The sequence below is a fragment of the Bradyrhizobium frederickii genome (genome assembly GCF_004570865.1).
Lineage (GTDB): Bacteria > Pseudomonadota > Alphaproteobacteria > Rhizobiales > Xanthobacteraceae > Bradyrhizobium > Bradyrhizobium frederickii.
Genome location: NZ_SPQS01000006.1, coordinates 1 through 56094 on the forward strand (window position 1 = coordinate 1; position 56094 = coordinate 56094).

Annotated in this window: 52 protein-coding genes, 1 tRNA gene and 1 pseudogene (1 of these 54 only partly in view); 14 read left to right on the forward strand and 40 right to left on the reverse strand. The window is 64.4% G+C overall.

What is annotated here, in order from left to right; all coding sequences use genetic code 11:
- Both E4K64_RS11620 and E4K64_RS11625 read right to left on the reverse strand, forming a co-directional pair.
- Positions 1–208: transposase (locus E4K64_RS11620; RefSeq protein WP_135163638.1), on the reverse strand; the 208-nt coding region annotated here is incomplete at its 3' end.
- A gap of 148 nt (positions 209–356) precedes the next feature.
- Positions 357–581, reverse strand: a complete 225-nt coding sequence (locus tag E4K64_RS11625; protein ID WP_135163639.1) for a hypothetical protein — start codon at positions 579–581, stop codon at positions 357–359.
- Between the two features lie 401 nt (positions 582–982).
- Here E4K64_RS11625 and E4K64_RS11630 point away from each other — a divergent pair, with 401 nt between their 5' ends.
- Positions 983–1360: a PRC-barrel domain-containing protein gene (locus E4K64_RS11630; protein ID WP_126258537.1), complete on the forward strand. Its 378-nt coding sequence runs from the start codon at positions 983–985 to the stop codon at positions 1358–1360.
- A 1045-nt stretch (positions 1361–2405) separates the two neighbouring features.
- Positions 2406–2750: a hypothetical protein gene (locus E4K64_RS11635; protein ID WP_135163640.1), complete on the forward strand. Its 345-nt coding sequence runs from the start codon at positions 2406–2408 to the stop codon at positions 2748–2750.
- Positions 2751–3205: 455 nt separating this feature from the next.
- Here E4K64_RS11635 and E4K64_RS11640 read toward each other — a convergent pair whose 3' ends face one another.
- Positions 3206–4099 carry an AraC family transcriptional regulator gene (locus tag E4K64_RS11640; RefSeq protein ID WP_135163641.1) on the reverse strand — a complete coding sequence of 298 codons (894 nt, stop codon included), beginning with the start codon at positions 4097–4099 and terminating at the stop codon, positions 3206–3208.
- Between the two features lie 214 nt (positions 4100–4313).
- On the opposite strand from E4K64_RS11640, the gene E4K64_RS11645 reads away from it, so the two are divergent.
- Positions 4314–5069, forward strand: a complete 756-nt coding sequence (locus E4K64_RS11645) for an SDR family NAD(P)-dependent oxidoreductase (RefSeq protein ID WP_135163642.1) — start codon at positions 4314–4316, stop codon at positions 5067–5069.
- Positions 5070–6058: 989 nt separating this feature from the next.
- On the opposite strand, the gene E4K64_RS11650 is transcribed toward E4K64_RS11645, so the two are convergent.
- From E4K64_RS11650 to rpoZ, 13 genes are all read right to left on the reverse strand, one after another.
- Positions 6059–7603, reverse strand: coding sequence for a GMC family oxidoreductase (locus E4K64_RS11650; RefSeq protein ID WP_135163643.1), 1545 nt, complete (start codon positions 7601–7603; stop codon positions 6059–6061).
- A 4-nt stretch (positions 7604–7607) separates the two neighbouring features.
- Positions 7608–9158, reverse strand: a complete 1551-nt coding sequence (locus E4K64_RS11655) for an ABC transporter substrate-binding protein (protein WP_135163644.1) — start codon at positions 9156–9158, stop codon at positions 7608–7610.
- Between the two features lie 254 nt (positions 9159–9412).
- The gene (gene parC / locus E4K64_RS11660) at positions 9413–11671 is read right to left on the reverse strand and encodes a DNA topoisomerase IV subunit A (RefSeq protein ID WP_135163645.1); all 2259 of its coding nucleotides are present in this window, start codon (positions 11669–11671) and stop codon (positions 9413–9415) included.
- A 63-nt stretch (positions 11672–11734) separates the two neighbouring features.
- Positions 11735–12010: a hypothetical protein gene (locus tag E4K64_RS11665; RefSeq protein WP_135163646.1), complete on the reverse strand. Its 276-nt coding sequence runs from the start codon at positions 12008–12010 to the stop codon at positions 11735–11737.
- Positions 12011–12111: 101 nt separating this feature from the next.
- A complete protein-coding gene (recO, locus tag E4K64_RS11670; protein WP_135163647.1) occupies positions 12112–12864 on the reverse strand; it encodes a DNA repair protein RecO in 753 nt (250 codons plus the stop codon).
- 139 nt (positions 12865–13003) lie between these two features.
- Positions 13004–13384 carry a hypothetical protein gene (locus tag E4K64_RS11675; RefSeq protein WP_135163648.1) on the reverse strand — a complete coding sequence of 127 codons (381 nt, stop codon included), beginning with the start codon at positions 13382–13384 and terminating at the stop codon, positions 13004–13006.
- Between the two features lie 21 nt (positions 13385–13405).
- Positions 13406–14332 (reverse strand): GTPase Era, encoded by a 927-nt coding sequence (era, locus tag E4K64_RS11680; protein ID WP_135163649.1) that lies wholly within the window; start codon positions 14330–14332, stop codon positions 13406–13408.
- Positions 14322–15137: a ribonuclease III gene (gene rnc, locus E4K64_RS11685; RefSeq protein WP_135163650.1), complete on the reverse strand. Its 816-nt coding sequence runs from the start codon at positions 15135–15137 to the stop codon at positions 14322–14324. The genes era and rnc overlap by 11 nt, the downstream gene beginning before the upstream one ends.
- A complete protein-coding gene (gene lepB / locus E4K64_RS11690; RefSeq protein WP_135163651.1) occupies positions 15134–15898 on the reverse strand; it encodes a signal peptidase I in 765 nt (254 codons plus the stop codon). Before lepB ends, rnc begins: the two co-directional genes overlap by 4 nt.
- A 249-nt stretch (positions 15899–16147) precedes the next feature.
- Positions 16148–16567: a holo-ACP synthase gene (gene acpS, locus E4K64_RS11695; RefSeq protein ID WP_126258546.1), complete on the reverse strand. Its 420-nt coding sequence runs from the start codon at positions 16565–16567 to the stop codon at positions 16148–16150.
- Positions 16564–17316, reverse strand: coding sequence for a pyridoxine 5'-phosphate synthase (locus tag E4K64_RS11700; RefSeq protein WP_135163652.1), 753 nt, complete (start codon positions 17314–17316; stop codon positions 16564–16566). The genes acpS and E4K64_RS11700 overlap by 4 nt, the downstream gene beginning before the upstream one ends.
- Before the next feature lie 45 nt (positions 17317–17361).
- Complete coding sequence (locus E4K64_RS11705; protein ID WP_135163653.1) at positions 17362–19647, reverse strand: RelA/SpoT family protein; 2286 nt, start codon at positions 19645–19647, stop codon at positions 17362–17364.
- Between the two features lie 204 nt (positions 19648–19851).
- Positions 19852–20244, reverse strand: coding sequence for a DNA-directed RNA polymerase subunit omega (rpoZ, locus tag E4K64_RS11710; protein ID WP_008133017.1), 393 nt, complete (start codon positions 20242–20244; stop codon positions 19852–19854).
- A 332-nt stretch (positions 20245–20576) separates the two neighbouring features.
- Between rpoZ and E4K64_RS11715 the strand changes: the two genes are divergently transcribed.
- Together E4K64_RS11715 and E4K64_RS11720 are read left to right on the forward strand one after the other, a co-directional pair.
- Positions 20577–21221: a LabA-like NYN domain-containing protein gene (locus E4K64_RS11715; protein ID WP_028135957.1), complete on the forward strand. Its 645-nt coding sequence runs from the start codon at positions 20577–20579 to the stop codon at positions 21219–21221.
- Positions 21202–21876: a uracil-DNA glycosylase gene (locus E4K64_RS11720; RefSeq protein WP_135163654.1), complete on the forward strand. Its 675-nt coding sequence runs from the start codon at positions 21202–21204 to the stop codon at positions 21874–21876. Before E4K64_RS11715 ends, E4K64_RS11720 begins: the two co-directional genes overlap by 20 nt.
- A gap of 276 nt (positions 21877–22152) precedes the next feature.
- Here the strand turns inward: E4K64_RS11720 and E4K64_RS11725 are convergent, their stop codons facing one another.
- Genes E4K64_RS11725 through dapA form a run of 4 tightly spaced genes read right to left on the reverse strand, consistent with a single transcriptional unit; the run spans position 22153 to position 24631 of the window.
- Positions 22153–22734 carry a peroxiredoxin gene (locus tag E4K64_RS11725; protein ID WP_135163655.1) on the reverse strand — a complete coding sequence of 194 codons (582 nt, stop codon included), beginning with the start codon at positions 22732–22734 and terminating at the stop codon, positions 22153–22155.
- 4 nt (positions 22735–22738) lie between these two features.
- Positions 22739–23212, reverse strand: coding sequence for an SsrA-binding protein SmpB (smpB, locus tag E4K64_RS11730; protein ID WP_027530006.1), 474 nt, complete (start codon positions 23210–23212; stop codon positions 22739–22741).
- A gap of 60 nt (positions 23213–23272) precedes the next feature.
- Positions 23273–23686 carry a large conductance mechanosensitive channel protein MscL gene (gene mscL, locus E4K64_RS11735; RefSeq protein ID WP_135163955.1) on the reverse strand — a complete coding sequence of 138 codons (414 nt, stop codon included), beginning with the start codon at positions 23684–23686 and terminating at the stop codon, positions 23273–23275.
- A gap of 54 nt (positions 23687–23740) precedes the next feature.
- Positions 23741–24631 (reverse strand): 4-hydroxy-tetrahydrodipicolinate synthase, encoded by an 891-nt coding sequence (dapA, locus tag E4K64_RS11740; protein ID WP_135163656.1) that lies wholly within the window; start codon positions 24629–24631, stop codon positions 23741–23743.
- A gap of 279 nt (positions 24632–24910) precedes the next feature.
- Here dapA and E4K64_RS11745 point away from each other — a divergent pair, with 279 nt between their 5' ends.
- Positions 24911–27319 (forward strand): lytic transglycosylase domain-containing protein, encoded by a 2409-nt coding sequence (locus E4K64_RS11745; protein WP_167771982.1) that lies wholly within the window; start codon positions 24911–24913, stop codon positions 27317–27319.
- A gap of 130 nt (positions 27320–27449) precedes the next feature.
- Here E4K64_RS11745 and E4K64_RS11750 read toward each other — a convergent pair whose 3' ends face one another.
- The 5 genes and pseudogenes from E4K64_RS11750 to E4K64_RS11770 form a co-directional block, all read right to left on the reverse strand.
- Positions 27450–28313, reverse strand: coding sequence for an FkbM family methyltransferase (locus E4K64_RS11750; protein ID WP_167771956.1), 864 nt, complete (start codon positions 28311–28313; stop codon positions 27450–27452).
- A 64-nt stretch (positions 28314–28377) separates the two neighbouring features.
- Positions 28378–30438, reverse strand: a complete 2061-nt coding sequence (locus E4K64_RS11755; RefSeq protein WP_135163659.1) for an O-linked N-acetylglucosamine transferase, SPINDLY family protein — start codon at positions 30436–30438, stop codon at positions 28378–28380.
- Positions 30439–30655: 217 nt separating this feature from the next.
- Positions 30656–30878, reverse strand: a pseudogene (locus E4K64_RS40870) (porin); the annotation flags it as partial.
- Positions 30879–31239: 361 nt separating this feature from the next.
- Positions 31240–31614: a DUF3551 domain-containing protein gene (locus tag E4K64_RS11765; protein ID WP_347338623.1), complete on the reverse strand. Its 375-nt coding sequence runs from the start codon at positions 31612–31614 to the stop codon at positions 31240–31242.
- Positions 31615–31678: 64 nt separating this feature from the next.
- On the reverse strand, positions 31679–33181 hold the full coding sequence (locus tag E4K64_RS11770) for a porin (protein WP_135163661.1): 1503 nt from the start codon (positions 33179–33181) through the stop codon (positions 31679–31681).
- Positions 33182–33828: 647 nt separating this feature from the next.
- Between E4K64_RS11770 and E4K64_RS11775 the strand changes: the two genes are divergently transcribed.
- Positions 33829–33921 (forward strand) — tRNA-Ser (locus tag E4K64_RS11775).
- A 136-nt stretch (positions 33922–34057) separates the two neighbouring features.
- Here E4K64_RS11775 and E4K64_RS11780 read toward each other — a convergent pair.
- The 9 genes from E4K64_RS11780 to E4K64_RS11830 form a co-directional block, all read right to left on the reverse strand.
- Complete coding sequence (locus E4K64_RS11780) at positions 34058–34267, reverse strand: hypothetical protein (protein ID WP_135163662.1); 210 nt, start codon at positions 34265–34267, stop codon at positions 34058–34060.
- Between the two features lie 95 nt (positions 34268–34362).
- Positions 34363–34629: a hypothetical protein gene (locus E4K64_RS11785; protein WP_126258558.1), complete on the reverse strand. Its 267-nt coding sequence runs from the start codon at positions 34627–34629 to the stop codon at positions 34363–34365.
- A gap of 1593 nt (positions 34630–36222) precedes the next feature.
- Positions 36223–37707 (reverse strand): Asp-tRNA(Asn)/Glu-tRNA(Gln) amidotransferase subunit GatB, encoded by a 1485-nt coding sequence (gene gatB / locus E4K64_RS11800; RefSeq protein ID WP_135163663.1) that lies wholly within the window; start codon positions 37705–37707, stop codon positions 36223–36225.
- A complete protein-coding gene (locus E4K64_RS11805; protein ID WP_126258560.1) occupies positions 37704–38009 on the reverse strand; it encodes a hypothetical protein in 306 nt (101 codons plus the stop codon). Before E4K64_RS11805 ends, gatB begins: the two co-directional genes overlap by 4 nt.
- A complete protein-coding gene (gatA, locus tag E4K64_RS11810) occupies positions 38000–39475 on the reverse strand; it encodes an Asp-tRNA(Asn)/Glu-tRNA(Gln) amidotransferase subunit GatA (protein ID WP_135163664.1) in 1476 nt (491 codons plus the stop codon). Before gatA ends, E4K64_RS11805 begins: the two co-directional genes overlap by 10 nt.
- Positions 39472–39684, reverse strand: coding sequence for a hypothetical protein (locus tag E4K64_RS11815; RefSeq protein ID WP_027547180.1), 213 nt, complete (start codon positions 39682–39684; stop codon positions 39472–39474). The genes gatA and E4K64_RS11815 overlap by 4 nt, the downstream gene beginning before the upstream one ends.
- Positions 39685–39762: 78 nt before the next feature.
- The gene (gene gatC, locus E4K64_RS11820) at positions 39763–40050 is read right to left on the reverse strand and encodes an Asp-tRNA(Asn)/Glu-tRNA(Gln) amidotransferase subunit GatC (protein ID WP_126258563.1); all 288 of its coding nucleotides are present in this window, start codon (positions 40048–40050) and stop codon (positions 39763–39765) included.
- A gap of 78 nt (positions 40051–40128) precedes the next feature.
- On the reverse strand, positions 40129–41205 hold the full coding sequence (locus E4K64_RS11825) for an NAD(P)H-dependent flavin oxidoreductase (protein ID WP_135163665.1): 1077 nt from the start codon (positions 41203–41205) through the stop codon (positions 40129–40131).
- Positions 41206–41317: 112 nt separating this feature from the next.
- A complete protein-coding gene (locus tag E4K64_RS11830; protein ID WP_135163666.1) occupies positions 41318–42361 on the reverse strand; it encodes an NAD(P)H-dependent flavin oxidoreductase in 1044 nt (347 codons plus the stop codon).
- 95 nt (positions 42362–42456) lie between these two features.
- On the opposite strand from E4K64_RS11830, the gene E4K64_RS11835 reads away from it, so the two are divergent.
- Both E4K64_RS11835 and E4K64_RS11840 read left to right on the forward strand, forming a co-directional pair.
- Positions 42457–43347 (forward strand): LysR family transcriptional regulator, encoded by an 891-nt coding sequence (locus E4K64_RS11835; protein WP_135163667.1) that lies wholly within the window; start codon positions 42457–42459, stop codon positions 43345–43347.
- A gap of 125 nt (positions 43348–43472) precedes the next feature.
- Positions 43473–44408, forward strand: a complete 936-nt coding sequence (locus E4K64_RS11840) for a cyclase family protein (protein ID WP_135163668.1) — start codon at positions 43473–43475, stop codon at positions 44406–44408.
- A 104-nt stretch (positions 44409–44512) separates the two neighbouring features.
- On the opposite strand, the gene E4K64_RS11845 is transcribed toward E4K64_RS11840, so the two are convergent.
- Together E4K64_RS11845 and E4K64_RS11850 are read right to left on the reverse strand one after the other, a co-directional pair.
- Entirely contained in the window at positions 44513–46738 is a 2226-nt protein-coding gene (locus tag E4K64_RS11845) for a DNA/RNA non-specific endonuclease (RefSeq protein WP_135163669.1), read from the reverse strand.
- Between the two features lie 373 nt (positions 46739–47111).
- Positions 47112–47324 (reverse strand): hypothetical protein, encoded by a 213-nt coding sequence (locus tag E4K64_RS11850; protein ID WP_135163670.1) that lies wholly within the window; start codon positions 47322–47324, stop codon positions 47112–47114.
- A gap of 45 nt (positions 47325–47369) precedes the next feature.
- Here E4K64_RS11850 and ruvX point away from each other — a divergent pair, with 45 nt between their 5' ends.
- Both ruvX and E4K64_RS11860 read left to right on the forward strand, forming a co-directional pair.
- Positions 47370–47849, forward strand: coding sequence for a Holliday junction resolvase RuvX (gene ruvX / locus E4K64_RS11855; RefSeq protein ID WP_135163671.1), 480 nt, complete (start codon positions 47370–47372; stop codon positions 47847–47849).
- Between the two features lie 3 nt (positions 47850–47852).
- A complete protein-coding gene (locus E4K64_RS11860) occupies positions 47853–48776 on the forward strand; it encodes an AEC family transporter (protein WP_135163672.1) in 924 nt (307 codons plus the stop codon).
- Here E4K64_RS11860 and E4K64_RS11865 read toward each other — a convergent pair.
- The 4 genes from E4K64_RS11865 to E4K64_RS11880 all read right to left on the reverse strand — a co-directional run bounded on the left by E4K64_RS11865 (position 48773) and on the right by E4K64_RS11880 (position 53520).
- Positions 48773–49537 carry a CPBP family intramembrane glutamic endopeptidase gene (locus E4K64_RS11865; RefSeq protein ID WP_135163957.1) on the reverse strand — a complete coding sequence of 255 codons (765 nt, stop codon included), beginning with the start codon at positions 49535–49537 and terminating at the stop codon, positions 48773–48775. The genes E4K64_RS11860 and E4K64_RS11865 overlap by 4 nt on opposite strands.
- Before the next feature lie 145 nt (positions 49538–49682).
- Positions 49683–51326: an acyl-CoA dehydrogenase family protein gene (locus E4K64_RS11870; protein WP_135163673.1), complete on the reverse strand. Its 1644-nt coding sequence runs from the start codon at positions 51324–51326 to the stop codon at positions 49683–49685.
- A gap of 20 nt (positions 51327–51346) precedes the next feature.
- Positions 51347–52108: a M15 family metallopeptidase gene (locus tag E4K64_RS11875; protein WP_430642496.1), complete on the reverse strand. Its 762-nt coding sequence runs from the start codon at positions 52106–52108 to the stop codon at positions 51347–51349.
- Positions 52109–52116: 8 nt separating this feature from the next.
- Positions 52117–53520, reverse strand: coding sequence for an NADase-type glycan-binding domain-containing protein (locus E4K64_RS11880; RefSeq protein ID WP_167771957.1), 1404 nt, complete (start codon positions 53518–53520; stop codon positions 52117–52119).
- 161 nt (positions 53521–53681) lie between these two features.
- On the opposite strand from E4K64_RS11880, the gene E4K64_RS11885 reads away from it, so the two are divergent.
- The 3 genes in view from E4K64_RS11885 to plsY are tightly spaced (at most 47 nt apart) and all read left to right on the forward strand, a layout consistent with a single transcriptional unit that may run on beyond the window.
- Positions 53682–54629, forward strand: coding sequence for an aspartate carbamoyltransferase catalytic subunit (locus E4K64_RS11885; protein ID WP_028135931.1), 948 nt, complete (start codon positions 53682–53684; stop codon positions 54627–54629).
- 5 nt (positions 54630–54634) lie between these two features.
- A complete protein-coding gene (locus E4K64_RS11890) occupies positions 54635–55936 on the forward strand; it encodes a dihydroorotase (RefSeq protein WP_167771983.1) in 1302 nt (433 codons plus the stop codon).
- Positions 55937–55983: 47 nt separating this feature from the next.
- Positions 55984–56094, forward strand: partial view of a glycerol-3-phosphate 1-O-acyltransferase PlsY gene (gene plsY / locus E4K64_RS11895; protein WP_135163677.1) — the 5' end (the start) only. The gene runs 486 nt beyond the window's last position; only the first 111 of its 597 coding nucleotides appear in the window; it begins with the start codon at positions 55984–55986; its stop codon lies off the right edge, out of view.

Consider the following 56094-nt stretch of genomic DNA (forward strand, 5'->3'; position numbering starts at 1 on the left):
CGGTGGGTTCGGCGATCCGACTCCCGCCGCCCGGACCGAAAACATCGGCAGCGCTGCCTTCGAGCTGGGCCTTCCACGATGTGATCTGATTGGGGTGAACGTCGAACTGCTCCGCCAGTTGCGCCAGCGTGCGGTCACCCTTGACGGCGGCAAGTGCCACCTTCGCCTTGAAAGCCGGAGTGTGGTTCCGCCGTGCTCGTCTGCTCATCGTCTCTCCTGATTCGCGGGTCAATCTTGCCCGCCGTCAGGCAGAAACTCCACTTATCGCGCTGTTCAGATTTGCGGGACCAGCTCAGGCCTCCCTCTTGTTGATGGGAGCGGACGGAGCGGGGCTTATCGCTTCTCGCCACCGCTCCCTAGTTCGCGCAGACCTTGATGGTCTTCATCCCGCTCTCAGCTTCTGTGCGTGTCTTGAACACCTTGCCGTCGCCAACAATGACGGTGGTAGTGGTGGTCGGCTTCTTGTCCACGATGGTGCATTTCTTCGTGGAGGTGTCTTGCACTACATAAAATTCCGTCTGGGCGTAGGCGGCGCCGGTCATGATTGCAGCGGCAGCCGCCGAAATGAGAAGCTTCTTCATGGTCGTCTCCTCCATTGTGAGTGTGTCCCTGCGCAAATTCTCGAGCGGCGTGGATCCGTTCCACGGCTGGAAACTACGTCTCGGGTTCACTACTCTGTAGAGATACTAAAGGGACGATATGAACGCAGGCCGAACAGGCAGTTCAGAGATCGTTTATCGCGAGGTTATCGATCTTCGACTCACAGGCGCACCATTCCCGACTTCGGGTTTGGGTCAAAAGGCCAAAGACTCAGCGTAAGCAAATCTCGTCCGATGCGCCCCACTAAGCCGACCATAGTGAGGGGTTGTCGTCACTTCGCTGATGTCGCGTCGATTTGGCGCTGCGACCGGCGCTTAACGCAGGAACGTCCTCGTAGCTGCCGAGTTAAGCGGCCAAAACCACCTGTGAGGGAGTCAAAGTCATGGCCCGCGCAACAGCCCACCCGGATCATCACTGCATCTCGAGCGAAGACATTCAGGGAACCGAGGTGTATGGAGCGGATGGAAAGAATATCGGTGAGATTGATCACCTCATCATCGACAAGGTGTCAGGCCGCGTAGCTTATGCGGTCATGAGCTTCGGCGGATTTGTTGGCTTGGGTCACAGCCACTACCCCATTCCCTGGAGCGCTCTGAGGTATGATACGTCCCTCGAAGGCTTCCGAACCAATATCACAGAGCAACAGCTCAGGGACGCGCCGGAGTTCAGCGATGACTCCTGGGAGGATCGAGATTGGGAAACGCGAACTCACCGGTATTATGGGACGCCCACTTACTGGGAAGGGCGAGGCGGCCTATAACGCCAGACGGCGCGCGGGAATTTTCCAATCGTGAGTGTCAGCTGAATTGATCGGCCGAGCCTCGTTGGATGCTGTCGGATCGACTCCCGACCAATGCTAGCATGAGGTTCGCTGGAGACCTCCAGCGAACCTCAGGCAGCTTAGATCGATGGGCCTTGAAGCGAAACAACGCCTGCCGCCGCATCGGCGGAGGCGGAGGATGCGCCTGATTGGCTTTGCTCAGCTTCTCTCTAGAGTCAGCGCAATGGGTCAGAAGCGGGCCTCGGCGGCCATTGCCGTGAAGGTCAGCTACGGGCCCAACTGGCGACATGACGCGAATATGAAAGAAGGTCCGACAAAGCGCGACGGCCCCGCCGACGCACCGTCAACTGGGGCCGTCGATGCTCCGGATGGGGGGCAAAGGGGGGCCGGAGCAAACTGGCGGTTAGCGACCGCGGACGCCTACGCGCAACTACCGGGTCCGCCGTCGTCTCACCAGCCAGTACACGCCGTATCCAACGGCGAGAATAGGAAGACCGGCGCCCGCAATCGGTCCGGGGGCTCCCCTCACTTGGCCGGGCGCGTCGGAACACTTCCCGTTGCCGTTGCAAGCCGATGCAGATGGCATGGTCATCGCCAGAGACAACGCAAATGCTGCTGCGGAAAGAACGCCCCAGGTCTTCATGGATGTTTTCCTCTTAGGCCCTCGAGGCGCCGGTATTTAAATATATTTAAAAATTATATCTCAGTTACAAATTAATACAATAGCCGGTCCCGGCTTCAAACCGAGGGGATCGTCCGAAAACCTGCGACTTGGTGGCGCGGTAAAGATCCGCAGCGGGTCCACTACGGATCAACCGTCGACTCCCTTCAAGGAAGTGCAAGGAGGCAGCCTGAAAGTCCGCTTCGGGTCACCAGCATCGATCGGCGACCGGGCCGCCTATGTCCGGTCTACCTAACACAGCGGACTTCTGTGACTGCCCGAGCCTTCTCGCCTTCGGCGCCAATTCCGGACATACCTCCAAGGATGCGCTAACATTCCACTCACTTGAACGTCGAGCAAAAGATGGACATCGCCAAGAAGGTGATCACGAAGCTCCCGCTTGAAGAGCTGTGGAATGAGAAGGAAATTCTGAACGCGCAGCGCGTCTCCAAGGAGCTGAACGCATCGGAAATCATTGAGATGATGCAGTCAGGGGCGACTTTCGTCGTTGCTGATCTTGAACTGCGGCCCCGCTGGATAGACCCGGCGCATCGCTTCGAGTTCTGGAAAACGGAGGTGAAGTCACGGCTCGCAGAACCTGACAAACCGGCCTTCCTTGACCGCTTCCCCGACGAGTACTGCTACTTCGCTACGAAATGGCAACTCGCTGATGGGCTTCCACTGATTGTCCTTGAACGGCACCACTGACTAGAAGGCAGGTAGCCACGTCAGCTTTGGGGTCAACAGCGCCGATTTGACTGGTACTGGATCACTTCCGGTCTGCTCCGATCAGCAGACGGTATCTGAGGCGAACCACACTGCGCCATCGGGCCAGACGCGGAAGAAGTACAGTCGAACCTAGTCAGGAATCCCCCACGTGGCACGCACAAATAAAACAGGCCGGCGGCAGCACGTCGGCGAGGTCAACGGGGGCGCGGTCCAGCTTAACTGCAACCAGATCGTAGCTTGCACCATGGTCGATCGTCGTGTCCCTTAGCACTACACCGGCGATCTTCCGCTTCAAGCTGGGCATGCTGACGGTGCTGGCGGGGAGCTGCGCGGCGGGTGTCGGGCTCAGGCTGGCGGGGGTGATTTAGGAAGAGGAGATCGCCGCTACGCATCCCGCCTTGCATGTCCCGGGTGGTCGATGGCCCGGCTCGGCTTCAGGCTGCGGTGTCCAGCTGACCGAGCGCGGCCTTGATATCCTTGGCAGGCGGCAGCCCGAACAAGCGCCCATATTCCCTCGTGAATTGCGAGACGCTTTCGTAACCTACCCCGAAGGCCGCGCTGCTCACGTCAGAGCCCTCCGACAACATCATCCGACGCGCCTCGATGAGCCGCAGCTGCTTCTGAAATTGCAAGGGACTGAGTGATGTAATCGCCCGGAAGTGCTGGTGAAACGAGGAAGGACTCATGGCAGCCGCTTCCGCCAGGCGCTCGATACGCAGCGGCCTTGCATAGTCGGAACGAATGATCGCCACGGCGCGCGCGATGCGTTGCGCGTGGCTGTCGGCGACCCCGAGAGCCCTTATCGCCGCGCCGTGTCGCCCAGCCAGCAGCCAATAGTGGATTTCGCGAACGAACTGAGACTGCAGAACCGGCAAGGATGACGGACGCTCGAGCAGCCGCATCAAGCGGAGCGCGGCATCGGCAACCTCGGATTCGGTCGGATCGACGCGGACGGGAATGCTTTGCTGCTCGGGAGCAAGGTTCATCTCCACGATCAGGCTCGCGATCACCGCCGGGTCGAGCTCGACGACCAGGGACAAATATGGGACCTTTGCGCTGGCGCGGGTGATCTGGCTGACAGTCGGCACATCCGCCGAGATCAGGAGCGACTCCCCCGCGCCGAAATCGAAGCTGTGCGATCCCGTCGTCACGCGTTTGCGGCCCTGCAGGACGAGCGCAACGAGCGGTCGGTTGATCGCGTATTGGAGCTGGCCCTGCGTCAGTGCCCGTATGGCCGTAAGGCCCGGGATCGGCGTCCTGGCCGCGCCATTCTGGTCTGAATGCAAATCCGCATAGCGGCGAACCGTTTCGAGCAAGGTCGTCGTCATTCCGCGAATTTATACCAGCCGCGGGCTTCGGCAACCGGACATGGCCGGACTGCTCCAACTTTGGGCATGTGAATTGATCGTTAAACGCAGCTCCGGCCCGGACTGAGCGATGCTCCCGGCCATTCGGAGGAATAGGCAAGAAGGTTCAAGGATCTGGCAACTCGAATGCTGCGGTGTCTGCCACCTTCGCCACGTCAAGCGAAGGAGACATCACATGGCTAAAATTGCAATCGTCACCGGTGCGAGCCGCGGCCTTGGCCGCAACATGGCCGTCAACATCGCGCGCAAGGGCAGCGACGTCATCATCACATACCGGAGCCGTGCGGACCTCGCGGAGAGCGCCGTTTCCGAGATCGAGGCGCTGGGACGCCGGGCCGTGGCCTTTCAATTGGACAGCGCCGACGTCGCCAAATTTCCCTCCTTCACGCGAAGACTGGGCCAGACGCTGAAGGAGACATTTGGTCGCGAGAGCTTCGACCACCTCGTGCACAATGCCGGCGACGGCCTCTTCGCTCCGCTCGGCGAGACCACCGAGGCTCAGTTCGATCAGCAGATGAACCTGCATGTCAAAGGCGTATTCTTCCTCACCCAGGCCTTGTTGCCGCTGATGGCAGACGGTGGCTCGATCGTCACCATCGGCAGTGGCTTGACGCGTGTCACCTATCCGGGCTTCGCCGTCTACACCATGGCGAAAGCCGCCGCCGACATGATGGCGGTCTGCATGGCCAGGGAACTTGGGCCGCGCGGCATCCGCGTCAACAGCGTTGCGCCCGGCGCGATCGAAACCGACTTTGGCGGTGGCCTGGTACGTGACAATCCCGACGTGAACAAGCAATTCGCCGCCATGACTGCGCTGGGCCGCGTTGGTGTCCCGGATGATATCGGTCCGATGGTCGCGAGCCTGCTGAGTGAGGACAATCGCTGGGTTACGGGGCAACGGATCGAAGTATCAGGCGGGCAAATGATCTGAACGCCGAACATTGCCTTACGACATGCAAGGGTCGCTGCAAGAGCTTGCGGCAGCCTTGGTCGGCCAGGCTCTATGCGGCCCCGGGTCCGTTTCGTGTCCGCAAATATTGTTTGGTGAAGAGATCGGAACCGGAATTTCGCACGACAGCGCGTCATGCGGTGCACGGTGCCCGTCGGGCAAAACAGCCCGGTCAATTTCACCTCGCCGCCTGTCAAGCTCCATCGCGCAAAATATCCCACTTTACCGAAATTCGGATTTGTCGTACACACCGGTCACCCTGGCCCGAGACGAGCGGCGGATCGCGATCGTCACGAACCGCGGGCTGGGCAGCGATGGACGCGACGGCGTCGGCGCAACGGGCATTGCAGGGCGGGACACCGTGAGCGATGGCCTGCCGCGCATACGACACGGCGCTGACAGCGTCTTCGCATGGCTTCGGGGGCGAGCACACGCCACCCCTCGGAGCGACATGCGAGGACGTGCGCGGACGGAGAAGTCGTGTGGTCCCGACGCCCGGGGTTCTGGCGTCAAGTCTCGCGGTGATGTGGCGGCCCGACCGGTCCGCGCATCGATCAGCCGCGAGGCGACGGGGGCAATAGTGCAACGCTCCCCGAGGAGAGCACGAAGGACACCGTTAAAACCATTCGCGCAGGGAAGGCCGGGCGACCGGCATCACCTGTCGTCCACCCCGTGTGCATCTTCTGTCGCGCACGGACTCGGGTGCCGCCGGCGCCCGGCCTTCCCTGCGCCCTCGTCTTTATCGAGGGCGTGCCGTGAAGCAAAACTCGGGCGAGATGCGCCGCGGGAAGGCGAACTCTTGCCAGCTGTTTGAAGGCTGTAACGGAGCGACGGCCAATCTCTCATTCTCGCTGTCATCGTCCGCGAAGGCGGACGATCCAATAGTCCGCAGCGGACGTTGTGCGAACCCACCGGCGCCACGGCGTACTGGATGCCCCGCCTGCGCGGGGCATGACACCGTTGTTGTCGCGCTACCGCATCATCATCCGCGCGATCGCTTCCCCGATCACCACTGTCGTGAAATGCGTATTGGCGCGGCAGTCGGACGGCATGATCGAGGCGTCGGCAACGCGCAAGGAAGCGATGCCCTTCACCGTGCCGTCAGGATTGACCACACCGTCGGCATCACCAACGCCGCTCATGCGGCAGCTGCCGGCGGCGTGCTGGATGTCGCCGGTCTCTCGGCGCAGCACCGCGTCGAGCTCGTGGTCCGGCAGGCTGGCGGCCTGCGACAGCGTCAGGTCGGTGTCGGCGAGCCGGATCCAGTCGGCAATGCCCGAAACCGCCGGCTGGGACGTGATCACCGCAAGGCGCTTCACCGCGTCCATCATGCGCAGCATGTCGCGGGGATCGGCCAGCATGTTCTCCTCGACGACAGGATCGATCGCGGCATCGGGCGAGGCCAATCTGAGCGTGCCGCGGGAATACGCGTTGAACAGCCCGGCGCCGATCGCGCCCGGCACGCCGATGCCGCGATGATTGAAGGCGATCAGGATCATGTCGCGCTTGCCGCCGTCGGCGAGCCCGGAGGAATAGGTCACGCAGCAATTGGTGTGGCGCGTGTCGGGATCGGTGGGGCGGAGTTCCTCGCGGAGCTGGATCGTGGCGCGAAACAGCGGATGATCGAAGAAGTGGCGGCCGACGGGCAGGTCACGCGCCACCGCAATGCCCATCGCCTTCAACTCCTCGGCCGGCCCGATGCCCGAACGCAGCAGGATCGCCGGGCTGTGGATGGCGCCGGCGCAGAGCACGATCTGGCGCGCGCCGATCTCGTGGGTGCCCTGCCCGTCAATATGAACGCGGACGCCGGTCGCGCGGCCGTCGCTGATCAGCACGCGATCGACCAGCGCATGGCCGCGGATTTCCAGATTGGCGCGGCCGCGCGCCGGCTCGAGATAGCCCTCATTGGTGCTGATGCGGCGCAAGTCGCGGCTGTTGATGGGATAGCAGGCGACGCCCTCGCCGTCCGGGCCGTTGAGGTCGGCACACCAGGGATAGCCGCTCGCCAGCGCCGCATCGCGCAAGCCGCGATCGATCGGCCCCCACTTGTCCGGCGGCGCGCGATAGACCGGCAACGGCCCGCCGCGGCCGTGGCCCTCGGCATCGCCGAACTCCAGGTCGTCCTCGATCACGGAGAACAGCGGCATCACCTCCCTGGCCGACCAGCCGGTGCAGCCATTGGCGGCCCATTCGTCGAAGGCATCGGCAACGCCGCGGATGGCGATCTGGCCGTTCATCATCGACGAGCCGCCGAGCCCCTTGCCGCGCCAGTAGAAGCGCGGCTCCTGACCGGCGACCCGGCGCGACAGAAGGTCAGGCCATTGCCATTTCTCCTGGTACTCGCGCTTGTGGATGATCGGGATCGGGTTCGGCGTCGTCACCTCCCACGGTGCATCGTCCGCGCGCCAGTCGCGGCCCGCTTCGAGCAACAAAACGCGCCGTGCGGGATCCTCCGACAGCCGCGCCGCAACCGCAGCGCCGGCGGAGCCGCCGCCAACAACAATGACATCGTACATCGCATTACTTCTCGACATTCCAGAACACCGGGATGGCGGACGGTATCAGACCGCGCAAGGTCGCGCGATAGGCGGCCGGCTGCGCGAACTGGCCCCAGGGAATTCCGGGAGCCTGATCGTACATGACGGCCTGGATCTCGCCTGCGATCTTCTTGCGGTCCTCCTCGGCCGGCGCCTTGGCGAAGGCTTCCATCAACGGCGTGATGCGCGCATCGCATTGCCAGCCGGTGAAGTCGGCGCAGTTGAAGGCAACCATCACATTGGTCAGCGGCGAGCCCAGATCGAAACCGCCGGCGTGAACGCCGTAGACGCTCCAGCCCTCCTTCTTGGCGCGGCGGGCCAGCACGCTCGCCCAGTCCATCACCTGCAGATCGACGTTGAAGCCGGCGGCCTTCAGCCGCTCGGCGAGCACCTGCGCCGAGACGCGCGGGGCTTCGAGATCGTTGGCCTGCATGACGACGACGGGCTCGCCGGCATATTTGGTCGCCTTCAGCGCGGCCTTCGCCGCCTCGATCGAGGGCTTCGCCGCCGCCTCGGTGCCGGCCTTGCTTTCATAGGTGGTGCCGCAGGTGAAGAACGTCGCGCAAGGCGTGGCGTATTTGGCATCCAGCCCGAGCGCATCCAGCACTTCGCGCTGGTCGACCAGCTTCCACAGCACGCGCCGGATCGCGGGATCGTCGAACGGTTTGGACGCGGCGTTGAGGCGGTAGGCGCCTGCGAACATGTTGCCGCCGGTGAAGTTGACGAGCTTGACGCGGGAGTTCTTCTCCAACTGCGGCAATAGATCGAACGGGGCGTATTGCATGAAGTCGACTTCGCCGGCCTGCAGCGCGGAGGCTGCGGTCGCACCGTCAGGAATGACGCGGACCTCCAGCGTGTCGACATTGACGCGCTTGCCGCCGGCGAGGAAGTCGGCGGGCTCGGGGCGCGGTACATAGTCGGCGAACTTCTTCAGGATCATGCGATCGCCGGTGCGGTGATCGGCCTTGCTGTAGACGAACGGGCCGGAACCGATGATCTCGGTGATGCGCTGGTCGCCGGGGGTCTTGGCGATGCGCTCGGGCATCATGAAGGCGACGGGGCTGACGGGATTGCCGAGCGCGTCGATGACGAGACCAGACGGCTGCTTCAACGTCAGCACGAAAGTCTTGGCATCGGTGGGTTCGAGCGACGCCGTGATCGCGAAGATGCGGCGGCCGAGCGCGCTGCGGGTGCCCCAGCGGCGCAGCGAGGCCACGCAGTCGGCCGCGGTGACCGGCTGGCCATCATGCCACTTCAGGCCATCGCGCAGGGTGAAACTGTAGGTCAGGCCATCGGGCGAGACTTTCCAGTCCTGCACCATCTGCGGTTTGATGTCGTCCTTGGAGTCCTTCGCAAACAGCGTATCGAACACCATGTAGCCAAACGTGCGCGAAATATAGGCCGTGGAGAAATGCGGATCGAGGGTGACGATTTCCGCCTCGAGCACCGCGACGAGATTCCCCGCCGCATGCGCGGGCGCCGCGGCCAGCGCGAGGCCGAACAGCGCGGGGATCAAAGACTTGAGTTTGAACATTGGTTTCTTCTTGCCTTGGCGAAACGGTTACGGTCGCCAGCAAAAAGCAATGTTCGTGCCCACACGGCAGAAGCACGTATGCGCACACGGCTATCAGCCGCGCGTTTGCGGCTACACCGTCGGTGTCATCGCCCGGCTTGAACCGGGCGACCCAGTATTCCAGAGATCCTGCGATGATACGGAAAGGCCGCGGCGTACTGGATGCCCCGGTCAAGCCGGGGCATGACACCTGTTGCGTGGCGACGGCCTGCGCGCTACCCGATGCCCCGGCCGAACTTGTTCGACTTCGGGAAACCCTTCGGCGGCAGGCGGCCGGCGTCGGCGCGGGTGCCTTGCCACTCGCTGAGCTCCTTCATGGTCGCGGAGAATTCGCGGCCCGCGGAGTCCTTCCAGGTCAGGCCGGCCTTGGCCTCGAACACGGTCACGTCCGAGAGGCCGCCGTCCTTGTACTTCTGCAGGCGCACGCCGCGGCCGCGCGCCATTTCCGGCACCTGGTCGAGCGGGAAGACGAGCATCTTGCGGTTCTCGCCGATCACCGCGACGGTGTCGCCGATCACCTCGGCGATCGCGCGCGCCTCGTTCGGCATGTCGACGTTGAGGACCTGCTTGCCCTTCTTGGTGGTGCCGACGCAATCGTCCTCGTTGACGACGAAACCCTGGCCCTCGTGGCTCGCGACCAGGAATTTCCGTCCGCCCTTGTTGACGAACAGCGCGACGGGCGCGGCCTCCTGCTCGAGGTCGATGAACAGGCGGATCGGCTCGCCGTGACCGCGGCCGCCCGGCAGCTTGGCGACGTCGAGCGTGTAGAACTTGCCGTTGGTGGCGAGCAGCAGCAGCTTCGAGGTCGTCTCGGCGAAGAAGGCGAAGCCGAGCTTGTCGTCCTGCTTGAAGGCGAGCCCCGAGAGATCCTCGACATGGCCCTTCATGGTGCGGATCCAACCCTTGTCGGAGACGACGACGGTCACCGGCTCGCGCTCGACGAAGGCCTCCTCGATCGCGGCGAGATCGTGCTCGGGCGCGTCGGCAAAGGTGGTGCGGCGCTTGCCGAGCGGCGTCTTCGGCCCGAACATGTCGCGGACCTTGCCGACCTGCTCACTGACCTTCTTCCACTGCTCGGCCTCGGAGGCGAGCACCGCGTTGATGCCCTTGAGCTCGTTGCGGAGGTTCTTGTCCTCGGTGCGGATCTCCATCTCCTCGAGCTTGCGCAAGGAGCGCAGGCGCATGTTGAGGATGGCTTCGGCCTGCACCTCGGTGAGCTTGAACGCCTTCATCAGCTCGGGCTTCGGCTCATCCTCGGTGCGGATGATCTTGATCACCTTGTCGATGTTCAGATAGGCGATCAGGAAGCCGCCGAGGACTTCCAGCCGGTGCTCGATCTGCGCCTTGCGGTAGTTGCTGCGGCGGATCAGGACGTCGCGCAGATGGTCGAGCCATTCGCGCAAGGCCTCTGCAAGGCCCACGACCCTGGGCACCTTGCCCTTGATCAGCACGTTGAGGTTCAGCGGGATCTTGTTTTCGAGCTCGGTCAGCCGGAACAGCGATTCCATCATCAGCGCCGGATCGACGTTCTTCGATTTCGGCTCGATCACGATGCGGACGTCTTCGGCCGACTCGTCCCTGATGTCGCCGACCAGCGGCAGCTTCTTCTGGTCGAGCAGCTCGGCGACCTTCTCGATCAGGCGCGATTTCTGCACCAGGAAGGGAATTTCGGTGACGACGACGACCCAGGTGCCGCGTGCGCCCTCCTCCTGCTCCCACCTCGCCCGGACACGGAACGAGCCGCGGCCGGTGGCGTAGGCCTCGGCGATCGCCTGCTTGGAATCGACGATGATGCCCCCGGTCGGGAAGTCCGGGCCCTTCACCCATTTCAGCAGCGCCTTGGACTTCGCGTCGGGCTTCTCGATCAGGTGCAGCGCGGCGTCGCAAAGCTCGGCGGCGTTGTGCGGCGGGATCGAGGTGGCCATGCCGACGGCGATGCCCTGCGCACCGTTGGCGAGCAGGTTCGGGAAGCCGCCGGGCAGCACGACCGGCTCCTTCGACTGGCCGTCGTAATTGGCGCGGAATTCGACCCCGTCCTCGTCGATGCCGTCGAGCAGAAGCCGCGCGACGTCGGTCATGCGCGCTTCGGTGTAGCGGTAGGCGGCCGGGTTATCGCCGTCGATATTGCCGAAATTGCCCTGGCCGTCGACCAGCGGGTAGCGCGAGGAGAAATCCTGCGCGAGGCGCACCATGGCGTCGTAGATCGCCTGGTCGCCGTGCGGATGGAACGAGCCCATCACGTCGCCGACGATCTTGGCGGATTTCTTGAAGGCCGTGCCCGGGTCGAGCCGGAGCAGGCGCATGCCGTAGAGGATGCGGCGGTGGACCGGCTTCAGGCCGTCGCGCGCGTCCGGCAGCGCGCGGTGCATGATGGTGGAGAGCGCATAGGCGAGATAGCGCTCTTCCAACGCTTCACGCAGCGGCACCTCGTGAATTTCGGCCGGTTCTTCCGGCGGAACGATTCGTTTTCCCATGCCGCCCGGTTAAACCGTGGAAGGGAATCGGGCAAGGATGGATTGGTTCCCTGTGGGCGGTGGCTAGTGCCCTGCCCAGCCGGCCGTCACGGTCTGGGTCTTGTCCTGGGCCGGTGCCGGCGCATTGGTCAGGCAACGCCGGGCGGCCTCGATTTCAGCCTCCGTCGCCCCCTTCGACCGCGCCCATGTCTCTGCGGCGGCAGCGGAATATTTGGCCACATAGTACCGCACGACGGTGCAGGATGCCCGGCGAAACACGCCGGGTTGCGGCTCGCCGGCCATGGCATCAGGCGCGAACGCGAACAGCGCCGCGGAAAAGGCGAATCCCCTGATCAACATTTAGGCTGTCCCCGTTGTGGAACCCAAGGGCGAACTCGATGACCCCGATTTCGTTCCCGTGGAACTCAGCATCAGAGGAGCAATGCAGAGTTCCGTTTCGCTCATGGCGCGGGAATCGCGGCCCTCGCCTGTTGCCGGATCAGGGCGTTGATGAAGCCCGCGCGCGCGTCGGAATGGCCCTGCCCCCGCGGCTCCAGCACGTGACGCAGCAGGAACAGGCCGGTGAGTCGAAAGCCGTCCTGGAGATCCTGCTCGGTCAGGTCGCTGGCGGTTTCGCCCTGACGCAGAAACGGCGGCAGGCGCAACAGGCGGTCACGCCAGGGCTCGCCCGCGCTGCGCGATACGGCGCCGCCGGATTTCGGCGAGACGTAGATCAGTTCGGCGGTCTCGCCGGTCACCGCACAATTTTCCAGCGCCAGCCCGAAGCCGAGCTCGGCAAGCATTGCCAGCTCGAAATGGATGAGGTGCACGGCGGCGCTCCCGATGTCCTCGAAATCGTCGAGCGAATGCTCGAGCAGCGCAAAGATCTCCTCGTGCGGATCGCGCTCCGGCAGCAGGCGCGCGATCGAGGCGAGATGGGTGACGCCGTAGACGCCGTGGGACGATCCGAGCAGCGTGGCCGCGCGCAGCTTCAGGCCTTCGATCGTATAGGTGCCGAGATGCTCGTCGAGCCGCGCCCGCCAGACCGCGCTGACGCTGTTCCCCGGCTGCAAAAGCGGCCGCATCCGCGAACTGGCGCCGCCGCGCACGAGGCCGAGATGCCGGCCGTGCGCGCGCGTCAGGAGCTCGACGATGGCGCTGGATTCGCCATGCCGCCGCACCCCCAGCACGATGCCTTCGTCGGTCCATTCCATGGGGGAAGCTTATCGCATTTCGAGCGGCCGTAGGGTGGGCAAAGCGAAGCGTGCCCACGGATTTGATCGACGGCGCACGATGGTGGGCACGGCGCGCGAAGAGCGCGCCTTTGCCCACCCTACGGCAGCGTGCAAGTCGCTACGCGTTGAACCAGCCCTGCGCGTCGCCGGTGAAGGAGAAATACAGGCCCATCGTGGTCAGCGCGCAGGAAACGATCTCGATGGCGCTGTCGAGCTCCAAGCCCTTCACGCCGATGATCTGGCCGAGCGAGATGACCGACAGCACGAGCGCGGCCGCGAGCACCCAGCGCGGCCAGTTCTTGCGCCCATGCGCGGCCAGCCGGACGAAATAGAGAAGGAGCAGGATCATGCCGCCGGCGAGCAAGGTCCCCGTCATGATCATCTGCTCGGTCATCTCGGCATTGGGCGTGCGGTCCTGCGCCGCAACGGACAAGGCGTCCAGCATCAACGATGCATAGAGCAGCGCTTCGAAGCGCCTGACGTTGCTGGGCACGCTCATCGGATACCGATCTTTTCTTGGTTATTCTCTCGGAAAGTCCAGACCCATCTCGCGGTAGCGATCGGGATCGTCGCCCCAGTTCTCGCGCACCTTGACGAACAGGAACAGATGCACCGGCACGTCCAGGATCTGCATCAGCTCTTTCCGCGAGTCCGCGCCGATCGACTTGATGGTGGCGCCGCCCTTGCCGAGCACGATCTTGCGCTGGCTTTCGCGCTCGACGAAGATCGTCTGCTCGATCCGCACCGACTTGTCCTTGCGCTCCTCCCACTTGTCGGTCTCGACCGTGGACTGGTAGGGCAGTTCCTGGTGCAGCTTCTGATAGATCTTCTCGCGCGTGATCTCGGCCGCCAGCTGCCGCATCGGCGCGTCCGACATCTGGTCCTCGGGGTAGAGGAACGGACCCGCCGGCACCATCTCGGCGAGCGTCGTGCGGAGATCGTCGACGCCGTCGCCCGAGATCGCCGCGATCATGAAGGTGCGCGCGAACTTCATGCGCTCGTTGGCGGCCTGCGCCAGCGCCAGCAGCTTCTCGCGCTGGACCAGGTCGACCTTGTTGATGACGAGGATCTTCTCGTGATTGACGCTGGCGGCCTTGGTGAGGATCGCCTCGGCCTCCTCGTCGATGCCGGTCTTGGCATCGAGCAGCACGCAGACGAGATCGGCGTCATGCGCCCCGCTCCAGGCGGTGGAGACCATGGCGCGGTCGAGCCGCCGCTTCGGCAAGAAGATGCCGGGCGTGTCGACCAGGATGATCTGCGCGTTGTTCTCGATCACGATGCCGCGGATCAGCGCGCGCGTGGTCTGCACCTTGCGCGAGACGATCGTGACCTTGGCACCGACCAGCGCATTGACCAGGGTGGACTTGCCGACATTCGGCGCGCCGATCAGCGCAACGAAGCCGCAGCGCGTCGCAACGGGCGCCTCGCCGCTTGCCTCAGCCGTCATTGCTGCCGCCGACGCCTTCGCGTTCAATCATCACCGAAGCTGCTACCTTTTCTGCCGCGCGCTTGCTGCCGCCAATGCCCTCGGCCGGCGCGAGGCCCGGCAGGTCGACGGCGACGCGGAACTGCGGATCGTGATGCGGGCCGGTGCGCTCGACCTCGCGGTAGACCGGCGTCGGCAGCCCCTTGCCTTGCGCCCATTCCTGCAGCACGGTCTTGGGATCGCGCAACGGACGGCGCGGCTTGTGCATGCGCTCGGTCCAGTTGCGCCTGACGAACTCGGACGCCGCTGCGTAGCCCCCATCGAGGAAGACGGCGCCGATCACGGCCTCGCAGATGTCGCCAAGGATGGATTTGCGCAGGCGGGCATCGGCGCTGGAGCCGACCGAGCCGAGCTTGATGTCGTCGAGCAGGCCGAGCGACTTGGCGACGTCGGCGCAGCTTTCCTTGCGCACGAGCTCGGCAAGACGCTTGGAGAGCTCGCCCTCGTCGGCGTTCGGGAAGGCGTGATAGAGCATGTCGGAGACGACGAGCCCGAGCACGTGGTCGCCGAGGAATTCCAGGCGCTGGTAGCTGTCGCCGCGCTTGCGCCCGGACTTCAGCGCCGAGACATGCGTGATCGCCTGCATCAGCATGTTCGGGTCGGTGAAGCTGTGGCCGATGCGCGCCTCGAGCGCCGCATTCGCATCGGTGCCCTTGGCCTTGCGCGCCCGCTTCTTCTTGGCAGGCGTCTTCGGTGCAGCTTCGCTCTCAGGAGCGGCTTGCGCCTCGGTCGGTTGGATGGCGATGTCCTTGGCTTCGTCTTTCATCGAACGATTTTGAAGAAGCGATTCCAGCGTACCGCCCACGGCCAGCGCCAGAACATCCAGGCATGCTCGCCTTCGGCGATGGAGAAGAAGATCATCTGGGCGCGGCCGATCAGATTCTCCTTCGGCACATAGCCGACCTGGCCGAGAAAGCGGCTATCGGTGGAGTTGTCGCGGTTGTCGCCCATCATGAAGAAATGGCCTGACGGCACGGTGTAGACGTTGGTGTTGTCCACGTATCCGTTGTCGGCGCAGTCGAGCGTCTCATAGGATACGCCGTTCGGCAGTGTTTCCTTCCAGCGCTTCACCCGGGAGATGCCGCCGCCTTCCGAGCCGCAGGGCTCCTCGCCGACATATTCGCTCATCCGCTGCCGCTCGACCGGCGCGTCGTTGATGTAGAGCAGCCCGTCCCGCATCTGGATGCGGTCGCCGGGAAGGCCGATCACGCGCTTGATGTAGTCGGTGGAATCGTCCTTCGGCAGGCGAAACACGACGATGTCGCCGCGGTCTGGGTCCGAGCCCCAGATCCGCCCCGAGAACAGCGGCGGCGAGAACGGAATCGAATAATGGCTGTAGCCGTAGGAATATTTCGAGACGAACAGATAGTCGCCGACCAGCAGCGTCGCCTTCATCGAGCCGGACGGGATGTTGAAGGGCTGGAACAGGAAAGTTCGGATCACCAGCGCGATCAGGAGAGCATGGATCACGACTCGGATCGTTTCGCCGACGCCGCTCTCAGTTTTCGTTCCCGAAGTCACGCTCATTGCTCTCTCAATTCCGGCCGGCGATCACAGAGCGCCCTCCTCCCGCGAACGGCCCTCCGGTTCGCGGCGCAAGGAGATTGTCCTGATTCTGACAGTGAGGGCCAATTCCGGCGTAAAGCCGAACTCGCCCAGGCTGATTTGCGTCCGCGGACTTTTAGACGGTTGTCGGAGGCCACGCAATCAAGGATCGCATCAAAACTGGGTAAGATATTGATTTACAACGAAGATCACAAAATCCACGACGTCGCGTCAGGGTTTCGGCAGCGGGACGGCGGAAATGATGACGAAGGCCTGCGCCAGCGGCCAGTCGTCGGTGATCGACACGTCGATCCGGGCCTCGAACCCCTCCGGCGTCAGGGCCTGGAGCCGGGCCAGGGCGCCCCCGGTCAGCTGCATCGTCGGCCGCCCGCCCGGCAGGTTGACCACCCCCATATCGCGCCACCAGACGCCGCGCCGGATCCCAGTGCCGAGCGCCTTGGAGCAGGCCTCCTTGGCGGCGAAGCGCTTGGCGTAGGTCGCCACCACCATCTTCTCGTTCTTGGCGCGGCGCTCCGCCTTGGCCCGCTCCGCCGCGGTGAAGATGCGGTCGAGGAAGCGCTCGCCATGGCGCTCGATCACCTTGGCGACGCGGGTGATGTCGATCAGGTCGGAGCCGATGCCGATGATCATGCCCGGCTCCGGCCGCGATCCATCGCCGCACGCATGCTGCGCACCGTCTCGGCCAGCCCCACGAACAGCGCTTCGCCGATCATGTAGTAGCCGATGTTGAGCTCCATGATCTCAGGCAGGGCCGCGATCGTCTCCGCGGTCGCGTAGTCGAGCCCGTGCCCGGCGTGGACCTCGAGCCCCGCAGCCTTGGCCAACTTCACTCCCGCCACGATCCGCCGCCATTCGGCCTCGGCCTTGGCGGTGTGGCCGTCGACCACAGCGTCGCACCAGGCGCCGGTGTGGATCTCGATCACCGGCGCGCGCAGCCGCGCCGCCATCTCGATCTGGGCGGGATCGGCGGCGATGAACAGGGAGACCCGAATACCGGCATCGCTCAGCCGTGCGATACAGGGCGCGAGCGCTTTGTGCTGGCCGACCACATCCAGCCCGCCTTCGGTGGTCACCTCCTGCCGGCGCTCCGGCACCAGGCACACCGCATGCGGCCTGGTGGCGAGCGAGATGCGCATCATGTCGTCGGTCGCCGCCATCTCGAAATTGAGCGGCTTGGAGATCTCGGCCTTCAGCCGCGCCATGTCCTCGTCGCGGATGTGCCGGCGATCCTCGCGCAAATGGGCGGTGATGCCGTCGGCGCCGGCCTCGATCGCCAGGAGCGCCGCCCGCACCGGATCGGGATGGCGGCCGCCGCGCGCGTTACGCACGGTTGCGACGTGATCGATATTGACGCCGAGGCGAAGCGGAGAAGCAGGCATTTCAGAGCTCACGAAATCGGAGGAACCGGCGCATGCGAGATGCGCCTATCCATTAACACGTTCGACTTTGGCGACGACCGCCTTGGCGCGCAGCTGGGCCAGGATCGCGCTCAAATGCTTCAGATCGTAGACTTCGAGATCGATCGTCGTTTCCGTGAAGTCCGGTGAGCGGCGCTGCATGCTGATGTTGTCGATGTTGCCGTCGTGCTCGGCGATCACGGTCGCGATCTGCGCCAGCGCGCCGGGCTCGTTGACGTTCTCGACCTTGATGCGCGCCGGGAAGCGCTGCGGTGCGGAATCCTCGATGTCCCAGCGGACGTCGAGCCAGCGCTCCGGCTCCTCCTCGAAATCCTTCAGGGCCGGCGCCTGGATCGGGTAGATCGTGATGCCCTCGCCCGGCGTGACGATGCCGACGATGCGATCGCCCGGCACCGCGCCGCCGTTCGGCGCGAACTTGATCGGCAGGTCGGAATTGATGCCGCGGATCGGAATCGCGACCGGGCTGCGCGGCTGCTCCGACGGCTTCTCCTTGAGCTTGGCGGCAAGCCCCTTCTTGACGCCGTAGCGCGCGATGCGCTCCTCCTTGTAGTCGGGGTACATCGCACGTGCGACGTGGGAGGCCTTGATCTCGCCGCGCCCCACGGCCGCCATCACATCCTCGATCGAGGTCCGCGCGAGCCGCGGCAGCGCGCCCTTGAGCTTGTCGTCGGCATATTCGATCTTGGCGCGCTCGAACAGGCGCTCCACGATGCGGCGGCCGAGACCGGCATATTGATCGCGCACCGCGGTCCGCGTGGCGCGGCGGATCGCGGCGCGGGCCTTGCCGGTGACCGCAAGCGTCTCCCAGGCCGAGGGCGGCGCCGATTGCGCCTCCGAGGTCAGCACCTCGACCTCGTCGCCGTTCTGCAGCTCCGAGGACAACGGCGCGAACTGACCGTTGATCTTGCAGCCGACCGCGCTATTGCCGACGTCCGTATGCACGGCATAGGCGAAGTCGATCACGTTGGCGTGGCGCGGCAGCGCGATCAGCTTGCCCTTCGGGGTGAAGCAGAACACCTGGTCGTGGAACAGCTCGAGTTTGGTGTGCTCGAGGAATTCCTCCGGATTGGCGCTTTCCGAGAGGATGCCGATGGTGTGGCGCAGCCAGGCGAACGCCGTGGACTCGCGCTTGAGGAATTCGGTCGGCGAGCCGACGCCCTCCTTGTAGAAGACGTGCGCGGCGATACCCCGCTCGGCGATCTGGTCCATCGCCTCGGTGCGGATCTGCAGCTCGACGCGCTGGTTGCCGGGACCGATCACCGTGGTGTGGATCGAGCGATAGTCGTTCTGCTTCGGTGTCGAGATGTAGTCCTTGAAGCGCCCCGGCACCACCGGCCAGGTGGTGTGGACGATGCCGAGCGCGCGATAGCAGGACTCGATGTCGTTGACGACGAGGCGAAAACCGAAGATGTCGGACAATTGCTCGAAGCCGACCGACTTGCGCTCCATCTTGGTCCAGATCGAGAACGGCTTCTTGCGGCGGCCATAGACCCGCGCCCCCAGGCCCCTGTGGCGCAGATTGTTGGAGAGCTGGTCCTCGATCTCCCCGATCAGATTGCGGTTGCGTTCGGCGAGCGCGTCGAGGCGCTGCATCACCACCGAATAGGCTTCGGGATCGAGGGTGCGGAAGGACAGATCCTCCAGCTCCTCGCGCATTTCCTGCATACCCATGCGCCCCGCGAGCGGCGCATAGATGTCGAGCGTCTCCTCGGCGATGCGTCTGCGCGATTCCGTCGGCACGAAATCCAGCGTGCGCATGTTGTGCAGACGGTCGGCGAGCTTGACCAGAAGCACGCGGACATCGTCGGCAATGGCCAGCAACAATTTGCGCAGATTCTCGGCCTGCTTGGCCTCCCGCGACACCAGCTCGAGCCGCTTCAGCTTGGTCAGGCCCTCGACCAGCGCGCCGATCTCCGGCCCGAAAATCTGATCAATCTCGGCCCGCGTCGCCTCGGTGTCCTCGATCGTGTCGTGGAGCAGCGCCGCCACGATGGTGGCGTCGTCGAGCTTCAGGTCGGTGAGAATCGCCGCGACTTCGAGCGGGTGCGAGAAGTACGGATCGCCCGAGGCGCGGGTCTGCGAACCATGCGCCTTCATGGCGTAGACATAGGCGCGATTCAGCAGGTCTTCGTTGGTGTTGGGATTGTAGGACCTGACGCGCTCGACGAGGTCATATTGACGCATCATGCGCGCGCGGGGCTTGGCCGGGCGCGCGACCGGCGCAGTCGGGGCCACGGCAACCGATTCGGTTGCGGCCTGCATCTGCGTGGATCTGCGGCGCCGATATACCATGCCGTCCTGCCTTCAAACGGGCCTGGGCCGACCCGTTGTATACACCTTAGCTCCGATCGCGCTTGCGTCCGATCAATTCAGTGACAGGACGCAGCGCTAGCCACAACGCTATGGTAACCACGAAAACGTCAACAAAAGCAAAGGCCCGAACAACGGTTCGGGCCTTGATAAGATCACAAGAAGTCAACGATCGCGATGGACGATTTACTCGTCCTCCTCGGGCTGCTCCTCGGGCGGCGCAAGGCCTTCGAGACCCTTCAGGAGCTCCTCTTCGGTCATGCGCTCGACGGCGACTTCGGTATCGTCCGCATCGACGCTCGCACCCGCGGAACCGATCAGCGGCACCGTATCCGGCTCCGGCTCGTCGACCTCGACGAACTTCTGGAGCGAGTGCACCAGCTCCTCGCGGAGGTCCTCCGGCGAAATGGTCGTGTCGGCAATTTCGCGCAAAGACACAACAGGGTTCTTGTCGTTATCGCGGTCAACCGTTAGTTGTGAACCGGACGAGATCATGCGGGCACGGTGGGCGGCCAGCAGGACCAAGTCAAACCGGTTGTCGACCTTGTCGATACAATCTTCTACGGTGACGCGAGCCATGGACTGTCGCTCCGTTGTGGGTGGGACGAAATATGTGGATGATTGGGGGTAGTTATAGGGACCGGGCCGGTTTCGCAAGGCCAATTTGTGATTTGGCCTCGCCAAACGGCTCTGCTACCCCCACATTGGGGCTGGGATGGGTGGTTTCCCGGGCTGCCATCGAGGGTAGCGCCGGGTGTATGTATGCAAGTCCGCCATAACTATACCTTGATTGCCCCGACTTCTCCGGATTTGCGGTTTCGACGGGTCTCAGCGGCACTCTAGATATGCGCGGCTTGCTGTCGCCGCGCCAACAATAAACGATCAATCACGAACACTACGCGAGCAACTGAATGTCACCTTCTCCTACCAACAAGATCGCGCTCTTCATCGACGGGGCCAATCTCTACGCGACGGCGAAAACTCTGGGCTTCGACATCGATTACAAGCGCCTGCTGAAGGAGTTTCAGGGCCGCGGGACGCTGCTGCGGGCGTTCTACTACACCGCCATCATCGAGGATCAGGAATACTCCTCGATCCGCCCGCTGATCGACTGGCTGGATTACAACGGCTACACCGTCGTCACCAAGGCGACCAAGGAGTTCATCGACGCCTCCGGCCGCCGCAAGGTCAAGGGCAACATGGACATCGAGCTCGCCGTGGACGCCATGGAGCTCGCCGAGCACATCGACCAGATGGTGCTGTTCTCCGGCGACGGCGACTTCCGCTCCCTGGTCGAGGCCGTGCAGCGCCGCGGCGTGCGGGTCACGGTGATCTCCACCATCGCCAGCCAGCCGCCGATGATCGCCGACGAGCTGCGCCGCCAGGCCGACGTCTTCACCGACCTCGTCGAGCTGCAGTCCAAGCTCGGCCGTGATCCGTCCGAACGCCCCGCCCCGCGCGACCGCGGCGAGCGCGAGGCCCGTCACCACGCCCCGCAATTCCTCCAGCGCGCAACCACGATGGCGCCGAGGGGCGATGACGACTTCGAGGAGTGAGGCGGCCCGGCCAAGCCGCCAGCTTCCCACCGTCGTTCCCGACCGCGATTGCCCGCTCTGTCCGCGTCTGGTTGCCTTTCGCGAGGCAAACCGCGCGCGCGAGCCGTTGTGGCACAATGCGCCGGTAGCCCCCTTCGGCGACATCAAGGCGCGCCTCCTGATCGTCGGCCTCGCGCCGGGGATGCAGGGCGCCAACCGCACGGGACGGCCGTTCACCGGCGACTATGCCGGCGACCTGCTCTACGCCACCCTGCTCGAATACGGATTTGCCAAGGGGACCTATCAGGCGCGTCCCGATGATGGCCTGAAGCTGATCGACTGCCGGATCGCCAATGCCGTGCATTGCGTGCCGCCGCAGAACAAGCCGCTGCCGGTCGAGATCAACACCTGCCGGCAGTTCCTGGTCGCCAATCTCGAGACGATGCCGAGGCTGCGCGCGATCATCGCGCTCGGGCGAATTGCGCACGACAGCGTGCTCAAGCCGCTGCAGCTGAAGGCCTCACAGGCCCCGTTCGGCCATGGCGCCGTGCACCAGGCCGGCGCGTTCAAGCTCTACGACAGCTACCACTGCTCGCGCTACAACACCAACACCGGCGTCCTGACCCCGGACATGTTCCGCAGCGTGTTCGCGAAGGTGAAGGCGGACCTGGACTAGAGAGCAGGCACCGGCCATGTTGAACCCGTCATCCTGAGGCGCGAGTGGCGCGATGCGGAGCGCCTCGAAGGATGAACGGCCGGGATGGGCCGTCGTCCTTCGAGGCTCGCCCTGCGTTGCAGGACGAGCACCTCAGGATGACGGTGACAGACTTAAGGCATGATCCGGAAAAGTGCGCAGCGGTTTTCCGAAAAGATCATGCTTAAACAACAACCTAAAGCGCGGCATCGCTGCCATCATTGGCCGGCCATAGACCTACCCGCGTGCGGATACGCTTTACGTCCTGACCGGATGGGCCCTCAGCCAGTCCAGCACGTCGCCGGCGTTCCGGTCGGGCGGAAACACCGGATAGAAGACGTGCGTGATGCGTGCGTCGTCGACGATCAGCGCGAGGCGCTTGATCAGCGTCAGGCCCGCGACCTCCATGGTCGGCAGCTTCAGCGCCTGCGTGAGCGCCAGCTTCTCGTCCGACAGCACAGGGAACGGCAGATGCAGCCGTGAGGCCATCTCGGTCTGGTATTCGTTGCTCTGGGTCGAAAGGCCGAACACGTGGGCGGCACCGGCGGCCTTCAGCTCGGCGAACAGATCGCGGAACGCACAGGTCTGCGGCGTGCAACCGCGCGCGCCGGGGATCATGTCCCAATCGTCGACCAGTGAGATCTTGCCGGGCTCGCCGGTGCGCGGATAGGCGAACACCACGGTTCGGCCGCGCAGGGCCGACAGGGTCACCGAGGTGTCGTTGGTCGCGAGCAGGCCGATCGGAGGCACCACCATGCCCGTGAGATGCGCGCCCGCGCCGTCATCGACGGGCGCGGGAATCTGGCTCCAATCGACCTCGAACAGGTTCCGCTGGGTCATCTCGTCAGCCCCTCGCCCGCATCAGGCGCCCCTTCTCCCGGCTCCAATCGCGCTTCTTCTCGGTCTCGCGCTTGTCGTGCAGCTTCTTGCCTTTTGCAACCGCCAGCTGCAATTTGGCGCGGCCACGCTCGTTGAAATAGAGCTTGAGCGGGATCAGCGTCATGCCCTCGCGGTCGACGGCGCCCATCAGCTTGTTGATCTGCCGGCGATGGAGCAGCAGTTTTCGCGGCCGCTTGGGCTCGTGGTTGAAGCGATTGCCCTGGAGATATTCGGGAATGGTGGCGTTGATCAGCCAGATCTCGCCGTCCTTGGAATCGGCGTAGGATTCCGCGATCGTGCTTTTGCCGTTGCGGATCGACTTGACCTCGGTGCCGGTCAGCGCAATGCCCGCCTCGATCGTGTCCTCGATCGCATAATTGAAGCGGGCCTTGCGATTTTCCGCCATGACCTTGATTGGACGTTCGTTTTTATCGGCCATGAGAGGAAAAATCCAATCGAGATGCGCAGCAAAGCTAACAGTTCGGATGAAGCGCGCGCGTCACTTCTTGAGGAGGTCGCGGATCTCGGTCAGCAGCTCGACCTCGGCCGACGGCTTCGGCGGCGCGGCGGGCGCTGCCTCCTCCTTGCGCTTCAGCGTGTTCATGGCGCGGATCACCAGGAACAACACGAAAGCAACGATGATGAAGTTGATCGTCAGCGTCAGGAAGCTGCCGTAAGCAAGGACGGCGCCTTGCTTTTTCGCATCCACTAAGTTGGTGGCGGTAACCGCCTTGGACAAGGGGATGAAGTGGTTCGAGAAGTCGAGGCCACCGGTGACGGCGCCGATGATCGGCATGATGACGTCGCCGACCAGCGACGTGACGATGGAGCCGAAGGCCGCGCCGATGATGACGCCGACGGCGAGATCGACGACATTGCCCTTCATGGCGAACTCGCGGAACTCCTTGAGCATCCGCCTGCCCTTGTCGTCGACGCTCATGAACGGGTTCCTCGGTCGGCCAGCGCCTCAGTTGATCAGGCCAGCGTGCACCATGGCGCTGCGCACCGCGACGCGGGTCGGCTCGGAAACCGGCACCATCGGCAGCCGCAGCGTCTCGTCCAGCTTGCCGAGCAGCGACATCGCGTACTTGATCGGCGCCGGATTGCTCTCGATGAAGAGGTTGTTGTGCAGCGGCATCAGCTTGTCGTGGATCGCCAGCGCCGCCTTGGTGTCGCCCTTCTGCCAGGCGGCATGAAACTCCGAGCACAGGCGCGGCGCGACGTTCGAGGTCACCGAGATGCAGCCGTGGCCGCCATGCGCCATGTAGCCGATGATGGTGGCGTCCTCGCCGGAGAGCTGGTTGAAGTCCTCGCCCATCGCCGCGCGCTGCTGCGACACGCGCACCATGCTGGCGGTGGCGTCCTTGACGCCGGCGATGTTCTTCAGCTCCCACAGCCGCTTCATGGTGTCGACCGACATGTCGATCACCGAGCGCGGCGGGATGTTGTAGATGATGATCGGAATCCCGATCGCGTCGTTGATCGCCTTGAAGTGCTGGTACATGCCTTCCTGGGTCGGCTTGTTGTAGTAGGGCGTCACCACCAGCACGGCATCCGCACCCGCCTTCTCGGCGTGCTGGGCGAGCTCGATCGCCTCCTTGGTCGAGTTGGAGCCGGCCCCCGCGATGACAGGCACGCGGCCCTTGGCTTCAGCGATGCACCACTCGACCACCTTCTTGTGCTCGTCGTGGCTGAGCGTCGGGCTCTCGCCGGTGGTGCCGACCGGGACCAGGCCGTTGGTGCCCTCCGAAATCTGCCAGCTGACCAGCGAGCGGAACGCGGCCTCGTCCAGCGAGCCGTTCTTGAACGGCGTGACCAAGGCGGTGAACGACCCCCGGAATTTCGTCTTGGCTGCCATGGACTTCCTCCGTACGCGGCTATCTCTTGAGCAAGCGCCATTCATATCGGGTCTGTCCCGCCGGTAAAAGGCCCGCTGCCGTGTGACGCACCGTTTAGGCCGCGATTTTGCCGCGGTGATGGTGCAAATCGGTCCGAGGTAAGCCGCTGTTGGTATTTTGTCCGCATATTCAATCAAATACAGCTAGATCTTGAGCCACTCGACTGATTCGGGGCGACGATACCCGTGACCTCATTCCCTCGTGCCGCCTGGCGGTCCACCGGACTGGTCCTGTGCCTGATGGCAGGGCTGTCGGTGGGATGTGCCGCCTTGGCCAAGTCCAATGAGACGCCTGCGGAAGCCGCAAAGCCGGCCGCCAAGGACGCCGCGACGGGCGCGTCCAAGGGAACCAGCAAAGGATCTGGCAAGGACGCGGCCAAGGACTCGGCCAAGGACACAGCGAAGGGCGCGAGCAAGGGCGCCGCTGCCGCGACGGCCAAGGACGCTGCGAAGAAACCGGCCAAGGAGGCTGGCAAGGACGCTGGCAAGAGCGCCGGGAAAGACGCGGGCAAGGACAAGCCCAAGGCTGCCGCAACGCCTGCCGCAGCGGCGCCTGCGCCGAAAGCACATCCGGCTGCCAGCGCTTCGCCTCCGAAAACAGCTCCCGCGCCGGCCGTGACGGCCACCGTCAGACCTTCCGCTCCTCCCCCGCGCCCCGCGGTGGCCCCCGTGCTGGCTCCGGCGACCCGCCAGCACGCCGCGCCGCGCAAGCCGGTCGTCCCGGCCGCGGTCGCGGCGACGTCGTCGACGTCGCAGGGCGACAAGGAGACGCTGGAGAGCGTGATCGAGCTGGTGCGCAAGCGCAAGGCGGCTGACGCCACCAATGCCGCGGCCGGCATCTCGGATCCGGTCGCGCGCAAGCTCGCGGAATGGATCATCCTGCGCAGCGAGGACAACGGCGCGAGCGTGGAGCGCTACCGCGCCTTCCTCGCCGCCAATCCGAGCTGGCCGTCGCAGACCTTCCTGCGCCGGCGCCTCGAAGCTGCGATGTGGGACGACAGGCGCGACGATTCCGTGGCGTGGTCGTGGTTCGAGACCGAGTCCCCGATCTCTGCCAAGGGCCGCTTCACGCTCGCCAAGGCGATGCTGGCGCGCGGCGACCGCGCCAACGCCGAGCGGCTGGTGCGCGAGGCCTGGCGCAGCGATCCGATGTCGGAGGACACCGAGAACAACGCGCTCGACCAGTTCGGCGCCCTGCTGACGCCGGGCGACCAGAAGGCGCGGATGGACACCCTGCTCTACGGCAGCGAGAACGAGGCCGCGCTGCGCGCCGCCAAGCGCCTCGGCGCCGGCTATGTCGCGCTCGCCAAGGCCCGCATCGCCGCCGTCAAGAAGGCGCCGAACGCGCGCGCGCTGCTCGACGCGGTGCCGCGCGAGCTGCACAGCGATCCCGGCTTCCTCTTCAGCAAGATCCAGCTCTTGCGCCGCGAGGAGAAGTTTGCGGAAGCGGCCCAGCTGATGCTGTCCGCGCCGAAGGACCCCGGCCGGCTGCACAATCTCGACGAATGGTGGATCGAGCGGCGTCTCCTGGCGCGCAAGATGATCGACACCGAGGAATTCCGCAGCGCCTATCTGATCGCGCGCGATGCCGCGCTGCCCTCGCGCGACATCTACAAGACCGAGCAGGAATTCACGGCCGGTTGGATCGCGCTCCGCTTCCTCAACGATCCCGCCGCCGCCGCGCAGCATTTCGCCCGCATCGGCGTCGGCAGCGTCAATCCGACCGCGCTGGCGCGTGCCGGCTATTGGCAGGGCCGCGCCGCGGAAGCGATGGGTCGGCAACAGGAGGCGCGCAACGCCTATGCGCGCGCGGCCGAGCAATCGACCAGCTATTACGGCCAGCTCGCGCGCGCCAAGCTCGGCCTGCCGCAGATCGAGCTCAACAGCCAGCCGCGCGGGCGCGGCGCCGAACGGCTGGAGATCGTGCGCGCTGCGCACCTGCTCTACGAGCTCGACGAGCGCGAGATGGCCGTGCCGCTGCTCGCCGACATGGGCGAGAACGGCGATCCCGAGGCGCTCGCCGGCCTCGGCGAGCTCACCCAGCGCTACAATGATGCGCGGGGCATGCTGCTGGTCGGCAAGGCCGCGCTCAATCGCGGCCTGCCGTTCGACTTCTACGCCTACCCCGTCAACGGCATTCCGCAGTTCACGCCGATCGGCCCCGAGGTCGAGCGCAGCATCGTCTATGCGATCGCCCGGCAAGAGAGCGCGTTCAACCCCTCGGTGGTCTCGCCGGCGCAGGCCTACGGGCTGATGCAGGTGACGCCGGACGCTGCGCGCTACGTCTGCAAGCGGCACGGCGCCACTTACGATCTGGGCCGGCTGAAGAACGATTCGGTCTATAACGCCACGCTCGGCTCGGCCGAGCTCGGCGGACTGCTCGAGGATTACCGCGGCTCCTACATCATGACCTTTGCTGCCTACAACGCCGGTCGCGGCAGCGTGAAGAAATGGGTCGAACGCTACGGCGATCCGCGCGACCCGAAGGTGGATGCGGTCGATTGGGTGGAGCTGATTCCGTTCTCCGAAACGCGCAACTACGTGCAGCGGATCATGGAGAACCTTCAGGTCTACCGCGCCCGCTTCGGCGGCGGCACGCGCCTGCAGATCGAGGCCGATCTGCGTCGCGGCACCGCAAGCGTGGAATAGAGCCGCCCTCGCGCGAACGGACGACGTTCAGCTCAATCACCGGCCATGGCTGGATTGAGGACGTTCCATCGCCAGCCCCGCTACACTGTTTTTCGGGGCGGACTTCTTATCCAGGCGCGACCGGCTCGGGTCAGCGTGACGGAAGCTGGATGGAGGCCATATAATCGTGGATCGACTGATCGGGGATCGACTTGCACGCAATCAAGTGGTGAATACAGTTCGAAGCAAGGTCGAATGAGCGGTAGCAATGATGAGAGATCATTGCCAGATGCTTGAGTTGCTCGACCGTCATGTCAGCCGGCCGCATGAAGTTTCGCACATAGACGATATCGGCCTCCAGTAGCTGATTCATCGCCGCGTAGGGATTGGATGGATCGCTCAAGGGAGCGATCATACGCCGATTAATGGCCGTAAAGGCATGAGGAATAAACCCCTGCTTGCGCAATTCGGTATCGATATCGCCGAATGTCGGCTGGTCCTTGTAGAGACAAAGAAACGAGACCTCCGTTTGGATGGCGACCGCCTGCTTCAGCTTTTTCCGCCCGCTGCCGAACACGGCTAGTTCGGAGCCCTGAACGTCGATCTTCAGGAAATCCAGATCCCGGATTTCGGCAATATCGTCGAGCCGGCGGGTCTGGACCGGATGTTCACTGACCACCCTGCCCCATTCGGCGAATTTTGGGAAATGCGAGAGTGCGTTCTGATCCGGGAGCAGCAGGCTTGTCATTCCCGGTATTTGGCAGAGACGCAGCTTTGCTTTGTGCCCGTTTCCGACGACGTAGTGATAGTAGCTCTCCAGGTCACTCTTGCGGGCATTGAGCTCTGCAAGCGCTTCGTCCTGCGGTTCAAAGCCAACGACGGTACAAAGTCTTCGTTTCAGCATCGCCTTGTAGGGCGGCTCGCCATCGATCGGATTGGCCCCGATATCAACCACCGAGGTCAGCCGTGCTGGCTGGATGAGATTGTTCAGGAGGTCCGGTTCGTTGTCAGTCATTTCACGTGAAGCCCATGGATGGAATGACATGAGGCTTCAAGCCGAGGCGACCTCATGATGAGATTTAGACAGCAAATGAGGCCGGCGCTTCGCCAGCGCAATGCCGACGCCAGATTTCACTGTAGGCCCTTTCGATGTGCCGCGTCATACGGGCCGTATCGAACAGCGGCCAAGTGATCCGCTGCGACGCCAGCTTGCTCCTCAGGGCGCTTCGAACTTCGGGATCATGCGCGATCCGAAGCGCCAAGCCCTCATAGTCGTCCAGCGATCGCGTCACCAGTTCAGGTAGGCCGACAGCGTTCAGAATACTGGCTGCAACGCGACCCGCAAAGGCGTTGCCGAGGCAGGTCAGGACCGGCAAGCCGGCCCAGAGAGCGTCGCTAGCCGCCGTATGGGCATTGTAGGGCAGTGTGTCCAGATACAGATCGGCGAGCCGGTGGCGCGCCAAGTGGGCGTCAGCAGGCGCATGGGGGGCGAATACGATCCTTTCTGCCGCGATGCCGCGCGCAACGGCCTCGCGCTTCAGGTTCTCCCTGGCGATCGTGTCCCCATCAAGCAGCCAGAGGACGCTGCCGGCGGTCTTGGCAAGCAGCCTCATCCAGACGTCGAACATCACCGGCGTGATCTTGGACGTTCTGTTGAACGCGCAGTAGACGAATGCATCGTCCGCCAGTCCGACCTCGCTCCTAGCAGGTACATTTGCAAGCGATCGCCTCGCGTCGTTCGCCTGATAGCTGTCCGGGAGGTAAATCACCTTTTCGGCGTAGTGCTTCTGCTCTCCTTCGGGAATGACGATCCGGTCGGCCATGATGTAGTCGATATAGGACGCGCCCATCGTGCCGGCAAAGCCGAGATAGTTGACCTGGATGGGAGCCGCCCGGCGTGCGAGGACTTTCGGCCTGGCGCCGGCTGTGAAGCCTCCGAGATCGACGAGAACCTCGATATCGAGCTGGCGGATCAACTTGACCACGTCCTCATCGGCAAGATGGCCGACATCTTCAAAGCGTTCGAATGCTGCCTCCAACCGGCTGCGCATTGTGCTGCGATCATCCGGTCCGTGGGAGATGGCGCTGATCTCGAAGCGCTCGCGGTCGTGCTCCTCAAAAATGCCAGCCATCAAATGCGCGGTGGCATGATCGCGGAAATCGGCAGACAGGTACGCGACCCGCAGGCGTGACACTGGTGGCGGCGTTCCCGGTCTCGCGGCACCTTTCTCGGGGGCGACGTTAGCGACATATGTCTTCGCGCAGATCAACTGGTGTGCGGGAGACGACGACGCATGAAAGAATGTGAAGGGGTCGACCGCCACGCCGGATTCAACGGCCTCGCCGAGGCCCGCTTGTTCAACTTCGAAACTGCGCCAGTCGGCGCGCTTGCGCCTGGACGCAACGAGCTTGCTCAAGGCGAACGGGAACGCCTTGTTGAGTGCGATCGTTCTTTCCAGCGCATCGATCGCCTCGTCGTCTCGACCCATTTGGGCAAGGATCTCGGACAAAACGAAGTGATTCTGTGGATTCGACGGTGCAAGCTCGATGGCCCTTTGGTAGCTGCCAAGCGCTTCGTCGAGCTGACCGAGCTGCTGGAGCGCACTGCCTCGATTTGCGAACGCTGCGCTTGATGGCGCGATCGCGATGGCGCGATCGAATTCCGCGATAGCCCCGTGAAGCTCCTGCCGTGCCATCAGGATCGCTCCGCGATTGAGATACGCATCGGCGAAGTTCGGCGAAACGGCAATCGCTTTCGTAAGCCAGGCGAGTGCATCATCTGTCTTGTGCAATGCACGCAGCACGTTGGCATAGTTGAAAAGAACGTGGGGATTGTCGGCATCAACGCGAGCTGCCTTCTTGAGCAGCGGCTCGGCGTCCGCGAAATCACCCCGCTGGGCGTGCAACAGCCCCAGCATATGAAGCGCGACAGGATGGGTTTTACTTCCCTTCAGGACGGTCGTATAGGCCCGCTCCGCCTCCAACAGATTGCCTGAACGGTGCGCCGCAATTGCCTGATCCAGACTAGCCGACCGATGGAGCGAGATGGGGGCCGATGCTCCCTTGTTGCGGCTTTGCTGCGTCATATGCTTGGGTTCTGCGCCCCGACGACGGTCGGTTTTTTTGGTGAACTGGCGCAAAACTTTAGTCGCCTTTGCCTGAGAGAACAACGGCCGCGCCGTCGTGCTTCAGGGCACAACATGACAGCGCGTGCGTCGATTTCGCGCGCGACAGTATCGATGCCGACCAGTTCGGCTTCTCGATCCCTCGCGCGGCAAGGATGTTCAAAATAGCAACCAAAAAAATAGACCCCCAGCGAAATCGCTGGGGGTCCTTGTTATCGGCCGAGGGCCGATTTTAGAAGTTGCGCTGAGCGCGGAGGAGCAGGGCGAGCGAGTCCTGATCCTTCATCTCATACAGAGCTGCCGGCTTGGCACCGGTCGCGGAAGGCCCGGCTCGTGATGGTGCCCGAGTACTTCTGGTCCAGACGCGACCAGCTCAGGTCCGCCGTGAAGGCCAGGCCCTTCACCGGGGTCCATACGGTGTTGACACCGATCACAGCGAAGTTGAAGTCGGGGGTTGCAGTTGCCAGTGAGGGCAAGCAAGCCAACCATGTTCGCGCAGATCGTGGCCTTGCCAGCACCAAAACCACCGTAGAGAGGCGCAATTACGTGCAGCGGATCATGGAGAACCTTCAGGTCTACCGCGCCCGCTTCGGCGGCGGCACACGCTTGCAGAGCGGCGCCGGAAGCGTGGAATAGCACGGGTCGATCAGGCGGACCCCGCCCTTGGGCATGATCCGGAAAAGTGCGCAGCGGTATTCCGAAAAGACATGCTCGAGCGATCATCTGGAGCGCGATGACGGCTCATCGTGATCGCTCAACCTTCAGACCGCCGCCCACCTCGCGCGCAAGCGCGAGCACCCGGGATCGCAGGGTTCCTCACCACATCCGGTCGGGGGCGGATCGGCCGTGAGGTGGGCGGACCGGGCGGACCGAAGTCGGCTGGGACCAATATGGGTTCGCGAGGCACATCGCCGGCAATCCCATCGCAGAAGCCTTGCAATCCTCCCAGGACCGGTAGCTGCAGGAGATCCGGTTGCTGCCGCCCCACTCCCATTGCTGGAGGCACACTGGATAGTTGGGGTCCAAGGGTTCGGCAGCTGCCGGCGCGAACACCGCCGTAGCGCCGGCAACCGTCGATGTCGCGGCGAGCACGCTCAGCATCCGCCTCAAGCTCGTCGAAATGTTCATGGTCAGAAGCTCCCTTGCCGCGGTCTCGAACGATCCGCCTTTTAGGTTAGGTGCCCACTCCATGACCAGCAAATAAAAACCCCGGCAGTTTCCTGCCGGGGTTCTCTGACCAATCGGAAGATTGATCTTAGAAGGTGCGCTGAGCGCGGAGCAGCAGGATCAGCGAGTTCTGATCCTTCAGCTCGTACACAGCTGCCGGCTTGGCGGCAGTTGCGACCGCAGTGTTCGCACCGCTGATCGTACCGGAGTACTTCTGATCCAGACGCGAGTAGCTCAGGTCGGCCGTGAACGCCAGGTTCTTGACCGGGGTCCAGACGGTGTTGACGCCGATAACGCCGAAGTTGAAGTCCGGGTTACAGGTCGCACCAGCCGACGGGCCGAGAAGCGCGAAGTTGCCGCAGATCAGCGCCTTCGCATTGGTGCTGTAGCTCAAAGCACCATAACCGCCGTAGATAGCGCTGACCCAGTTCGGGCTCCAGTTGTGGGTGTAGCCACCGCGGAAGCCCCAGCTCTTCGTGGTCTCGATGCCGCCGCCGGCAGTGCTGAACACGCCGTCAGAGATACCGGCGAAACCGACGCTCTGGTAGGCACCAGCCACGCCCGTGCCGCTGTACATGAAGAACGACTGCGGGAACAGGATCTGGAAGTTCTCACGGGACATGCCGTCGGTGTAGACCGCCTGCAAGTTGATCGAGTCACCCGCACCGGTCGGGATGTTCTTGATCGACAAGGCGCCCTGCACAGCCCAGCCCCACTTGTCCGACGGGTGACCCGTGGGTTCCGTCGTGCCGTAGTAGCCGGAATGCAGCTCATGCGCAGCAACCGAAAACTGGGCAAGACCCCAAGCCTGGTCTACGCGGACCGCGCCGACGATGTCGGGAGAGCGCGTTCCACCCCAGCCGTTGTTGCCGTAGACGCCCTGAACGAACGTCGCAGCATTGGCAGCGTTGATGTTCCACAGGTTGCCCTGGCCGTTGGACTGAGTGGTCGGATCTTCCAAAGCGATCGAAGCGGTGATGCCCTGGCCGAAGTCAGCGGTATAAGCGACCTGGTTGATACCGGTCACGTGGTTGGAACCGCCCGGAATGGTATCGGGACCGCCAGCCGGATAGCTCTGCCACGGAGCGTCGAAGATCGAGACGGTGCGGCCGAAGGTGAAACCAGCGAACTGGATGAACGCATGGTAGAGGCCGAGCGTCGCCGAACCGGTCGAGAAGGTCGACGGGTTGCTGCCAGTGACGTTCTGCGAATCATAGCTGAAGATCGTGTCGGCGTAAGTACGAACAACGCCGTACTCGGTCGCCGTGCGGGTGTCGACATTGAAGTCAAAACGAGCGCGGCTGTAGAAGTAGTTCGTCAGACGGTTGTTCGAGCCACCGTTCGCGGTGCTCGCGCTCTGCCTGAAACCATAGTCGCCAGCGCCACCGAGAATCATGTCGGCGCGGACGTAACCGCCCAGCTTGATGCAGGTGTCAGTGCCCGGGATGTAGTAGAAACCTGCGCCGTACAGCGAGCAGATCCTCACGTATTCGACCGCCTTGGCCTTCACGGGCAGATCGGCTGCTTGAGCTCCGCCCACGGCGATCAGACCCGCCGCTGAGCCGAGCAAAAGGCTCTTAACCAACTTCATGTTAAACCTCCAAGTTGCTCTCCAGGGAAGGTTACTGACCGGACGGCCAATTCCCCAACCCCCTCCAAATCACCGCTTTGGGCTCCTTCGCGTCTTCGGACACACCCGCATGAACGCGAGGGACTTAAGCGAATGACCTAAACGGGACGACCTCGGGATGCCCCCCTCCGTCGCTCAGTCACAATTACCGAACGTCCTTGCACACACAACAACAGAACGCTTCGAAACGCGCCCATGGAGCGGGTTTTCCGCCGGGTGTTGCACAAATAACACGTAGATGTGATCGTAGCGGCGCCGCAACGTATTGTTTTTGTTATTCTTTTTGAAGCGGTTCCGTCTGCCGCCAAATTTCCTCACTTGAGACGGCGGAGACCGGACACCGCGCGATGCGGCTCGGACGGAGCCCGAATCGTAGAATCGGACCGAGACTCAAAGGGTGGAGATGGAAGCACCCCGGAGCGCCGCTCCGCCCCCGGCGAGGGTTGCGGCAATCCGGCCACGCCCTGGCGACGACTCTATATAAAGGGCCTTCTTAAGATGGCGCCCGGCGGCAAACCGCCAGTTCCAAAATCGCTGGGAATATTCGAGCGAAAACACACGCTTCCAAATTGACCGGCCGGAGCAATTAGATGCATAAGGCTCGCACCGGAGAGGTGGCCGAGTGGCTGAAGGCAACGCTTTGCTAAAGCGTCATACGGTCTCAAGCTGTATCGAGGGTTCGAATCCCTCCCTCTCCGCCACCGCTCAGACCAGAATCAGTCAAGGCGCGCGTTCTTTCACCTGAAAGCGACCGTGAAGCCGTGCGGAAGCCTGACGCGAGGATCGGCCGGCTTCATCAGCCCGATTCGCACTGACTCTATATGTGTGCGTCCGCGCCTAGCGGTGGAACCGCCAGATCCGCCAATGCGAGGGCGAAATCAGCACGGCCTCGTCGGCCCAGACGTTGAACCAGATGCCGGACCTGCGCCGGCAGGGGAACGACCAGGGCAGAATCCCCGTCTTGTGCAGACGTCCGAGTTCCAGGTCGCACTCGTCGGGCGCGATTTGAATCGGCAGCCATCGTCCATTGGTGTCGGGGTCGCTCATGCCGCTCGGGTCTTATGCGGCGGCACGACGAGGAAAGTTGATTCAGCGCAACCCAGCCCACCCGTGCGAACACGGGTGTGGATGCGCTTCCGAATTCAGTGGGCGGAAATCCACGCCCGCGCCTCGCGCTGTGCGACCGAGATCTCGGCATCGGACATCTGCCCGGCAACTTCCTGGCGCAGCGCCACGGCGTCCTTGCGGCCCTTCAGCGCGGCGAGATTGAACCATTTATGTGCGGCGACGAGATCGACGATGCCGGAGCGGCCGCTCGCCCAATAGATGCCGCGCTCGAACAGCACGTCCGACAGCGCGCTCGCGTCGATCGGCGTTGCGGTCTCCAGATCGAAAGTACCCTGAAACATAACGCATCCCCTTTGTTCTTATGCCGCCCCGTTCCCCCGAGCGCGGCTCCCGTCCAACTCTGATGTGCATGACCCTTCCCGGGATCGTGCATCGTTCAACTCATCCCCAAGGCCTTCTTGCCCAAGGCTTCTTGCCCAAGGCTTTCTTGCCCATTGCCGTTTGCCGGCTTGTTGGAGGCGATGATGGCGGGCAAATTTGAATGGCAGTTTAAGTATCGCGATGAAGCAGACGTAAACGCGCCCGCGCGGCGCCCACGCGGGGATTTCAAGAAGTCCCTGATTCGCAGGCACTTCTGCGATTCGTCAGAGTCCGTTTACCGCGGGATTTTGGGACATCGATAACCATCGCGCGCTGTGGCGCGCGTCGTGTGGCATCCGTCGCGCTGTCGGCGCCCGCGGCCCGGCCGCGCCGGGGCTTCGCCGGCCTTGCGGTCCTGGGACGCCGAAGCTTCGGCGGAGGCGGCAGGCCGGCAACCAGCATTCCAGAGAGGGTACGGCCTACCAGATGGCCCGGTCGGAGCCCGGCGATGACACCGGGAATGGAGAAGCGGCGGGCCAGCAGCGCGCAATCAATCCGCGGCCCCTCGCCTGCTCCAGGGCTGCGCGGCCATGGCAGTGCGATCGCCTCGCGTGTCAGATCGGCAATGTCGGGAAAGGGAATGCCGGCAATACCCCGGCCTCAGGGGAACGAGGGCGTCGGCGAACACGTCAGGACCAGATTTCACGTTGACCCGAAGGCCGCTTGTGAAATTGCGGAGCCCCTTTTTCGGAGAACCGCACCGAACGAAGAAAACTCGTTTCTTCTGCCGGACCGTCAAAGCGAACGATCCGACCGTTGACCTGATGTCTCGCCGACACCCTCTATCGTCGATCAGAACCTCCAGGAGGCGCTGATGACGTGCCGGCTAGGAGCCGGCAACTTCAGAAGCGAAGTTACTTCTTCTTCTTCGCGACCTTGCGGGTCTTCTTCGCAGTCTTCTTCACTGCGCTCTTCGCCTTCTTCGCCTTCTTCGCTTTCTTGGCCATGTTGCCCTCCGATGTGTGAGATGGCTTTAATCGCTGCGTGCACTCGGGGATCGAATGCACTTCATCCCGAATACACCAACACAAAGAAAAAAACAGCGTCTCGCTTAAAGAAGTGTTGACGACGCAACGCGCGTGCGCTTGGCGAGCGCGACGCAAGCGCACCGCCCGACGCGAGCGATCGACCGCAGCGAGTGCTCGCAACATCGATGTTCGCGGCATATGCGATTGCAGAAAAACACTATGCAGCAAGTATTTTTCTGCACGCGCGCATCGCGCGCGATCGTCGCGATGACGGACGTCGGCAATCCCGCGATCACCTCGCAAAGGCGCTTCGCGGACTCTGAGTCGCGAATTTTGGCAACGAAAATATTTTCATGATTAACGGCGCCAGCGCTCGTCGGAGCGTGCGCTAGCCGCCGTTTTGCGCGAATCGCGCGACGGCGATTCGGTCGTCACGTCGCGGCTGATCGGGATGAAGCTTGCCGCCGAGGATGCGTGCGAACGTCGCATCGAGGAACGAAAACGAGGTGACGAGACTGTCCGTCACCTCGTTCGAACGCACCGGCGTCAGACGCCGAGCTTGGACTTGAGCAGGTCGTTGACGCTCTGCGGGTTGGCCTTGCCGCCGGACGCCTTCATCACCTGGCCGACGAACCAGCCGAGCGACTGCGGCTTGTCCTTGACCTGCGCCGCCTTGTCGGGATTGGCAGCGATGATGTCGTCGACAACCTTTTCGATCGCCGAAAGATCCGTGACCTGCTTCATGCCGCGGCTTTCGACCAGCGCGCGGGGATCGCCGCCTTCCTGCCAGACGATCTCGAACAGATCCTTGGCGATCTTGCCGGAGATCGTGCCTTCGCCGATCAGGTCGACGATCGCAGCCAGCTGCTCGGCGCTCACCGGAGCGTCCGTAATATCCCGGCCTTCCTTGTTGAGACGGCCGAACAGCTCGTTGATCACCCAGTTCGCCGCCATCTTGCCGTCGCGCGCACGGTTGCCGAGCTTGTCCAGCACGGTCTCGTAGAACACCGCGCTCTCGCGCTCGGCAACCAGCACGCTCGCATCATAGGCCGACAGGCCGAAGTCGGCGACGAAGCGCGTCTTCTTCTGGTCCGGCAGCTCGGGCAGCTTCGCCTTCAATTCGTCGACGAACTCCTGGCTGAACTCCAGCGGCAGCAGGTCGGGATCGGGGAAGTAGCGGTAGTCATGCGCCTCCTCCTTGGACCGCATCGAGCGCGTCTCGCCCTTGTTGGGATCGTACAGCCGCGTCTCCTGATCGATCTGGCCGCCATCCTCCAGGATCTCGATCTGGCGCCGCGCCTCATACTCGATCGCCTGGCCGATGAAGGTGATCGAGTTCATGTTCTTGATCTCGCAGCGGGTGCCGAGCGGCCCGCCGGGCTTTCGCACCGAGACGTTGACGTCGGCGCGCAAGGATCCCTTCTCCATGTCGCCGTCGCAGGTGCCGAGATAGCGCAGGATCGAGCGCAGCTTGGTCACATAGGCCTTGGCCTGCTCGGCGTCGCGGATGTCAGGCTTGGAGACGATCTCCATCAACGCCACGCCGCAGCGGTTGAGGTCGACATAGGACATGGTCGGCGACTGGTCGTGCAGCAATTTGCCGGCATCCTGCTCCAGATGCAGCCGCTCGATACCGATGGTGGCCACCTTGCCGCCGTCCAGTTCGACAACGACCTCGCCCTCGCCAACGATCGGCGACTTGTACTGGCTGATCTGGTAGCCCTGCGGCGAGTCCGGATAGAAATAGTTCTTGCGGTCGAACACCGAACGCAAATTGATCGCGGCGTTGAGGCCGAGCCCGGTTCGGACAGCCTGCCTGACGCACTCCTCGTTGATGACGGGCAGCATGCCCGGCATCGCCGCATCGACCAGCGAGACATGGCTGTTGGGCTCGCCGCCGAATTCGGTCGAGGCCCCGGAGAACAGTTTCGACTGCGAGGTGACCTGGGCATGTACCTCCATGCCGATCACGACTTCCCAGTCGCCGGTCTGGCCTTTGATCAGTTTTCCCTGTCTGACTGACGCGTTCATGCTTTTCCATCCCCGAGCAGCGCGGAAACCATCCGCTCCCACTCCGCTTCCAATGAATCCTTTGCCGCTGGCCGGCCAGCCTGGCGGTACCAATAGCCGGCATTGCCGAGATCGCCTTCGACGCGGTGCAAATAAGCGTGCACCCAGGCGGCCTCGCGGCCGCTGTCGTCCTGAACGATCTTGTGCGCGCGGTCCCAGTCGCCCTTGGCGGCCCACCAGAGACCTCTGAGCGGCGCGTTCAGATCCGGCGCAGGCTCCGCGCCGTCGAGGCTCGCGATGAAGGCGGCGACATTCACCACCACCTCGTCGGCGTGAAGCGGCCAGCGGCCTGCTCGATCACCTCGCCGAGCGAGAACAGCGTCTCCTCGTCGAAGGGACGGCCGATCAGCTGCAGGCCGAGCGGCAGACCCTGGCCGTCCTTGCCCGCGGGCACGGCGATGCCGGGCAGGCCCGCCATGTTCACGGTCACCGTGAAGATGTCGTTGAGATACATCTCGACCGGATCGGCGCCGCCCTTCTCGCCGATGCCGAAGGCGGCCGACGGCGTCGCGGGGGTGAGGATCGCGTCGACGCCCCTCGCGAAGCAATCCTCGAAATCCTTCTTGATCAGCGTGCGCACCTTCTGCGCGCGCAGATAATAGGCGTCGTAATAGCCGGCCGAGAGCACGTAGGTGCCGATCATGACGCGGCGCCGCACTTCCGCGCCAAACCCTTCCGCGCGGGTGTTCTCGTAGAGCTCGATGACGTTCTTGCCCTGCTCGCGCAGGCCGTAGCGGACGCCGTCATAGCGCGCGAGGTTGGAGGACGCCTCCGCCGGCGCCACGATGTAATAGGCCGGCAGCGCGTATTTGGTGTGCGGCAGCGACACCTCGACCAGCTCGGCGCCCGCCGCCTTCAGCCAGGCCGCACCCGCTTCCCAAAGTTTCTCGATCTCGGCCGGCATGCCGTCGAGACGATATTCCTTGGGGATGCCGATCCTCATGCCCTTCACGGACTTGCCGATCGCAGCCTCGTAATCCGGCACCGCGATATCGGCCGAGGTGGTGTCCTTCGGATCGTGTCCCGCCATCGAGCGCAGCAGCATCGCGGCATCGCGCACGCTGCGCGCGATCGGGCCGGCCTGGTCGAGCGAGGAGGCAAAGGCGACGATGCCCCAGCGCGAGCAGCGACCATAAGTCGGCTTGATGCCGACGGTCGCGGTGAGCGCCGCCGGCTGGCGGATCGAGCCGCCGGTGTCGGTCGCGGTCGCGCCCATGCACAGCAGCGCTGCCACGGCCGAGGCCGAGCCGCCGGACGAGCCGCCCGGCACCAGCGTCGTGTTGCTGCCCTCGCGCCGCCAGGGATTGCCGACCGGACCGAAGCACGAGGTCTCGTTGGCCGAGCCCATCGCGAACTCGTCATTGTTGAGCTTGCCGAGCATCACGGCGCCGTCGCGCCAGAGCTGCGAGGTGACGGTCGACTCGTAGGTCGGCACGAAATTGCCGAGGATCTTCGAGCACGCCGTGGTGCGCACGCCCTTGGTGGCGAACAGATCCTTGATGCCGAGCGGGACGCCGGCGAGCGGGCCCGCATCGCCCTTGGCGATCCTCTCGTCCGCGGCCTTCGCCATGCTGCGCGCCTGGTCCGGCGTCTCCATCACGAAGGCGTTGAGCACGCGCGCGGCCTCGATCGCGCCAAGATGCGCGTCGGTCAGCTCGAGGGACGTGAAAGTCTTGTCGGCGAGACCCTTGCGGGCCTCGGCGAGCGTCAGCGATGTCAAATCGGTCATTTATTGATCGGGCTGCAGAAGAACGGAGACAGGGTCTTGTCGTTGGCCGGGTCGTCTTTTTTGGCGGCGGCTTTCGCTGCGGCCTCGATCTCGTCGAGCACGGCATTGACGGCGACATTGGGGTCGGCGGCCTTGCCCTGCCGCTCCATCTTGTCGAGGTAGTTCATGTAGGCCTGATAGGCCTTCTCATCGTCGCAAAGCAGACACATCGGACCACGTCCTAAGACTCTTTGTTTGGCGCGCTTTCTTCACGCGAACCGGCTTCCACTTCGCTCGAAAACGCCATGCTACTCGACGACTTTCGGCACCAGGAAGAAGTGCCCCTCGGTCGCGGGCGCGTTGGCGACAATATCGTCGGCGATGCCGCCGTCATCGACAACGTCCTGCCGCTTCCTCATCTGCATCGGGGTGACCGAGGTCATCGGCTCCACGCCCTCGACATTGACCTCCGAGAGCTGCTCGACGAAGGCGAGCATGGCGTTGAGCTCGCCCTGAAGATGCGGAACCTCGTCCTCGGAAACCGCAATGCGCGCCAGATGCGCGATGCGGCGGACGGTAGCGGCGTCGACGGACATTATATAAGGCCTCTCACGGCAAAAACCCATGTGCCGTATAGCAGAGGCCGCTTTTGCGCCGCAACCGGCGTAGCTGGCCTATCCGGCGAGCGCTTTCATGCGGGCGAGCGCCGATTTGGCGAGATCCCGGGTCAATTCGGCCGCGGGGACCTCGCGGCCGAGGGCGATGGCCTGACCGGCCCAGAGATTGGTGAAATCCACCCTGCCCTGCTTTTCGGCAGCCGCCTTGAGCGGTCCCAGCGCGGTCGCCGCATGGGGAAACGGCGGCGCATCCGGCGACACCGGGCCAGCCTCGCGCATCAGGCGGTTCTGGACCCCGCGCGCCGGCCGGCCGGTCATGACATTGGTGATGACGGTGGAATCATCGCCCACCTCGGCGAGCGCCTTGCGACCGCCCGCGCTGACCTTCGATTCCGGACAGCGCAGATAGGCGCTGCCGATCTGCACGCCGGACGCCCCGAGCGCAAAGGCCGCAGCGATGCCGCGACCGTCGGCGATGCCGCCGGCCGCGATGACAGGCACCTTCACGGCATCGGCGACCTGCGGCACCAGCGCGAAGGTGCCGGGCTGCTCGGCGATCTTGTCGGTCAGGAACATGCCGCGATGGCCTCCCGCCTCCGCGCCTTGCGCGATCACGGCATCGACGCCGCGCTGTTCGAGCCAGACCGCCTCCTTCACCGTCGTCGCCGACGAGATGACGAGGCAGCCCGCAGCCTTCACCCGCCCCAGCAGCGCCTGCTCGGGCAGGCCGAAATGGAAGCTGACGACTTCCGGCTTCAGCTCTTCGACGACCTCGCAGAAGGCGGCATCGAACGGTGCACGGTTCGCCGCTGCGATCGGCGCTGCGGGATCGAGACCATGCTCGGCGTAATAGCCCGCGAGCCGCTGCTTCCAGCGCGCTTCGGCCTCGCGCGTCAGTTCGACCGGCGTGTGGCAGAAGAAGTTCATGTTGACCGGCGCCTTGACGCGCTGGCGGATCAGACCGACCTGCTCGCGCGCCTTCTCCGGCGAGATCATCGCACTCGGCAGCGAGCCCAGCGCGCCGCCCTGCGCGGCCGCGATCACCAGCTCGGCATCCATCACACCGGCCATCGGCGCCAGCACGATCGGGAATTCGGTCTTGAACAGGTCGATCAGTCGACGGTCAGGCCACATGGTTTGTTCTCTCGCTCTTGCCCCCTCCCCTTGTGAGAGAGGGTGGCTCGCCGCTTAGCGGCGAGACGGGTGAGGGGTTTGCATCCGCGGAAGCAGACCCTCGGATTTGAGTTTATCCTTCGCGGATAGAACCCCTCATCCGGCGCTGCGCGCCACCTTCTCCCGCAAGGGGAGAAGGGAAGGCACCGACTGCCGAATTGCGTCTTCCTTCCAGCAACTGCTCCGCCTCGATCGCGATCCGCTCGACGATCTCGGCCGCCGGGGGAATATCATGAATCAGCCCGACCGCCTCGCCGGCGATCACGGCCGCGATGTCGAAATTGCCGGCCGCTTTCGCCGCGGCATAGTCCACGGCAACTGCGGCGACATTCTGCATCAGCTCGACCTCGCGGCCGATCCAGCGCCGGGCGTGATTATTGATCAGGCACCGCCCGGTGAAGGGCGCCGGCCAGACATTGTTGCGCGAGAGATCGAAGATGATGCCGCGCACCGTGGAGCCGCTGTTTGCCGCGCAGATGCGCCGCTTGGCCTCCTCCGCGCCGTCGGCCTCCTGGCTCGCATAGAAGCGCGTGCCGAGCAGCACGCCGCTTGCGCCCAGCATCATCATGGCGGCGAGCCCGCGCCCGTCCGCGATGCCGCCGGCCGCGACCACCGGCACGCGGCCCGCGGCGAGATCGACGATCGCTGGCACGAGATCGACGGTGGTCCGCGAGGCGCCATGCCCGCCCGCCTCCGTTCCCTGCGCGATCAGGACATCGGCACCGGCATCGAGCGCCTGTCGCGCCATCGTCTCGTCCTGCACCTGGCAGATCAGGCGTGCGCCGGCGGACTTGATCCTGGGCGCGAACGGCGCGGGATCGCCGAACGACAGCATGATCGCCGATGGCTTCGCACCGAGCGCGATGTCGAGAAGATCGGGCCGCTTGGCGAGGCTCCACGTGATGAAGCCGATCCCGAACGGCGCACGCAGTTCGGCGAGCTTCGCAGTCTCCTGCTCCAGCCACGCTCGCTCGCCATAGCCGCCGCCGAGAATGCCGAACCCGCCGGCGCGGCTCACAGCCGCGACCAGGCGGCTGCCGGCGACGACATCCATCGGCGCCAGCAAGATCGGATGTGCGATCTCCAGCAGCGTGGTCAGCGACGTCGTCATCGGCATGGCTTCTCCCCGATCTGGACAGCGAGACTAGGCACGACTAGCATTCTTCAGAAATGAATTGTTGCGAACGCTGCCATCTCGAAAGCGAAACGGCCATGGAACTCAGCGATCTCCAGACCTTTGCCGCTGTGGCCCGCACCGGCGGCATCACCCGCGCCGCGGAGGAGCTGAATACGGTGCAGTCCAACGTCACCCAGCGCGTGAAGGCGCTGGAGGCGGAGATCGGCACGCCGCTGTTCGAACGCCACAGCCGCGGCATGACGCTGACCGGCGCCGGCAAGCGCCTCTTGCCTTACGCGCAACGGATGGCCGCGCTGTCGCGCGAGGCCGTGCTCGCCGCGCGCGACGATGGCGAACCCAAGGGACCGCTTGCGATCGGCTCGATGGAAACGACCGCAGCGGTGCGGCTGCCGCCGCTGCTCGCCGATTTCCACCGCCGCTTTCCCGCCGTGCGGCTTTCCTTGCGCACTGCAACCACGGCCGACCTCGTCGCAGCCGTGCTCGAAGGCGCGCTCGACGGCGCCTTTGTCGCCGGTCCCATTGCGCATGCCGATCTCACCGCGACGAGCGCCTTCCGCGAAGAGCTGGTGCTGGTCAGCGCACGACGCTGGAGCTCGCTTGCCGAGCTGCGTGCCGGCACTGCGGAATCCGGCCCGACCGCGCTGGTGTTCCGCACCGGCTGCACCTACCGCCAACGGCTCGAGCAAATCTTCGTCGACTTCGGCTGGCCTTCGGCGGCCCGCTTCGAGCTCGGCACGCTCGACGGCATGATCGGCTGCGTCGCCGCCGACATGGGCGTGACGTTGCTGCCGCGTGCGGTCGTCGAGCGCAGCGCCATGAACGGCACCGTCTCGATCCACGCCTTGAGCCCGTCGCATGCGCCGGTCGAGACGCTCTTCATCCAGCGTCGCGCCGGACATCAAACCAGCGCGCTTCAGAGTTTCGCGGGCTGCCTGACAAAGGGCGAGGACGTCATCGCGGCCTGACGCAGGCGCCGCGTTCCATGCGACGAAATTCGTCACAGATTCATCGCGTTTGAATCGGCTCGCGAGGGTCGCTCGAAAAGCTTTGAAGCGCGCAAACATCGGCAAGAACATCGGGAGGACTACCGATGCGCAATACGCTCGTGTTGTGCTGTGTCGCTGCGTTGTCGGCGACGATCGAAACAGCAAGCGCACAGGACTGGACCAAATCAAAATGGGGGCCGAACGACGAGGTCGGCGCCGCCAATTACATGACGCCCGAACTCGTGGTAAAGGCGGCCTCGCTGATGAAGACTGGCAAGACCTACGCCCTCGGCATTCCCGTCACGTCGCAAACGCCTGCCTATCCGCCGCGCACCTACAAGATCACGGTGGTGCAGCCGGGACAGGCCGGCAACGCAGGGCTCGGTCCGAACAAGGCCACCTATAACGATGACATCCTCGACACCTGGGTCGGCATCGGCAGCCAGCTTGACGGCCTCGGCCACCTCGGCATCGAGCATGTCTATTACAACGGCAACAAGCTTGCCGACTTCGTCGATCCCAACGGTCTGAAGAAGCTCGGCATCGAGAAGGTGCCGCCGATGGTCACCCGCGGCGTGCTGCTCGACATGGCCGCCTATTTCAAGACCGACGTGGTGAAGGAAGGCACGGCCTTCAACGTCAAGGAGATCGAGGAAGCCGCCAAGCAGCAGAACGTCGAGATCCGCGAGGGCGACGTCGTCATCTTCCACACCGGTTGGCTCAGCCTGATCGGCAAGGACGACAAGCGCTACTCGGCCGGCGAGCCCGGCCTCGGCGTCGAAGGCGCAAAATATCTCACCGGCAAGGGCGTCGTCGCGGTTGGCGCCGACACTTGGGGCCTCGAGGTGCTGCCCTTCGAATCCAAGAACGTGTTCGAGGTGCACCAGATCCTGCTCGCGATGAACGGGACCTACATCCTCGAGAACATGGACACGGCCGCGCTCGCCCGCGACAAGGGTTATGAATTCCTGTTCGTGCTGGGACAGCCGCGCTTGACCGGCGGCGTGCAGGCCATGATCAACCCGATCGCGATCCGCTGACGCCGAGGCGGGTCCGGAAGACCGTGGGGTGAGGGTCATGCGGTGTCTCTGCACCGCTGCCCTCACCCGATCGCGCGCCGGTTTCGCACCGGACGAGAAAGCCCCTATTTGAGCCGGATATCCTCATAGGATTCGATCCGCCGCGGGCCGACCGCGGTCGCCTCGTGCGAATCCGCGTCGGTGAGATTGCCGAAATCGAGCTTGGTCAGTTTCGCGAGGTCCGCGATCGAGACCTGAAACACGCTGACGTCCTCCTCCGACATCCGCTCGCGCAGATCCACCTCCTGGATGCGGTCGATCTCCATCACCAGCTTTCGCTGGCTCATCAGGAAGGCCGCCGCCTTGAGCGCGTCGTCGTCCTCGTTGCGCCGGATCAGGATCTTCCAGAAATACTTCGGGATCTGGATGCCGCCGAAGCTCGGATCCTTGTGCGGCCGGCCCGCCGGATTGGGCAGATCGGACCCGTCGGCGTCCGGCCCGTCGAACACCGGACCGTTCATGACGATGCCCTTCTCCTCGCCTTCGAGCAGGACGTCGCGCGTATAGTCCTCCAGTCCCGCCCAGAGCTGCTTGCCCTGGTTGAACGAGAAGAACTGCGGCGAGCAATTGGTGAAGTGAAAGGAATCATCACCATGCTGCTTGGCCGCGGCGACGGTGTCGCCCCAGGTCGCATCCAGCCGGCGCACGAGATGACCGCGGTCGAACGGATTCTTGCTGCGATCCGCCTCGAACGTGGCCTGCTTGCGGTAGAACTCGTCGCCGATCTGGGCCTCGTCGTCGATGCGCGGATCGCGCAGCCAGGAATCGCCCTCGCGCTTGCCGACGTCCTGCTGCTTGCCGCCGTCGATATTGACACAGCTGAAGAAGGCGAGCCGGCGCTCCTTGTTCATGACGACGCTGTAGTTGAAATATTTCAGCTCGGATTGCCTGGAGCTTTCCTTGAGCATCGCGATCCTCGATTTGAGGGAGGCCGGGATCTTCGGCAGGGGCACCGAGAATTTGCCGGTGCCGAGGAAATTCGCCTTGTATCCGGGACGCGATTTCAGCGTGCTCTGATCGATATGCACGGCTTCCATCGGCAGCCCGTTGTTTGCGCTGATGTGCGGCAGCAGGCCGGCCGGCCGGGTGATCAAGGGCGCGCCGCCATTTGCTGTGCCGCCGTTCGGCGCCCCTCCGTTGCCTCCCGCAGGTCCCGGCACGGGTGCGAGCGGCGCGAATGGGATTTCCTTTTTGAACATCGGCAACGGCACGCGGATCGGGACCACCAGCGAGGTCCCGTCGAGGGACTGCTCGACCCAGACATTGGCGCCGAAAGCAGGCGCGGCAGCCGGCGCCCGGACTTTCGCGGTCTCTTGCCGGATCGGCGGCTCCTCCTCGTCCAGGACCGGCTTGATCAGGGGATGGGAGCCGACGGCAACCTTGAGATCGGCGACGATCGCGCTGATGCGAATGCCTTCATTGGCGATCCAGTCGATCAGGGATTCATCCATCGACGGCTTCCACACCTTGCCGTCCTTGGTCAGGGTGCGGCCCTGCGCATCCTTGCGGGGAATGCCGCTGTGGTGCAGCGCAACCACCTGCCAGAAGCGGTTGAACGCCGGCGAGCCCGACGAGCCCGCCGTCGTGTCGGTGTTATACCAGAGGAAGTCGCCGACATATTTGAGCAGCTTGTTCTCGCGGACGCAGACCTGCTTCATCTGCCCGCTGGGATGCTGGATGATGGTCAGGTACTCGCCGGGGTCCGCCTTGCCGGGCGCGCCGCTGAGCGGCAGCCATCCGAAGTCTTCCAGCTCCTCCCCGCCTGACAGCGAGGTCGGCGCCACCGCGATCACCGAAAAGTCCAGCCTGTCGTTGGTGTAGAAGAATCTGCCCGGCTCGAAGCCGAACCGCACCGGCACGCGCTCCTGTCCCGAGACGTCGAGTTCGTAATTGAAATCGCCGATGGAATTGGCCGCGTCGGCCGGCTTGCCGAAGACGTGATGGTTGGTCAGCAGCAGGCCCGGCCCGATCAGAAAGCCCGAGCCATAGCCGAGCAGGTTCGACTTGAGGTCCCTGAGCTGGATGCGGCAGACCGAGCGCGAGGCGGCGGTCCCCTTGGCGAGATAATTGATGCTGTCGAGATCATTGCCCTGGATGATCCGCTCCAGGCCGATCTCGGCCTTCTCCATGTCCTGCGTCTCGGCCAGCAGCTGGCGTTGGCGCACGCGCATCTTTTCGACGGACATCTCGATCGGACCGTCGCCCAATTTCCGGTTCAAGGCTTCGGGCGAGAACTCGGCTTGCTTGAATCGCCTTTCTGAGCCCGCGATCAGGCTTGGCTTGATGAGCATCGTGACCTCTCAATGAATGGGCGAATATTGGACGTGGTCGGAGCGCCAGAAAATTTGCGCCAAGGTAACAGCGCGGGCCGGATGGCCGGCCGCTGCCGATCGTTCTTGAAAATCGGGGGAGCCCCCCGCACTACTTTAAACCTGCATATCTATTGGCACGCAACCACACGGCATCATGCCATGGTCTGCACGTCATCAGTGTGAGATTTCCCACAAATCAACGATGCGATTGTGCCTTACCACTTCGCGCGCGCTACTTGCCGCGGGACGGCTTAAAGCGCGATGCGATTAGGATGAATCGTCATCGCGCTTTAGGTTGTTGTTTAAGCGTGATCTTTTCGGAAAACCGCTGCGCACTTTTCCGGATCATGCTTTAGGGCCTGCGCTGCCACCGCCGCAGCGCCACGACGGCCCAGATCGCTTCGACCAGGCCGAACGGCCAGGCGCCCTGGAGAAAGCCGTAGGCCGAGCCGAGCGCGCAGGACGCTGCGAACAGCAGGACGTACCAATGGCTGCGATCCTCCAGGGCGTACGTGACCAGCATCGCCGTGACGGCGAACAGGCCGAATAATGTCAGCGCATCCATTGTTCCGGGTTCACTCCGCGGCGCGGCGCATGATATGCGCTATCCATGCCGGCTCTTATCCTGCCTCTCGTCGATGCTGCAACCCACTGGCCCGCGCGCGGCGCGCTGGTCGGGCTCGACCTCGGCACCAAGACCATCGGCGTTGCCGTGTCCGATCCGGACCGGCGGCTGGCGACCGGCGTCGAGACGGTCCAGCGCACGCAATTCAAGCGGGACGCGGCCCGGTTGCTCGCGATTGCGGCGGAGCGCAAGGCGACCGGATTCGTGCTCGGCCTGCCCATCAACATGGACGGCAGCGAGGGCCCGCGCGCGCAATCCACCCGCGCCTTCGCCCGCAATCTTGCCGGTCTGACTGCGCTTCCCATCGGCCTGTGGGACGAGCGCCTCTCGACCGCGGCGGTCGAGCGCGAGCTGATCGGCATGGACGTCAGCCGTGCCAAGCGCGCCGAGGTGATCGACGAGCATGCCGCGATCTTCATCCTGCAAGGCGCGCTCGACCGTCTCGCCAATCTCCGCACCGGCTGACCCATGGCGGTCGTCATCGCGGCGCTGCTGCCGGTCTTCATCCTCATCGTGCTCGGCGTCGTGCTGAAGCGCAGCCTGATGCGGCTCGACACGCAATGGCACGGGCTGGAGCGGCTGACCTATTTCGTGCTGTTTCCGATGCTGCTGATCCAGACGCTGGTGAAGGCCGACCTCTCCAGGGTGCCGGTCGCCGGCGTCGGCGGAGCGCTGCTGCTGTCGGCGCTGGCGATGTCGCTGCTCTGCCTCGCGCTCCGCCCTGCCCTGGCGCGGCTCGGCATCGGCGGCCCCGCCTTCACCTCGATCTTCCAGGGCGCGACGCGCTGGCAGACCTTCGTTGCGCTGTCGATCGCCGCCAATCTGTTCGGCGAGGTCGGGCTGGCGCTGGCCTCGGTGGCGATGGTGGCGATCATCCCGCTCGTCAACGTGTTCAGCGTCTCGGTGCTCGCTCGTTACGCATCGCCGGAAAAGCAATCCGGCCGCGCCATCGTCATGACATTGGTGCGCAATCCCTTGATCTGGGCCTGCATCATCGGCCTTACTGTCAATGTCACCCACCTGCCGCTGCCAAGGCTCTGGCATGAGGTTGCAGACGCGCTCGGCAGTTCCTCCCTCGCCATCGGCCTGCTCGTCACAGGCGCGGGGCTGCATCTCGAAGGGCTGTTCCGTCCAAGCCTCGGCGCAGCCGTCGGCGTCGTTTTCAAGCTCTTGCTGATGCCCGCGCTCGCGATGGGGCTCGGGCTCTGGTTCGGGCTTTCCGGCAACAGCCTCGCGATCGTGGCGATCTGCTCGGCGGTGCCGACCTCGTCCAGTGCCTATGTCCTCGCCCGCCAGATGGGCGGCGATGCCCCGCTGCTGGCGCAGATCATCACGCTGCAGACCATTTTGGCGGCGATCACGATGCCGATCGCGATCGCGCTGGTCGCCTAGCTCCCCAGCCACATCGTCAGCACCACCGCGGTCAGATTGTTCAGCGCGTGCAGCACGATGGTGAGCCAGAGCGAATTGGCGCGATAGCGCATGTAACCGAACCACAGGCCGATGCAGAAGACTTCGGCGAGGAAGTACATGTCGTATTGCAGGTGGACGATGGTCCAGACCAGCGACGACAGCAGGATCGCGCCGGGCACGCGCAGGAAGCTCGCCGACCAGCCGCGGTAGAGGAAGCCGCGTGCCAAGACCTCTTCCGACATCGGCGCGGCCACGCTGAAGGCGAACAGAAGCAACAGCGCCGCGCCCTTGTCGCGGCCCGATTTCAGCAGATCGGTCATGAAGCCCGGCGTCGCCTCGCGGCCGAGCGCGCGCGACATCGTCTCCCAGACCAGCACCAGCAGGATGAGGCCGACCGCACCGAACAGGAGCTGCTTCCAGGACGGCCAGTGCAGCGCGAGATAGTCGACGAAGGAAGCCTTCTTGATGGCAATGGCGAGCCACACCGCCAAAAGCGTCGCCGGCAGGCCCATGATGACCGAGAGCGCGAGCGTCTGGGGCTCGCGGCCGACGAGCTGGATCGAGGCGAGATCCATCGGCAGGCCGCGCTGCGCCGCCAGCAGGACGACGGCGCCGATCTGTCCGACGAACATCGCGACGAAAATGAAGAGGCCCCACAGCGCCGTGCCCCAGAACTTCCAGACGCGTGGCGTCGCCGGCGTCATGGTCAGCGGCGGATGGTCGGGATTGAGGGAATCCATCAGTGGGCCTTCGTTAGGTCGCGCAAATATCGAGAGGTCGTCATGCCCGGGCTTGTCCCGGGCATCCACGTTCTTCGTGCCGCGCAGCAAGACGTGGATGGCCGGGTCAGGCCCGGCCATGACGTTGTGGAGAGACCGTGCCCGCTCACGGCAGCGCCCGCTCCAGCAGCGTGCGGACCTCGCCGCTCTCCAGCTCCACGGCGCCGTACATGCTGGCGTGGCTGGTGGCGAGCCGGCTCGCCGCGAACAATTCGGCGTTGCGCGGCGACACGCCGTTCAGCGCCGCGGCCGCGGCCAGCAGCGCCAGCTTCTCGACGGCAAGCCGCGCGAGGCGCTCGCCGTCGGCGCGCCGAAAAGTCTTGCCGATGAAGCTGGCCGCCTCCCCTGCCCCCGGCAAGCCCTTGGTCTCGGCCGCAAGCGCTTGCAGCACGGCCATCGCCGGCTCCGGCTCGCGCGAGAGCGCGCGGAGCACATCGAGGCACATGACGTTGCCGGAGCCTTCCCAGATCGCGTTGACCGGCGACTCCCGATAGTGCCGCGCCAGGATGCCGTCCTCGACATAGCCGTTGCCGCCGAGGCATTCCATGGCTTCGTAGAGGAACGGCGGCGCGCTCTTGCAGGTCCAGTATTTGATCGCGGGCGTCAAGATCCGCATATAGGCCGCCTCCGCCGCATCGTGCGGGGTGCGATCGAAGGCGCGGCAGAGCCGCATCACCAGGGCCGTGCTGGCCTCGACATGCAGCGCCATGTCCGACAGCACGGCCTGCATCAGGGGCTGGTCGGCCAGATGCTTCTGGAACACGCTGCGGTGACGGGCGTGATGCAGCGCGTGCGCCAGCCCCGAGCGCATCAGGCCGACCGAAGCGATCGCGCAATCCTGCCGCGTCAGCTGCACCATCTGGATGATGGTGCGGATGCCCTTGCCCGCCTCGCCGACCGCTTGCGCATAGGCGCCGACGAACTCGACCTCGGACGAGGCATTGGAACGGTTGCCGAGCTTGTCCTTCAGCCGCTGGAACTGGATCGCGTTGACCGATCCATCCGGTGCAAAGCGCGGCATGAAGAAGCAGGTCAGACCCTGCTCGGCCTGCGCCAGCACCAGGAAGGCATCGCACATCGGCGCCGACATGAACCATTTATGGCCGGTGATGCGATAGGCCTCGCCATCGCGCACCGCGCGCGTCATGTTGGAACGCACGTCGGTGCCGCCCTGCTTCTCGGTCATGCCCATGCCGAGCGTCATGCCGCGCTTCTGCCACCACGGTGCGAAGCTCGGGTCGTAGCTTTTGGTCGACAGCACCGGCATCACCTTGCCGAGCAGGTCCGGCTGCATTGCCAGCGCACCGACGGAGGCGCGCGTCATCGTGATCGGACAGAGGTGGCCGGTCTCGACTTGCGCCGCCATGTAGAATTTCGCCGCACGAATGACCTCGGCGGCATCGCCCGCCGGCTTGCCGGTCGCGGTCCACGTCGAATTATGGACGCCGGCATGGGCGCTGTGCGCCATCAGCTCGTGATAGGCCGGGTGAAATTCGACCTGATCGCGGCGATTGCCTTTGGCGTCGAAGGTGCGCAGCTTCGGCGTGTTCTCGTTCGCCAGGCGCCCGCGATCGGCCATCGCGGCCGAGCCCCATTGCTTGCCGAACTCGGACAGCTCGCGTTCCGCCGCCGCGCCGCCATTGGCCTTCACCGCCTCGACCAGCGGCCGGTCCACGGCGAACAGGTCGATATCCTCGAACGGCGGTGACTGGTTGAAGACCTCGTGGGTCGCAAAGCTCGGCTGGGTCATCAAGTTTCCTCGGCGCGAAATCAGTTCCGTCGCGGCTGGATCGGGAAATCATAGGCCGCCCCGCCGGCCCCAGGCAGGGAAAAATGCCACCACTCCTTCGAATAGTTCACAAAGCCTTGCCTGGCCATCGCCGCCACCAGCCGCTTGCGCCAGCTGCGTTGTTCCGCCGTGATCGACGGTGCCGCGGTATGGCCCTTCGTGTCGGTGCAGTCGTAGCCGGTCCCCATATCGACGCTGCCTTCGGGTGCGCGCGCTTCGACCGGCGCGGTGCAATCGGCATAGGTCCTCGACGGGTCGAATTTGGCGGAATTGTCAGCCTTGAGATCGACCAGTGTCAGATCGAGCGCCGCGCCGGTGGAATGCTGCGAACGGCTCGCGATGTAACCGAGGCGGAACAGCTCTGTCTTGGGGATTTTGGGATTGTAGCGCCGCTCGGCGGCGGTCTCGTGACCGTTCTGCGACCACTTGACCATGTCGAGCGAGGCCCGCGCCGGCCGGTAGCAGTCGAACATCTTGAGCGAGAGATTTTGCGCTGCGAGCTCCGCTTGCACGGCCTTCAGCCGCAGCCCGACCTCCCGCTTCACCACGCATTCACCGGCATTGTAGCCGGCCAGCGGCCGGCCGACGAAATTGTTCGAGGTGGCGTAGCGGATGTCCTGGATGATGCTGGGGTCGATGTCGCGCAGATAGACGAAATCGCCGGGCAAGCCCTGCGCCCGCGCCGGCGCGAGCACCGATATTGCAAGCAGCACACGGAGCGCCGCACGCGCCGCGATCCCCATCCTTGCGGTCATTGCACCGGATCCGAGCTGACCAGAAGTTTCGTGATCGCGGTGTCCGTGTATTTGTTGCCGGCCCAGACGTCGTCGATGATCAATTGCATCCAATACGCCGTCACCGGCGGCCGCAATGTCAGCAGTTGCGCCGACAGCCTGTCCTCGAGAATGAAGACCTGCGACTCGCCGCCGGAGAACAGCACCCGGATCTGGCGAACCCTGTTGTTCTTGGAAAAGATGTCGGAGTTCTTCTGGTAGCCGTTTTGCACATGGATCGAGTTGACCCGTCGCAGGGTTTCGAACTCGACCGTGATCCATTCGCCGATGCCGTTGCCGGCTGCACCCTCGACCCAGGCCGTCCCCGTCGAGGCGTCGAACAGGTTCACCGCACCATATGAATTGCCGAATTGCGGCTTCAGCATCGAGCTGACGCAGTAGGTCTCGAAGCCGCTGCGGGCGCAGCTTTCACCAGCCGCGGACGGACGCGGCGGACGCATCGTCGCACGCTCCGCGACCGCAGGCTTTGCCGGCGGCTTCACCAGCATGCCTGCCACGCGCGGCGTCGACGGCGCCGCCTCCCAAAGATAGATGCGTCCGCCGAGCGTCTGGTCGTAGTAGGCCGGCGTCTGCTCATGCGGCGCCGGTTGGCCGCCATTGTCCGTCGCGGTCAGTGCCAACGCCGCCACGCGCTCGCGTACCTCGACCGCGAGGTCGCCGAGATGCAGCTCGGGCCGCTTCAGCTGCTCGACGAAGATCCGCGTGAACACCGAATTATTTGCGGCATCGTTACTGCCGAGCTGGTCGAGCGCGGTCTGGCCGATCCCGGCCGAATAGAGCGTGAAGATCCCGCGCGCCGGCCGCGCATCCGCGAGCCCCCGCGTATTCCCGATCGAGCGGCCGGCGGCGCGCGGAAACGGATTGTCACGGCAGGCGTCGATGACGACGAAGGCGACCCGCACCGACTTTGCCTGGAGCTCTGCGATCAAGTCGGGCTCGGCGATCGAGGCCCCGCGCACCCGCGCTTCAGCGCCTTCGCTCACGGCCGGAACATCGCTCGGCACCAGGTAGTTCACCCCCGCGATCGCCACACCGTGCCCCGCATAGAACACGGCCGCCGTGTCGCCCGGCTCGAGTCGCGCAGTGAAATCGGCGAGCCGGTCGATCATGCCCTGGCGGCCGAGATTGGTCCCCAGCACGATCTCGAACTGGAGTGTCCGCAGCGCGTCGGCGACGCTGGTCGCGTCATTGGCCGCCTTCTTCAATTGGCGGTCCGGCGGCAAGTTCGGATAGCGGTCGTTGCCGATCACGAGTGCCACGCGCTTCTCCGCCAGCGCCGGTGTCGCCATGCCGACGAGGCACACGGCCGCCAGCGCAGCAACATTACGCGCCAGTCGATTAAAATACCGCATGCTCGTCATGAGCCGGCCCCTGACCCAACGAAGGGACGAGTCTAGCGCAAAGCGGCAGCCCCGAACACAGGCCGGCGGCGCCCTGCTGCCGGTAAAGCGCCGTGGATAAGTCCGCAGGCCGGATTTGCAGCTTGCCCCACCCCCCATCCCCCCCTATAGCTCTGCTTTTAATGACATCGAAATCCACCTTCGTCCTCGGCCACCGGCATTTGCTGGGCATTGAGGGCCTTTCCGCGGCCGACATCACCGGCCTGCTCGACCTGTCCGAAGAATATGTCGAGCTCAACCGCCAGGTTGACAAGAAGCGCACCGTCCTGCGGGGACGGACGCAGGTGAACCTCTTCTTCGAGGCCTCCACCCGGACCCAATCCTCGTTCGAGCTCGCGGGAAAGCGGCTCGGCGCGGACGTCATGAACATGTCGGTCTCGTCCTCGTCGATGAAGAAGGGCGAGACCCTGATCGACACCGCGATGACGCTGAACGCGATGCATCCGGACATCCTGGTGATGCGCCATCACGCCTCCGGCGCGGTGGAACTGCTGGCACGCAAGGTTGACGGTTCCGTGATCAATGCCGGCGACGGCGCCCATGAGCATCCGACCCAGGCCCTGCTCGACGCGCTCACCATCCGCCGCAATAAGGGCCGGATCGAAGGGCTGGTGGTCGCGATCTGCGGCGACGTGCTGCATTCGCGCGTCGCCCGCTCCAACATCATCCTGCTCAACACGATGGGCGCCCGCGTCCGCGTGGTCGGCCCCACCACGCTGCTGCCGCCCGGCATCGAGCGGATGGGCGTCGAGGTCGCCCGCGACATGCGCGAGGGGCTCAACGGCGCGGACATCGTCATGATGCTGCGGCTGCAGCGCGAGCGCATGAACGGCTCCTTCGTGCCGTCGTCGTCGGAATATTTCCATTATTTCGGGCTCGACCAGAAGAAACTCGCCTACGCCAAGCCGGACGCGCTCGTGATGCATCCCGGCCCGATGAACCGCGGCGTCGAGATCGACTCGATCGTGGCCGACGGCGCCCAGTCCCTGATCCGCGAACAGGTGGAGATGGGCGTCGCGGTGCGCATGGCCGTGCTGGAAGCGCTCGCCCGTAACCTGCCGAACGCGTGATGCCGATGCTGATCGATCGCCGCCCCGTCCTGCTCGCCAACGCCCGCGTCGTCGATCCCTCCAGGGATTTCGACGGTGTCGGCGACGTCCTGATCGCCGACGGCACCATCCGCGAGACCCGCCGCGGCATTGGCGCGGCCGGCGTCCCCGAGGGTACCGACATCGTCAATTGCGCCGGCAAGATCGTCGCGCCCGGCCTGGTCGACATGCGCGCCTTCGTCGGCGAGCCCGGCTTCAGCCATCGCGAGACCTTTGCCACCGCGAGCCAGGCGGCCGCGACCGGCGGCATCACCACCATCATCTGCCAGCCCGACACTTCGCCGGTGATCGACAATTCGGCGACCGTCGACTTCGTGATGCGCCGCGCCCGCGACACCGCGATCGTCAACATCCAGCCGATGGCGGCACTTACCAAGGGCATGCTCGGCCAGGAGATGACCGAGTTCGGCCTGCTCAAGGCCGCGGGCGCCGTCGCTTTCAGCGATGCTGCCAGAAGCGTGACCAATGCGCAGGTGATGCGCCGCGCGCTGACCTACGCGCGCGATTTCGATGCGCTGATCGTGCACTTCACCGAGGACCCCGATCTCGTCGGCGAAGGCGTGATGAACGAGGGCGAGTTCGCCTCGCGCCTCGGCCTGATGGGTATCCCGAATGCCGCCGAGGCCGTCATGCTCGAGCGCGACATGCGCCTCGTCGCGCTGACCGGGGGCCGCTATCACGCGGCTTCGCTGAGCTGCATCGACTCCCTCGACATCCTCCAGCGCGCCCGCGACGCCGGGCTCGCCGTCAGCGCCTCGGTCTCGATCAACCATCTGGCGCTGAACGAGAACGACATCGGCCCCTACCGGTCGTTCCTGAAGCTGTCGCCCCCGCTGCGCAGCGAGGACGACCGCCGGGCACTCGTGGCCGCGGTGGCCTCCGGCCTGCTCGACGTCATCATGTCCGACCACAATCCGCAGGACGTCGAGGTCAAGCGCCTGCCGTTCGCTGAAGCCGCGCCCGGCGCCGTCGGTCTCGAGACCATGCTGCCCGCCGGTCTGCGTCTCATGCACAATGGCGAGCTGGACCTGAAGACGCTGATCCGGGCGATGTCGACCCGTCCGGCCGAGCTGCTCGGCCTGCCTGGCGGAACCCTGCGCGTCGGCAGCCCGGCCGACGTCATCGTGATCGACCCCGATGTGCCCTGGGTGGTCGATCCCGCCGACCTCAAATCGCCCTGCAAGAACACCCCGTTCGACGAGGCCCGCTTTACCGGCCGCGTGGTGCGCACCATCGTCGGCGGCCGGACGGTATACGAGCATGTCTGACGTCCGCGATCCCGCGACATTGAAATCCAGCCTTTGGAGAGGCCGCCATGGGGCTTGAAGCATTCCTGCCGGTGGCCTTCGTCATCGGCTACCTGCTCGGCTCGATTCCGTTCGGCCTGGTTCTGACCAGGCTTGCCGGCACGCAGGATATCCGCTCG

Excerpts from the sequence above, each read along its gene's own strand:
- E4K64_RS11625 (WP_135163639.1), bottom strand. The coding sequence starts at position 581 with ATGAAGAAGCTTCTCATTTCGGCGGCTGCCGCTGCAATCATGACCGGC.
- smpB (WP_027530006.1), bottom strand. The coding sequence starts at position 23,212 with ATGGCCGATAAAAACGAACGTCCAATCAAGGTCATGGCGGAAAATCGC.
- E4K64_RS11780 (WP_135163662.1), bottom strand. The coding sequence starts at position 34,267 with ATGAGCGACCCCGACACCAATGGACGATGGCTGCCGATTCAAATCGCG.
- E4K64_RS11830 (WP_135163666.1), bottom strand. The coding sequence starts at position 42,361 with ATGCCGATGACGACGTCGCTGACCACGCTGCTGGAGATCGCACATCCG.
- E4K64_RS11865 (WP_135163957.1), bottom strand. The coding sequence starts at position 49,537 with ATGGATTCCCTCAATCCCGACCATCCGCCGCTGACCATGACGCCGGCG.
- lepB (WP_135163651.1), bottom strand. The coding sequence starts at position 15,898 with ATGAGCGTGACTTCGGGAACGAAAACTGAGAGCGGCGTCGGCGAAACG.
- E4K64_RS11835 (WP_135163667.1), top strand. The coding sequence starts at position 42,457 with ATGGAACTCAGCGATCTCCAGACCTTTGCCGCTGTGGCCCGCACCGGC.
- rnc (WP_135163650.1), bottom strand. The coding sequence starts at position 15,137 with ATGAAAGACGAAGCCAAGGACATCGCCATCCAACCGACCGAGGCGCAA.
- mscL (WP_135163955.1), bottom strand. The coding sequence starts at position 23,686 with ATGCTCAAGGAGTTCCGCGAGTTCGCCATGAAGGGCAATGTCGTCGAT.
- E4K64_RS11720 (WP_135163654.1), top strand. The coding sequence starts at position 21,202 with ATGACGACTTCGAGGAGTGAGGCGGCCCGGCCAAGCCGCCAGCTTCCC.
- E4K64_RS11645 (WP_135163642.1), top strand. The coding sequence starts at position 4,314 with ATGGCTAAAATTGCAATCGTCACCGGTGCGAGCCGCGGCCTTGGCCGC.
- E4K64_RS11700 (WP_135163652.1), bottom strand. The coding sequence starts at position 17,316 with ATGCCTGCTTCTCCGCTTCGCCTCGGCGTCAATATCGATCACGTCGCA.
- gatA (WP_135163664.1), bottom strand. The coding sequence starts at position 39,475 with ATGACCGATTTGACATCGCTGACGCTCGCCGAGGCCCGCAAGGGTCTC.
- E4K64_RS11650 (WP_135163643.1), bottom strand. The coding sequence starts at position 7,603 with ATGTACGATGTCATTGTTGTTGGCGGCGGCTCCGCCGGCGCTGCGGTT.
- E4K64_RS11750 (WP_167771956.1), bottom strand. The coding sequence starts at position 28,313 with ATGACTGACAACGAACCGGACCTCCTGAACAATCTCATCCAGCCAGCA.
- ruvX (WP_135163671.1), top strand. The coding sequence starts at position 47,370 with ATGCCGGCTCTTATCCTGCCTCTCGTCGATGCTGCAACCCACTGGCCC.
- E4K64_RS11875 (WP_430642496.1), bottom strand. The coding sequence starts at position 52,108 with ATGGGGATCGCGGCGCGTGCGGCGCTCCGTGTGCTGCTTGCAATATCG.
- E4K64_RS11815 (WP_027547180.1), bottom strand. The coding sequence starts at position 39,684 with ATGTGTCTGCTTTGCGACGATGAGAAGGCCTATCAGGCCTACATGAAC.
- E4K64_RS11640 (WP_135163641.1), bottom strand. The coding sequence starts at position 4,099 with ATGACGACGACCTTGCTCGAAACGGTTCGCCGCTATGCGGATTTGCAT.
- E4K64_RS11765 (WP_347338623.1), bottom strand. The coding sequence starts at position 31,614 with ATGGAGTGGGCACCTAACCTAAAAGGCGGATCGTTCGAGACCGCGGCA.
- E4K64_RS11860 (WP_135163672.1), top strand. The coding sequence starts at position 47,853 with ATGGCGGTCGTCATCGCGGCGCTGCTGCCGGTCTTCATCCTCATCGTG.
- gatC (WP_126258563.1), bottom strand. The coding sequence starts at position 40,050 with ATGTCCGTCGACGCCGCTACCGTCCGCCGCATCGCGCATCTGGCGCGC.
- E4K64_RS11770 (WP_135163661.1), bottom strand. The coding sequence starts at position 33,181 with ATGAAGTTGGTTAAGAGCCTTTTGCTCGGCTCAGCGGCGGGTCTGATC.
- E4K64_RS11785 (WP_126258558.1), bottom strand. The coding sequence starts at position 34,629 with ATGTTTCAGGGTACTTTCGATCTGGAGACCGCAACGCCGATCGACGCG.
- E4K64_RS11630 (WP_126258537.1), top strand. The coding sequence starts at position 983 with ATGGCCCGCGCAACAGCCCACCCGGATCATCACTGCATCTCGAGCGAA.
- E4K64_RS11655 (WP_135163644.1), bottom strand. The coding sequence starts at position 9,158 with ATGTTCAAACTCAAGTCTTTGATCCCCGCGCTGTTCGGCCTCGCGCTG.
- E4K64_RS11870 (WP_135163673.1), bottom strand. The coding sequence starts at position 51,326 with ATGACCCAGCCGAGCTTTGCGACCCACGAGGTCTTCAACCAGTCACCG.
- era (WP_135163649.1), bottom strand. The coding sequence starts at position 14,332 with ATGACGGCTGAGGCAAGCGGCGAGGCGCCCGTTGCGACGCGCTGCGGC.
- E4K64_RS11840 (WP_135163668.1), top strand. The coding sequence starts at position 43,473 with ATGCGCAATACGCTCGTGTTGTGCTGTGTCGCTGCGTTGTCGGCGACG.
- gatB (WP_135163663.1), bottom strand. The coding sequence starts at position 37,707 with ATGAACGCGTCAGTCAGACAGGGAAAACTGATCAAAGGCCAGACCGGC.
- E4K64_RS11665 (WP_135163646.1), bottom strand. The coding sequence starts at position 12,010 with ATGTTGATCAGGGGATTCGCCTTTTCCGCGGCGCTGTTCGCGTTCGCG.
- E4K64_RS11745 (WP_167771982.1), top strand. The coding sequence starts at position 24,911 with ATGGCAGGGCTGTCGGTGGGATGTGCCGCCTTGGCCAAGTCCAATGAG.
- E4K64_RS11715 (WP_028135957.1), top strand. The coding sequence starts at position 20,577 with ATGTCACCTTCTCCTACCAACAAGATCGCGCTCTTCATCGACGGGGCC.
- E4K64_RS11885 (WP_028135931.1), top strand. The coding sequence starts at position 53,682 with ATGACATCGAAATCCACCTTCGTCCTCGGCCACCGGCATTTGCTGGGC.
- E4K64_RS11635 (WP_135163640.1), top strand. The coding sequence starts at position 2,406 with ATGGACATCGCCAAGAAGGTGATCACGAAGCTCCCGCTTGAAGAGCTG.
- E4K64_RS11725 (WP_135163655.1), bottom strand. The coding sequence starts at position 22,734 with ATGACCCAGCGGAACCTGTTCGAGGTCGATTGGAGCCAGATTCCCGCG.
- acpS (WP_126258546.1), bottom strand. The coding sequence starts at position 16,567 with ATGATCATCGGCATCGGCTCCGACCTGATCGACATCACCCGCGTCGCC.
- E4K64_RS11675 (WP_135163648.1), bottom strand. The coding sequence starts at position 13,384 with ATGAGCGTGCCCAGCAACGTCAGGCGCTTCGAAGCGCTGCTCTATGCA.
- parC (WP_135163645.1), bottom strand. The coding sequence starts at position 11,671 with ATGGGAAAACGAATCGTTCCGCCGGAAGAACCGGCCGAAATTCACGAG.
- E4K64_RS11705 (WP_135163653.1), bottom strand. The coding sequence starts at position 19,647 with ATGGTATATCGGCGCCGCAGATCCACGCAGATGCAGGCCGCAACCGAA.
- E4K64_RS11825 (WP_135163665.1), bottom strand. The coding sequence starts at position 41,205 with ATGTGGCCTGACCGTCGACTGATCGACCTGTTCAAGACCGAATTCCCG.
- E4K64_RS11890 (WP_167771983.1), top strand. The coding sequence starts at position 54,635 with ATGCTGATCGATCGCCGCCCCGTCCTGCTCGCCAACGCCCGCGTCGTC.
- E4K64_RS11880 (WP_167771957.1), bottom strand. The coding sequence starts at position 53,520 with ATGACGAGCATGCGGTATTTTAATCGACTGGCGCGTAATGTTGCTGCG.
- recO (WP_135163647.1), bottom strand. The coding sequence starts at position 12,864 with ATGGAATGGACCGACGAAGGCATCGTGCTGGGGGTGCGGCGGCATGGC.
- E4K64_RS11850 (WP_135163670.1), bottom strand. The coding sequence starts at position 47,324 with ATGGATGCGCTGACATTATTCGGCCTGTTCGCCGTCACGGCGATGCTG.
- E4K64_RS11845 (WP_135163669.1), bottom strand. The coding sequence starts at position 46,738 with ATGCTCATCAAGCCAAGCCTGATCGCGGGCTCAGAAAGGCGATTCAAG.
- dapA (WP_135163656.1), bottom strand. The coding sequence starts at position 24,631 with ATGGCAGCCAAGACGAAATTCCGGGGGTCGTTCACCGCCTTGGTCACG.
- rpoZ (WP_008133017.1), bottom strand. The coding sequence starts at position 20,244 with ATGGCTCGCGTCACCGTAGAAGATTGTATCGACAAGGTCGACAACCGG.